The following is a 46293-nucleotide window of genomic DNA, read 5'->3' as shown; positions in this document are numbered from 1 at the left end:
GCCAAGAAGTGCGGCGCCTGCCACACCTTCGAGAAGGGCGGCCCGAATCGCGTTGGTCCGAACCTCTACGGCGTCGTTGGCCGCGCCCGTGCCACCGAAGCTGGCTTCAACTACTCCGCCGCGATGAAGGGTAAGGGCGGCGAGTGGACCATCGACGATCTCAACAAGTTCATCACCAACCCGAAGGGCTTCATTCCCGGGACGGCGATGGGCTTCGCCGGTATTCCGAAGGATTCGGAGCGCGCCGACGTCATCGCGTATCTGAATAGCCTGGCCGATAGCCCGAAGCCGCTGCCGACTGCGGCGAAGTAAGATCGCCAAAAGATTATGCTGACCCGCGGCCAGGCTCGAAAAGCCTGGCCGTTTCCTTTTTCCTTATCTGTCGCTTGACGCCTCGCAGCGTTGTTATCGGGGCGTTTCGTCGCAGCGAACCGTCCCCGCGGCCTTCCAAGATGAGGAAAAAGCAACACAATCGGTCGAAACCTTGCCGTATATTGGGGCCTTAAAGGGGTAACCTCCTTCAAGACAGGGACGTTCATTTGGCCATTACCCGACGCGATCTTCTGCTAGCCGGCGCTGCGACTGCTGCGCTCCCCGCCCTCGGTTCCGCCGTCGGCATTCCGATCATTGGCGCCGCGCAGGCGCAATCGGCCGGTGAACTTCCCTGGCGCCATGGTCTGTCCCTGTTTGGCGACATCAAGTACCCCGCCGATTTCAAGCGCTTCGACTACGTCAATCCGGACGCGCCGAAGGGCGGCATCGCGCGCATGATCTCGATCGGCACCTTCGACAATTTCAACATTGCGGTTGCCGGCATCAAAGGCGTGATCGCACCGGCTGCCGGGCTGATCCACGAAACCCTGATGACTCGCGCGCAGGACGAAGTGGCGACGCAGTACGGTGAGCTTGCCGAAGCCGCCCAGCATCCGGACGATTTCTCCTGGGTGATCTATCGCCTCCGCAAGGAAGCCCGCTGGCACGACGGCAAGCCGGTCACGCCTGAGGACGTGATCTTCTCGCTGGAGACGCTGAAGAAGCAAAGCCCGATGTACGGGTCGTACTACCGCCATGTGGTGAAAGCCGAGAAGGTCGGCGAGCGCGACATCAAGTTTACCTTTGACGGTCCTGGCAACAGGGAACTGCCCACCATCGTCGGCGAGCTCACGGTGCTGCCAAAGCACTGGTGGGAAGGCACCGATGCGCAAGGGCGCAAGCGCGACATCGGTGCGACTACACTCGAGATTCCGCTCGGCTCAGGTCCATACCGGATCAAGGAATTCGTGGCGGGACGCTCGATCAAGCTCGAACGGGTCAAGGACCATTGGGGCGCGAACTTGCCGAGCCAGGTCGGGCAGAACAATTTCGACGAGTTGCGCTTCGAGTTCTTCCGCGACAACATCGTGGCGCTCGAAGCCTTCAAGGCCGATCAGGCCGACTGGATCGCAGAGAATTCCGCCAAGCAATGGGCGACCGCCTACGATTTTCCGGCAGTCACCGAGAAGCGGGTGGTCAAGGAAGAATTCCCGATCAACGATTCCGGTCGGATGCAGGCCTTCGTGGTCAACAGCAGGCGCGACCAGTTTAGGGACCCGCGGGTGCGGCGGGCTTTCAATTACGCCTTCGACTTCGAGGAGATGAACAAGCAGCTGTTCTTCGGTCAGTACAAGCGGATCAACAGCTACTTCGAGGGCACGGAGCTTGCCGCAACCGGCCTGCCTCAGGGTGAGGAATTGCAGATCCTCGAGACCGTGAAGGACAAGGTGCCGCCGGAAGTCTTCACCACGCCGTACCAGAATCCGGTCGGCGGCAATCCGGAAGCGGTGCGCGCCAACTTGCGTGAAGCGGCAAAGCTCCTGAAGGAGGCGGGCTTCGAGGTACGCGATCACAAGCTGGTCGACGCCTCTGGCAAGGTTCTGACGGTTGAAATCCTGGTCCAGGATCCCTCGTCCGAGCGTATCGCACTGTTCTACAAGCCGTCGCTGGAGCGGATTGGCGTCAATACGTCGGTCCGCACGGTCGACGACGCCCAGTATCAGAACCGGCTGCGGAGCTTCGACTTCGACATGATCATCGATCAGTGGGGCCAGTCGCTCTCGCCGGGCAACGAGCAGCGCGAGTATTGGGGATCGCAGACGGCCGACGTGCCCGGCGCGCGCAACACCATCGGGATCAAGAATCCGGCCGTGGATGCATTGATCGAGAAAGTGATCTTCGCCAAGGACCGCCCTGGGCTCGTTGCCGCAACGCGCGCGCTCGATCGCGTGCTGCTGTGGAATTTCTACGTTGTGCCCCAGTTTACCTATTCGTTCTCGCGCTACGCCCGGTGGGACCGCTTCAGCCATGCCGAGCCGCTGCCGAAATATGGCAGGTCAGGCCTGCCGACGCTGTGGTGGTATGACGCCGAGAAGGCCGCCCGAATCGGAAAACGCTCTTGAGGAAGCTTTCGCGCATGGCGCAGCTTTCACGACGGCACGTGCTGGCCATGGGCGCCGGCGGCGCCTTGAGCGCATCGCTGAGCCCGGCTTGGCTGCGCGGCGCGCAGGGGTCGGAGATGCCGGCCGAGATGCACGGAATCTCGGCGTTCGGCGATCTCAAATATCCGGCCGACTTCCACCATTTCGACTACGTCAATGTCGATGCGCCGAAGGGCGGCACGTTCTCGCTGATCCCGTCGGTGCGCGCCTACAATCAATCCTTCTTCACATTCAGCTCGCTCAACGCCTTCATCCTCAAAGGCGAGGGCGCGCAGGGCATGGATCTGACTTTCATCTCGCTGATGGCGCATGCGGGTGATGAGCCCGATGCGATGTACGGCTATGCCGCCAAATCGGTGCAGATCTCCCCGGACAAGCTCGCCTACCGTTTCACGATTCGGCCCGAGGCGAGGTTTCACGACGGTGGGAGGCTGACCGCGCATGATGTCGCCTTCTCCATCAACACGCTGAAGGAGAAGGGCCATCCGTTGGTCCAGTTGCAGATGCGCGACGTCAAGGGCGCCGAGGCGCTCGATGACTCCATCGTAGTGGTGAATTTCGCCGAGAAGCGCGCGCGCGACGTGCCGCTCTATGCGGCAGGCCTGCCGATCTTCTCGAAGGCTTATTACGCGACGAGGCCGTTCGAGGAATCGACGACGGATGTCCCGCTCGGCTCGGGCCCCTACAAGGTCGGGAAGTTCGAAATCAATCGCTACATCGAGTTCGAGCGGGTGAAGGACTGGTGGGCTGCCGACCTGCCGGTCTGTCGCGGCAGCAACAATTTCGACGTCGTGCGCTACGAGTACTACCGCGATCGCGACGTCGCGTTCGAGGGCTTCACCGGCAAGAACTACTTCTATCGCGAGGAATTCACCTCGCGCATCTGGGCGACGCGCTACGATTTTCCGGCCATCAAGGACGGCCGCGTCAAGCGAGAATCGGTGCCGGACCGAACGCCGTCAGGCGGCCAGGGCTGGTTCATCAACACCCGCCGCGACAAGTTCAAGGACGCCAGGATTCGCGACGCCATGAACTGCGCGTTCGACTTCGAGTGGACCAACAAGACCATCATGTATGGCGCCTATGCCCGCACAATCTCGCCGTTCCAGAACTCTGACCTCGTTGCGCAAGGCATGCCCTCGCCGGAGGAGTTGAGGCTGCTCGAGCCCTATCGCGGCCAGGTCCCCGATGAGGTGTTTGGCGAGCCCTACGTGCCGCCGGTGACGGACGGCTCGGGCCAGGACCGCACGCTGTTGCGCAAGGCGCAGCAGTTGCTCCAGGAGGCAAAGCTTCCGGTCAAGGATGGCAAGCGTCTGCTGCCGAATGGCGACGTCTTCACCGTCGAGTTCCTGATCGACGAGCCGTCGTTCCAGCCGCATCACGCCTCCTTCATCAAGAACCTGAACACGCTTGGGATTGAGGCCAGTCTGCGCGTCGTCGATGCCGTCCAGCATCGCGCGCGGGTCGAAGGGTTCGATTTCGACGTCGCGATCGAGCGCATCAGCATGACGCCGACCCCCGGTGACAGCCTGCGGACCTATTTCACCTCGCAGGCCGCAGCCACGAAGGGATCCCATAACCTGGCCGGCGTCGCCAATCCTGCGATCGATGCGCTGGTGGAGAAAGCGATGGCGGCCAATACGCGCGATGAACTGACGGTCGCCTGCCGTGCTATCGATCGCGTCTTTCGTGCCGGGCGCTATTGGGTGCCGCAATGGAACAACACCAGCCACCGACTGGCCTATTGGGACATGTTCGATCACCCGAAGGAGTTGCCGCGGTACCAGCTGAGTGACTATTCCAGCGACGTCGGCGAGCGGACTCTGTGGTGGTATGATGCCGCCAAAGCCGCCAGGCTCGATCAGGCGAAGTAGCTCATGAGCGCCTATATCGCCCGCCGTATCCTCCTGATGATCCCGACGCTGCTCGGGATCCTCTTCATTTCCTTCGTGGTGGTGCAATTCGCACCGGGCGGCCCGGTGGAGCGCGTGATCGCGCAGCTCTCCGGCGCCGACACCGGCGGCACCTCGCGCATCTCGGGCGGCGGCGATTTCGCGCAGCGTGCGCCGGGACAGGTCGGCGCCGGCGCCGACGCGGTCAACTCGAAATACCGCGGCGCGCAGGGGCTCGATCCCGAGTTCATCAAGAAGCTGGAGCAGCAATTCGGCTTCGACAAGCCAGCGCCCGAGCGCTTCCTGATGATGGTCTGGAATTTCGCGCGGTTCGATTTCGGCACCAGCTACTTTCGCACCGTCAGCGTCATTCAGCTCATCAAGGAGAAGCTGCCGGTCTCGATCTCGCTCGGCATCTGGCTGACGCTGATGACGTACCTGATCTCCATACCGCTCGGCATCCGCAAGGCGGTCAAGGACGGCGCGCGTTTCGACACCTGGACGTCGGCGGTGATCGTGCTCGGCTACGCGATCCCCGGCTTCCTGTTTGCGATCCTCCTGATCATCCTGTTCGCCGGCGGCTCGTTCTTCAACTGGTTCCCGCTGCGCGGGCTGACATCGGACGGCTGGTCGCAATTCCCCTGGTACTGGAAGATCCTCGACTATTTCTGGCACCTGACCTTGCCCCTGATCTCGATGGCGCTCGGTGCATTTGCGACCATGACGTTTCTCACCAAGAATTCGTTCCTGGACGAAATCCGCAAGCAATATGTCATGACCGCGCGGGCCAAGGGCTGTAGCGAGCGACAGGTGCTCTACGGCCACATCTTCCGCAACGCCATGCTGATCGTGATCGCGGGTTTCCCTGGCGCCTTCATCAGCGCCTTCTTCTCGGGCTCGCTTTTGATCGAGACCATCTTCTCGCTGGACGGGCTCGGGCTGCTGGGTTTCGAGAGCGTTCTCAACCGCGATTATCCCGTCGTGTTCGGCACGCTCTACATCTTTTCGCTGATGGGGCTCGTGGTCAATCTGATCTCCGACCTGACCTATATGTGGATCGATCCCCGGATCGATTTCGAGGCGCGGGAGGTCTGATGTCGGTCATCGCGCCCACACCGATCGAGACCAAGACCCAGGCGCCGCTGGGCGAGGCAGTACCCCCTACGGGCAAGGCGTTCGCCCCGTCGCCGCTCAACCGCCGGCGCTGGCAGAACTTCAAGGCGAACAGGCGCGGCTACTGGTCGTTCTGGATCTTCATGGTCCTGTTCGTGGTGTCGCTGTTCGCCGAACTGATCGCCAACGATCGTCCGTTCATGATCAAGTTCGACGGCCGTCTCTACTGGCCCGCTTTCGTTACCTATTCGGAGACCACCTTCGGCGGCGATTTCGAGACCGCGGCCGACTATCGCGATCCCTATTTGCAGAAGCTGATCAAGGACAAGGGCGGCCTGATCGTCTGGCCGCTCATCCGCTATTCCTACGACACCCACAATCTCGACCTGCCGACACCCGCGCCGTCGCCGCCAACCTGGATGCTGACGGAGGCGCAATGCAAGCCGGTGGTGGAGAAGAAGGGACTGAAGAGCTGCCGCGATCTCGAATACAACTGGCTCGGGACCGACGATCAGGGCCGCGACGTGGTTGCGCGTCTGATCTATGGCTTCCGCATCTCGGTGCTGTTCGGCCTCATCCTGACCATCGTCTCGTCGGTCATCGGCATCATCGCCGGCGGCGTGCAGGGCTATTTCGGTGGCTGGATCGATCTGTTGTTCCAGCGCTTCATCGAGATATGGAATGCGATTCCCTATCTCTATCTGCTGCTCATCATATCGGCGGTGCTCCCGCCGGGCTTCTTCATCCTGCTCGGCATCATGGTGCTGTTCCACTGGGTGGCGCTGGTCGGCCTCGTGCGCGCGGAGTTCTTGCGCGGGCGCAATTTCGAATACATCCAGGCTGCACGGGCGCTCGGTGTCTCCAACGCCGTGATCATGTTCCGCCACCTCCTGCCGAACGCCATGGTGGCGACGATGACGTTCTTGCCGTTCATCGTCTCCTCATCGGTGATGACGCTCACGGCGCTGGACTTCCTGGGCTTTGGCCTGCCGCCCGGCTCGCCGTCGCTCGGCGAGATGTTGGCGCAGGCCAAGGCCAACGTGCAGGCGCCGTGGCTTGGTTTCTCCGGCTTCTTCGCCGTCGCGATCATGCTGTCGCTCCTGATCTTCACCGGCGAAGCGGTCCGCGACGCCTTCGATCCGCGCAAGACGTTCAGGTAAGCGATGGACGCGATCAACCAGCCCCTTCTGAGCGTGCGCGACCTCTCGGTGGCCTTCCACCAGGGCGCAGGCACGACGCTCGCCGTCGACAAGGTGTCGTTCCAGATCAAGCGCGGCGAATGCGTGGCGCTGGTCGGCGAATCCGGCTCCGGCAAGTCGGTCAGCGCGCTCTCGGTCATGAAGCTTCTGCCCTATCCCAACGCCTCGCATCCCTCGGGAAGCATCCGCTTCAAGGGGCGTGAGATCCTGAACCTCTCGGAGCAGGAGATGCGCGGAATCCGCGGCAGCGACATCTCCATCATCTTCCAGGAGCCGATGACCTCGCTCAATCCGCTGCACACGATCGAGGCGCAGATCGGCGAGATCATCCAGCTCCACAATCCGACCAGCAATGCGCTGGCGCGCAAGCGGACGCTGGAACTCCTCGCCCAGGTCGGCATCCCCGATCCCGAGACGCGGCTCGCGAGCTATCCGCATCAGCTCTCCGGCGGTCAGCGCCAGCGCGTGATGATCGCGATGGCGCTCGCCAATGAGCCCGACCTGTTGATTGCGGACGAGCCGACGACGGCGCTCGACGTCACGGTGCAGGCGCAGATTTTGGCGCTGCTAGCCGAGATCCGATCGCGCCTCGGCATGAGCCTGCTCTTCATCACCCATGATCTCGGTATCGTGCGCCGTATCGCCGACACCGTCTGCGTGATGAACGGCGGCAAGATCGTCGAGCAGGGGCCGGTCGAGCAGGTCTTCACCAGCCCCAAGCATCCCTATACGCGTGACCTGCTCGCGGCCGAGCCGAAGCCGGATCCGGCGCCGCCGCAGCCGAACGCGCCGGTCGTGATGTCGGCCGACGCGCTGAAGGTCTGGTTTCCGATCAAGCGCGGTTTCCTGCGCAAGACGGTCGGACACATCAAAGCGGTCGACGGCGTCAGCGTCGCCGTGCGCAAGGGCGAGACGCTCGGCGTCGTCGGCGAGTCCGGCTCCGGCAAGACCACGCTCGGGCTTGCGCTCTTACGGCTGATCTCGTCGAACGGCCGCATCGTCTTCCTGGGGAAAGATATCCAGGGTCTGCGCTTCAAGGAGATGCGCCCGTTCCGCCGCGACATGCAGGTCGTGTTCCAGGATCCGTTCGGCTCGCTCAGCCCGCGCATGTCGGTCGCCGATATCGTCGGTGAGGGGCTTTCGGTGCATCAGCCGAAGCTTTCGCGCGAGGACCGCGAGGCACGCGTCATCAAGGCGCTGGAGGATGTCGGTCTCAATCCGGAAACGCGCTTCCGCTATCCGCATGAATTCTCCGGCGGCCAGCGCCAGCGCATCAGCATCGCGCGCGCGATCGTGCTCGAGCCGGATTTCGTCGTGCTGGATGAGCCGACCAGCGCGCTCGACATGCTGTTCCAGGCGCAGATGGTCGACCTTCTGCGCGAATTGCAGCGCAAGCGCGATCTCACCTACATGTTCATTTCGCACGATCTGCGCGTCGTGGCCTCGCTCGCCAGCCACCTGATCGTGATGCGCGGCGGCAAGGTGGTCGAGGAAGGGCAGGCGGCGGAGCTGTTCAAGAACCCGAAGACAGACTACACGCGCGCCCTGTTCGCGGCCGCGTTCCGGCTGGAGACGGCCGGCAACGGGGCGGTGGCGACGTAGGCTCCTCACCTCTCCCCATGGGCGAGGTGGTCCGAGTCACTTTCGCGAGATCAACCCAGCCGCTTGATCGCAATGACCTCGCTGCCGGCCTGCTTGATCCGCGCAATTGCCGGTTGGATCGCCTCGATCACCGTCGCCATGTGATGCGCGTTGGCGTGGACCATGGTGCTGCCATCGCGCACGATCGCGACATGGCCCTTCCAGAAAATCAGGTCGCCGCGTTGCAGCTTGGTCCTCTCATGCGGCTCCAGGGTTCGTCCGAGACCCGCCAATTGCATGTCGCTGTCGCGCGGGCAGCCGATGCCGGCGGCAGTGAGTGAAACCTGGACCAGCCCCGAGCAATCGATGCCGAATGAGCTCTTCCCGCCCCAGAGGTAGGGCGTGCCGACGAAGCGCTCGGCGACGGCGACCAAATCCGGCTCGCGGTGGTCGAGAGCGACGAGGTGCGTCTTCGGGAGATAGTGTCCCTCGCGGGTGATTGCGAAGGAGCCGTCCTCGCGCGTTACCGCGACTTTTGACCCCATCACGAGCGTGTCGGATGGCGGCAGCTTGATCGACGGGCCCGGAAAGGCAAAGGTCCGGAGCGCACTGACCTTGTTTGTCGGCGCAGCCGCGGGCTTGGCGAGCGTCGCATCGGGAACCCAGCCGACATAACCGTCACTTACGAGCTGGCCCCAGGCCCAGCCTTCGCCGTTGCGATCGTAGATCGTGACGCGCTCGCCGCGCAGCGCCTCGGTCATCAGCATCGCGCTCGACGACGGCTGCTCGCGCAGCGGCGCGATTGCCTCGACCACCTCGAATTCTTCGCCGGTGACGAAGCGCTCGGCCTGCACCTTGGCTTCGAGATATTTCGCGGCGATGTCGCCGCGTGCCGGCGTCACCCGAGGGTCATGCATAGCGTTCGCTCAAAAGTGCGAAGAGAGCGCGCGCGGCCTGGCATTCGCCGCCCTCGGGTCGCGCGGGTTTTGCCGATGGCGTCCAGGCGTAGATGTCGACATGCAGCCAGCTCTTCGCCTGCTCGACGAAACGCTGCAGGAACAGCGCGCAGGTGATCGAGCCGGCGAAGGCTCCGGATGGCGCGTTGGTGATGTTGGCCGTCTTGGAGTCCAGCCAGGAATCGTAAGCCGGCCATAGCGGCATGCGCCACAACGGATCGTTCTCCTTGACGGCGCAGCGCGCGACGTCGGCGGCAAGCGTCTCATCATTGGTGTAAAAGGGCGGTAAATCCGGGCCCAGCGCAACGCGTGCCGCACCGGTCAGCGTGCCCAGATCGATCAGCAGATCGGGCTTCTCCTCGTCCGCCAGCGCCAGCGCGTCGGCCAGCACCAGCCGGCCTTCCGCGTCGGTGTTCCCGATCTCGACCGTGATCCCCTTGCGCGAGGGGAAGATGTCGAGCGGCCGGAAGGCATTGCCGGCGACCGCGTTCTCCACGGCGGGGATCAGCACGCGCAGCCGCACCTTGAGCTTGGCACCCATCACCATGCGCGCGAGCGCCAGCACGTTGGCCGCACCGCCCATGTCCTTCTTCATGATGAGCATTCCGCTCGACGGCTTGATATCGAGCCCGCCGGTGTCGAAGCAGACGCCCTTGCCGACCAGAGTGACCTTTGGATGCGCAGGGTCGCCCCAGGTGATGTCGATCAGACGCGGCGCGCGGGTCGAAGCCATGCCGACTGCATGGATGAGCGGAAAATTCTGCGCCCTCAATTCGTCGCCGACGATGCAGCCAAAGCTCGCGCCGAATTCGGCGGCGAGCGCCTGCGCCGCCGCAGCGAGCTCGACAGGCCCCATGTCGTTGGCAGGCGTGTTGACGAGATCGCGTGCCAGACACGCCGCATCGGCGATCCCAGTAATTTCGGCGGCGTCGACCCCATCGGGCGGCACCAGCCTGACCTCGGGCGCATCCGCTTTGCGGTAGCGGGCAAAGCGATAGCTGCCGAGTGCAAAGGCGAGGGTGGCGAGGCGCGTATCGTGCGGCGCATTGGCGAAGCGATAGGTGCCGGCAGGCAGCAGCCCCGGCAGGCTGCCTGGCCGGAACAGGTCGCGTGATCTTGCGGCCTCGTCCTCGAGGCCGAACAAGACCCCTGCGACTGCGCCATCCGGCGCCGGCAACGCGAGATAGGCGCCCGGCTTTCCGGCAAAGCCGTTGGCCGCGGCGAACTGCCGTTGCGGCGGCACCAGCGTCTCGGCGACCCGGTCCCAGCTCGATTTGGTAACGAAGGTGATGGGAATGGCGGCAGACGACGTCTCGAATACGGAAGGCATTGGCGGGTCCGGCCCAAGCTGGTTCAGATGATGACAAGAGACTTCGCAGAGTTTCGCGGCACCCGCAATCGGCTTTGCCGCCCTCGGCGCGCCCGCGAGCTGCTACTCGCCTCGCCGTCACCATGCTAGGTTCCACCAAAACTCGTCTGTGGCGTCGGTGCCGCGGATCAAGGGCAAGTCCAAGACAAGCCGTGCCGGGAGGGAATGCAATGGAATTTCTGTGGAGCGTGGTCGCGTTTTTCGGCCAGGCCGTCGAGGCGGTCTTCGCCTATGTCGAACACCATCACTGGATCTTCGCATTCCTCGCCGGCGGCTACATTTTCTATCTCCATGACCGCGCAGTCCATGCGCGTTTCGACGCGCTCGACAAGCGCATCGATGAAGTGAGGAAGCGCCTCGCCATGGAGTACTGAGCCGCTCCGCGCAAGACCGTTGAGGGTCGACCTCGCTCTCGGTGGCATGCCCGCCGGCCGTGCGGCGCTCCGCCCTGGGGGCGGCAGGCCCGTGTTAACCGGCCGTTAGGGTTAACAGTCTATTGCTGGCGTGTTCGGCTCGATCAATCGGCTCGAGAGTCAAAGCGTCATGCGTCAGCGGTTCAGTGTTGCCCGGCTTCTTGCATCCAGCTCGCTGGTGGCGGTCATCGCTGCGGGCCTCGGCGGCTGTACGGCGATGTCTAAGATTTCCGACATCACGGGCTCGGTGTCGCCGCGCACGGAAACCGCAGTGCCCGCAGATCCTGTCCGCGCCGCCGACGTCTATGGCGAGCGCTACCGCGCCAATCCGAAGGATCCCGACGCCGCGCTTGCCTTTGGCCAGGCGCTGCGCGCCAACGGCCAGCGGGCGCAGGCCGCCGCCGTGCTGGAGCAGGCAACCATCGCCCATCCCGGCAATAAGCCGCTTCTGGCGCTCTATGGCCACGCGCTCGCCGACAACGGCAATTTTCAGCAGGCCTTCGACGTGCTGTCGAAGGCGCACTCGCCCGACAACCCGGACTGGCGCCTGCTCTCCGTGCAGGGCACCTGCCTCGACCAGATGGGCAAGCACGAGGAAGCGCGCCGCTACTATGTCAGCGCACTGAAGATCACGCCCGGCGATCCAGGCGTCCTGTCCAATCTCGGCCTTTCCTACATGCTCACGAAGGAGTTGCCGCGGGCGGAAGAGACGCTCCGGCAGGCCTATGCCTCGCCACGCGCCAGCGCGCGGGTACGGCAGAATCTTGCGCTGGTGGTCGGCCTGCAGGGACGCTTCGCGGAGGCCGAGAGCATCGTCAAGGCCGACCTGCCGCCGGACGAAGCCGCGGCCAACGTCGCCTACCTCAAGGAAATGCTGAACCGCAACGACGCGCCGCACAACGCGGCAAAGCGCATGCCGGTCGCTTCCCTCAGCCAATCGGAATAGCCGGCTAGAACAGGACGAGTTTCCGGCGCGAGTCGGAGGTGCAGTTCACCCCTCCTCGCTGGGGAGAGGTGAACCTCGGCAACTGCTTGCGTTTGATCTCACTCAACGCGTGTTGGACGGCGCGAGCGATCAATGCAGCTCGGAGACCTTGATGCCGGTCGGTCCGAGAATGACGACGAACAGCACCGGCAGGAAGAACAGGATCATCGGCACGGTCAGCTTTGGCGGCAGCGCGGCGGCCTTCTTCTCGGCCTCGTTCATGCGCATGTCGCGGTTTTCCTGTGCCATCACGCGCAAGGAATGTCCGAGCGGGGTACCGTAGCGCTCCGCCTGCTGAAGCGCGAGACAGACCGATTTGACGCCTTCGAGGCCGGTGCGCCGCGCCAGGTTCTCATAGGCTACTTTGCGGTCCTGCAAGTAGGACAGCTCGGCCGTGGTCAGCGTGAATTCCTCCGACAGCGCGATCGACTGGCCGACGATCTCGGTCGCGACTTTGCGGAATGCCATCTCGACCGACATGCCGGACTCGATGCAGATCAGCAGCAGGTCGAGCGCGTCGGGAAAGGCGCGCTTGATCGAGAGCTGGCGTTTGGAGATCGCGTTGCGCAGGAACAGCATCGGCGCCTGGAGACCAAGATAGGCGGCGCCGACGCAGATACCGACCTTGATCGGCAGCGACTGCTGCATATGCGCGATCAGGAACACGTAGAGCATGGAGCCGACGAACAGCACGAGCGGTGTCACCATGCGGGCGAACAGGAAAGTGATGTAGGGCGCCTGGCCACGATAGCCTGCCATCACGAGCTTATCGCGCGCGGCTTCCTGCGCCAGCCATTTGGTGAGGTTGAAGTCGTCGACCACCCTGGAGACGAGTTGCTTCGGCGTCTGACGCAGCGAAACCTTCTCGGTCTTGGCGAGCCGGTCGCGCTCGCGCTGCCGGATGCGCTCGCGCTCGCTTGCCACCGCCTTCATGCGCTTGGCAAGGCCTTCGCCGGCGAACAGCGGCATCACCAGCGTGTAGACGGTGGCGCTGGCGGCGATTGCCGCCAGCAGCATCGTCATGAAATGAACGTCGTGCAGTTTCGTGACGAGGAGATCGACCATACGCGCACCGTCAGAAGTCGAAGTTGATCATTTTCTTCATCACCAGGATGCCCATCGACATCCAGACGACGCAGCCGACCAGCATGAGCTGGCCGGTGGGGTGGGTCCACAGCAGCGAGATGTATTGCGGGGTCGTGAGATAGACCAGGAACATCACGATCGGCGGCAGCGAGCCGATGATGCCGGCGGAGGCCTTGGCCTCCATCGACATCGCCTGGATCTTTTCCTTCATCTTCTTGCGGTCACGCAGCACCTTCGAGAGGTTGCCGAGGGCCTCGGAGAGGTTGCCGCCGGACTTCTGCTGGATCGAGACGACGATGCCGAAGAAGTTCGCTTCCGGCAGCGGCATGCGCTCATAGAGACGCGCGCAGGCCTCACCCAGCGGCATGCCGATGGCCTGGGTCTCGATGATCGCCAAGAACTCGCTGCGCAGCGGCTCCGGCGAATCGGCAGCGACGACCTTGATCGATTCGAACAGCGGCAGGCCGGCCTTGATGCCGCGGACGATGACATCGACCGCATCCGGGAGCGCCGCCAGGAACTTGTTCTCGCGGCGCTTCTTCAGGAAGCTCAGCATCCAGCGCGGTAGGCCCAAGCCGCCGGCGAAGGCAAGGCCCGCGGCCCCCAGCAGTCCGCCGCCGACGAACATGACGACGAAGAAGAACGCGCCGCCGAGCGCGGCGGAGACGATCCAGAATTTCTGCGACGTCCAGTCCAGTCCGGCCTGCGACAGCCGCACGCTGAGTGGAACGCTCTTTTCCTTCAGACGACGCTGTTCGAGATCCTTGAGCGTGGTCTCGACCTGCTCGCGGCGCGAGCGCTGGCTTTTCTCGGCCTGCCGTGTCGCGACCGGCTCGGCGCGCGCGACGGAGGCGCGGCGGCTCTCCGCCTTTCGCTCGCCTGATAACAGCGGATAGAGGAAAACCCAGGCGATGCCGCCGACGGCGGCGGTGGCGAGAAAGGCGAGGGCGAGGACCTGTATCTTCATGGTGCGTTACCGCTCACGTCTTCGCCGCCACTTCCGCCGCATCGAGCGCAGCGGCAAGGCGCTTCTCCTCGCCGTAGTAGCGGGCGCGCTCCCAGAAGCGGGGCCGACCGATGCCGGTCGAGCGATGCCGTCCGATGATCTTGCCGTTGGCGTCCTCACCCACGAGGTCATAGAGGAAGATGTCCTGCGTGATGATGGTGTCGCCCTCCATGCCCATCACCTCGGTGATGTGGGTGATGCGGCGCGAACCGTCGCGCAGGCGGGCGGCCTGGATGATGACGTCGATGGAGGCGCAGATCATCTCGCGGATGGTGCGCGAGGGCAGGGAGAAGCCGCCCATCGTGATCATGGATTCGCAGCGCGACAGCGCCTCGCGCGGATTGTTGGCATGCAGCGTGCCCATCGAGCCGTCATGGCCGGTGTTCATGGCCTGCAACAGGTCGAAGGCCTCGGGTCCGCGGACCTCGCCGACGATGATGCGTTCGGGGCGCATACGCAGGCAGTTGCGCACCAATTCGCGCATCGTGACCTGGCCTTCACCCTCGATGTTGGGCGGTCGGGTTTCGAGCCGCACCACGTGAGGCTGCTGGAGCTGCAGTTCGGCCGCGTCCTCGCAGGTGATGACGCGCTCGTCGTGCTCGATGTAGTTGGTCATGCAGTTGAGCAGCGTCGTCTTGCCCGAACCGGTACCGCCGGAGATCAGCACGTTGCAACGGCAACGGCCGATGATCTGGAGGATCTCCGCGCCTTCGGGGGTGATCGCGCCGAACTTGACGAGCTGATCCAGCGTCAGCTTGTCCTTCCTGAACTTGCGGATGGTCAGCGCGGGGCCATCGATCGACAACGGCGGCACGATGGCGTTGACGCGGGAGCCGTCGGCGAGACGGGCGTCGCAGATCGGCGAGGATTCGTCGACGCGCCGGCCGACCTGGCTGACGATGCGCTGGCAGATGTTGAGGAGCTGCTGGTTGTCGCGGAAGCGGATGCCGGTGCGCTGGATCTTGCCACCGACTTCGATGAACACCGTGTTGGCACCGTTGACCATGATGTCGGCGATGTCGTCGCGCGACAGTAGCGGCTCGAGCGGGCCATAGCCGAGCACGTCGTTGCAGATGTCGTCGAGCAGCTCCTCCTGCTCGGCGATCGACATCACGATGTTCTTGATCGCGATGATCTCGTTGACGATGTCGCGGATTTCCTCGCGCGCGGATTCGGAGTCGAGCTTGGCGAGCTGGGCGAGGTCGATCGCCTCGATCAGGGCGCCGAAGATCGTCGCCTTGACCTCGTAGTAATTGTCCGAGCGGCGGCTCTCCATCGGCGGGGGCGGGGGAGCCTTGATCGGCGCCAGCGGCGGCGAGGCGATGGCCGGGGGCGGCGGCGCGCGCGAAACACTCGGCGCCGGGGCCTGGGCAGGCTCTGGCGACACGGCGCCGGGCTTGGGGGCCCGAAGGTCGGTGTCTGTTCCGCTACGCTTACCGAACACTTAACAACTCCATGCGGCGGCTATTTTCCGCGCAACTTCTCAATCAGGGGTGAAAGGAACGACGACTTTTGCTTCTTGGTCTCGCTGCGGCCGGTCAGGCGCTGGGCGATCTGGAGGAACATGTCGATCGACTTATGGTTGGCCGAGATTTCCGCGATCATCTGGCCGTTATTGGCCGCGGAGCCGAAAGTCTGTGGCTCGAACGGGATCGAGGCGATTGGCTGGCTCTCGATCGCCTTGGCGAACTCGGTGGCGGCGATTTCGGGCCGTTTGGGGACGCCGACCTGGTTCAGGCAGTAGAGCGGAGGCCGGTCGTTCGGCCGAGCCGCCTTCAAGAGGTCGAACAGGTTCTTGGTGTTGCGCAGGTTCGCAAGGTCGGGCGCGGCCACGATCAGGATGTCGTCCGCCCCGATCAGGGCGCGCTTGGTCCAGCCCGTCCATTGGTGCGGGATGTCGAGCACGATGCAGGGCATGGTCGAGCGCAGCGTGTCGAACACGGCGTCAAAGGCGTCGGTGCCGAAATCATAGACCCGGTCGAGCGTCGCCGGCGCGGCCAACAGGCTCAGATGGTCGGTGCATTTCGACAACAGACGGTCGACGAAGGCCGTATCGACGCGGTCCGGCGAGAACACGGCGTCCGCGATGCCCTGCGGCGGATCCTGGTTGTAGTCGAGCCCGGCGGTGCCGAAGGCGAGGTCGAGATCGGCGACCACCGCGTCCATGGCGAGGTCGCGCGCGATCGCCCAGGCGACGTTGTGGCTGATGGTGGAGGCGCCGACGCCGCCCTTGGCGCCGACGACTGCAATGATGCGGCCGACCGCCTTGGCTTCCGGCGCAGAGAACAGATTGCAGATCGATCGCACGACGTCGATCGGGCCAACCGGTGCCAGCACATAGTCGCTGACGCCGCGGCGCACGAGCTCGCGATAGAGCATGACGTCGTTGATGCGGCCGATCACGACGACGCGGGTGCCGGCATCGCAGACGGTCGCGAGCTGGTCGAGGCCGCCGAGCAGGTCAGCCCGCCCGTCGCTCTCCAGGACGATCACGTTCGGTGTGGGGGCGGAGCGATAGGCTTCGGCTGCAGCCGCGATGCCGCCCATCTGGATCTTCAGGTGAGCCTTGCCGAGGCGGCGGTCCTCGCCGGCCGATTGCACGGCGGCGGCGGTTTCCACGGTCTCGCAGAACGCCTGGACCGAGACGCGTGGGGCAGGTGCAATATGCTCTTCTGCCGGCGGCGGCGCGCCCTGCGGCTGTTCGTCTTGAGTCTGGCGAGCGTAGCTGATCATTTGCCGGTGTCGCTGAGTTTGGCCTTGTCGGCCTCGGGATAGGTGGTCGACGTCGTCTGACCCTTGCGATATTTCTCGAAGGCGACATTGCGGCGCATCGTGTAGGCCGGCGTTTCAGGCCGCGGCTGCTCGAGATCCGACGGATTGTCGATCATTGCAGCCATATTGCGCTGATAGCTGCAGCCGAAATTGTAATAAGACTTGTTCTCGAACCATCGCGGGTTCTTGATGGAGGGGCCGACATCTTCAGGCCATAGCCCGCAGGGACCCGCGACCGCGGCAATCCTGGAATAGGTCAGGCGGATCGGCGGCAGGAAGCGCTGGTCTTCGGGGCGATAGCGGCGCACGATGACGCCGCGCGGCGGCACGCCGGCGGCAGCCAGCATTGCCTGAATTTCCCGCAGCGAATCCGCAGCCGGGCGCGCATTGGGCGTGTCGGTCGGCACGTCGATATGAATCGCGCCGGTGCCTTCATGCGTCCAGGTCGATGCCAGGCCCATGACGTCGGCGCGCTGGGCTGCGGTCAGGCCGCCGCGCGCGTGACCGACGAAGACGACGATGGAGCGGTTCTGCTCCTCGATCGCGATCGGGTGGCGCTGCTTGTAATCCTCGGGAATGGAGGCGGTGACGGCTTCGTCGGTATGGGTGCAGGCGCCGAGCGCAATCGCGATGCCGACGAGCGCGCCGCTGACGCGCAGGGCACTGTTGCGATTCTGGGGTGGTCTGGTGGTCATTCTCGAAGTCCCCGTTCCGCCTCAGTCGGTGATGAAGCCGTAGGTGCCGCGATAATTCCGTGCGGGATCGACCCGGCCCGGAACGCCGTAGATGCGGTTGATGTTGCCGAGCAGCTCGGCCTGTGGATCGGAAGGCGCGGCAAAGCCGTCATCCGGACGCGACAGGTCCTTCTGCGCGACGGCGCGTACGATATAGGGCGTCACCAGAACCATCAGCTCGGTCTGGTTGTTGACGTAGTCGCGGCTGCGGAACAGCGTGCCGAGCACCGGGAGCTGCATCAGCCCGGGCAATCCACTGACCGCCTGCTTGGTCTGCTCCTGGATCAGGCCTGCCATCGCCATCGCGCCGCCGGACGGAATTTCCAGCGTGGTCTCCGCTCGCCGGGTCCTGATCGAGGGCACCGTCAGCGAGTTCGTCGTGCTCGATGAGACCGCCTGCGACAGCGTGATCGAGTTGTCGTTGGAGAGCTCCGAGACCTCGGTCATGACGCGCAGGCTGATCTTGCCCTCGGTCAGCACCACCGGGGTGAAGTTGAGCGAGATGCCGAACTTCTTGAAGCTGATCTGGTTGGTACAGACGTGCGTTGTCGGATCGCAGGCATAGCCCGCCGGCACGGGGAATTCACCACCGGCGATGAAGGTCGCCGACTCGCCCGAGATCGCGGTCAGGTTCGGCTCGGCCAGCGTGCGGATCACGCCCGCGGTTTCCATCGCGCGCAGCGTCGCCTGCACGGAGGGGGTCGAGCCGAACGACGTGTTCAGGCTATTACCGGACACCAGGTTGCGGCCCAGGGCCGTGAACGGATTGGAGTTGGTGAAGTTCACGACCGCGGTGCCGTAAGCGAGATTGGCGGAGAGGTCGATGCCGAGCTGCTTGACGATGTTGCGCGCAACTTCGGCGACCGTCACCTTCAGCATGACCTGGTCGCGGCCGCGGACCACGATGGAGTTCACCACCTTGTCGGCGCCGCCGGCAAGGCGGACGGCAAGGTCGTTGGCCTGCTGCGCCTCGATCGGATTTGCCGCAGTGCCGGTCAGAATGACGCCCTCGGCGAGACCGTCGATCTGGATGTCGGAGTTGGGGGCGACCTGCTTCAGCGCCGCGCGGATGCCGTTGAGGTCGCGCTTGACCGCGATGTCATAGGCCGCGATCTGCTGGCCGGCGGAATCGAAGAACACGATGTTGGTCTGGCCGACGGCGGCGCCGATGATATAGGCGCGCTGCGCCGAGCGGACCACCGCGTTGGCGATCTTGGGATCGGCGACCAGCACGTCCTTGATATCGCGCGGCAGGTCGATCACGATCGACTTGCCAACGCCGAGCGACAGGAAGCGCGCGTTCATCTGGCCGTCGGCCGCGATCGGTGCCGCGTTGCGATAGTCGGCGGCGATGACCGGGGTGAGCGCCGGATTGAGCGTCAGTGCCAGTGCGGCTGAAAACGACAGGGCGCGAACCATGCTGGTCCGCAACGCCGCCCGATTGCCCCTGCATTTCATATCGAAGGCCCCCATCGTCACTTCTGTGCGGTCATCTGGCTCGGAATGCCGAAGCGAATGACCGAGACGGTCTCGCCGCGCCTGCGCGCCGGCTCGTCCTCGTTCTCGTTCTTGGCGTTGATGTCGGCGATGCTGCGCAGCGCCAGCGACAGCGTGCCGGTCTGGCGCGCGCGTGCCAGCGTTTCGGTCTGCTCCGGCTTTAGTTCGAGCGTCACGGTCTTGCCGACGACGCTGTTCTGGCCGTCCTTCTCCTTCGGCGCCTGGTCGATCGCCAGAACACGGATGTTGGACAGGAGGATCTCGGAATTGACGACGTCACCGCCCGCGCTGGCGCCGGCATTCTTGTCGCGCCGGGTGAGCAGCACGTCGACGCGGTCATTGGGCAGAATGAAGCCGCCGGCGCCGGTCTCTGCCGAGATTTCGGTGGAGACGGCGCGCATGCCGCTCCGCAGGATCGCAGCCATGAAGCCGGACCCCTCGGCCTTCACCAGCTTCTGCTCGCGGATCGGCTCGCCCTGGATGAAGGGCGCGCGGGCGATCGAGCCCGTGATCTGGGTGGTGGCGTCGGGACGTTCGTTGCGGCGGATGAAGACAGCGCTGGCGGTCGCCGTCGGCCAGGTCTGCCACTGCATGTCTTCGGGCTTGACGGTTTGACCGAGGCCGATGTCGGACTTGGCCACCAGGACGTCGACGGTCGGAAGCTGAGCAACCGGCGCGGCCGGGGGCGGCGACGGGCTGTCGGACCCGCTCGCCAGGTACGCGGCGATGCCGCCGGCACCGATAGCGACCGTCAGGACGACAATGCGTGCGGTATTCATTACGCTTCACTTTCCACAAGACGCCGCGACGCTGCCGCCGCCGTGATGGCAGTTGACCAGCTAAACGTCAAAGCATGGTTAATGAGGCGTATCTAAATCGGCTTAACGCCGGGTTTATCCGGTGCGTTCAGCGCAGCGCGAGGTGAGCGAGATCAATCGCTTTCACCCATTCCGTCTCCGGATAGACCATCAGCGCGCCGATCGCGAGCGCGATGCCGTAGGGGATGTCGCCTTCCTTGGCGTGCAGCCGCGCGAGCCAGGCCTGTCCGGCAAGTCCGTAAGGCAACGGCCATTGCCGGAACTGGAGCAGCAGCAAGGTCAGCGCGCCGCCGAACAGCGAGGCGTAGAGCAGGAAGTTCATCAGATGGGTAAAGCCGAACCAAAGCGCGACGGAGGCTGCGACTTTCGCGTCGCCGCCGCCGATCCAGCCCATGGCAAAGCAGGAGAATGTGATGACCAGCATCAGGGCACCGGCGCCGACATGGGTCAGCATGTCGTAAGGCGCCATGCCGCCTATGAGCGCAAGGACGAAGAAGCCGGCGACCAGCGCCAGCGACACTCGGTTCGAGATGGTCATCGTGAGCAGGTCGCTCGCGGCGGCGAAGGCCACCAGGGCCGGGAAGAGCAGAAGGCGCGCGAGGTCGAGGATCATGATCTGCTTCTTCAGGGAGCGCTGGCCGGCGCGGGATCGGAGCTCGCGGTATTCTAGTCGTCAGTGTTAAACAAACCTGAAACGGGGTACTGCGGAGATCACCAGATGCTGGCGATCCGGGCCGCGAGCGCGACCAGCGCGAGCAACAGCGCAAGGCAGACCCAATAGGTCGGCGCCTCGCTTTGCGCGGAAGCTGCCGTCTCGAACACGGCATCGGTTCTGGTCTTATGCAACGCCACTGGAACTCGAGGCTTTCCGGAAAGACAAAGCCCCGGACGTATCCGGGGCTTCCTGCAACACGTCGGACGCTTACTTCAGCGAGCTGCTGATCGAGCCGAACTTGGAGTTCAGCGAGGTGCCGAGGTTGTTGACGACGGTGATGATCGCGAGCGCAATGCCGGCGGCGATCAGGCCGTACTCGATGGCAGTGGCGCCGGATTCATCCTTCACGAAACGCGCAATCAGGTTCTTCATGAGCAAAAACTCCATGTGGGTGTGGGGTGGCCTCGTTCGGCGCAAATTCCAAGTGTTGCGAGGATGAGAGCCGAGCCGTTGCGGTACGGTTAACCTGATCACGGAAACTCGATTCTGGCGTGATGCTTTTCACCAGAGTCAATTTCGTCTTAAGGCGCGCATTCGAAATTCGAAGCATTTGCGGTCCGCGGGAACAAAGACCGCCAATATGCAGAGCGGCTTCACGCTCCCTTAAATTTCGAAGCGTAGGCGTAAAGCCGATACAGATGAGAGATGAGACGCCGATGTCGAGCCTGCCCATGGACGTCGCCTTGATGCTCGGCGAAACCATCGCAAAGGTCATTCCCGTTACTGCGGCGCTCGCGGTGGTCTTCACCGTGCTCGAGCATTTCTGGGCCTGTAATCCCGGCGTGCCCTGGTGGCGCAAGCGCGAGATCGTCACCGATATCTGCTACTGGTTCTTCGTGCCGGTGTTCGCCCGCACGATGCGGATCGGGCTCTTGATCGTCGCCGCCGGAGTCGTCTTCAACATCCACGATCCCGACGAGCTGATCGCCTTCTACGACAACGGTCACGGCCCGCTGTCGGAGCTGCCGCTATGGGCTCAGGCGGCGGTGTTCCTCGTCCTGTCGGATTTCATGCTGTACTGGCTGCACCGGCTGTTTCACGGTGGCGGATTCTGGAAGTACCACGCGATCCATCATTCCTCGGAGGAGCTGGGCTGGATCTCGGCGGCGCGTTTCCATCCGGTGAATCTGGTGCTCGGCACGATCGGCGTCGACGTCGTGTTGCTCACCGTCGGCATCTCGCCGAACGTGATGATCTGGCTCGGGCCGTTCACCACCTTCCATTCCGCCTTCGTGCACGCCAATCTCAACTGGACGCTCGGACCGTTCAAATATGTGCTGGCGACCCCGGTGTTTCACCGCTGGCACCACACCTCGCTCGAGCAGGGCGGCAATACCAATTTTGCCGGCACCTTCCCGCTCTGGGACATCCTGTTCGGGACCTTCCGGATGCCGGCGAACGAGCTGCCGCAGGACTATGGCAAGGACGAAGCGGGAATGCCGAGCGAGATCGGCGGCCAGCTCGCCTATCCGTTTCGGCGCTAACGCGCGATAAGATAGGGCCGGGTTAGCGCAGAGAGTGCAGCGCATTTCCATCACGACGGTTTTTGCCCGATCGCATCAGGCTTTAACCCTCGCGTTTGCGGAACGTTCATGAATTGAGGTCAGTTTAGCCGGGTCGGGCGCCGGCTCCGCCTCGTATCGCTTTAGCCGGCCAGGTCAGGTCCCGGGGTAGAGTATGCGTAAAGAGTTTCTGCGCCGTCACGCGCGTGTTTGTGTCCTGGTTGCGGCCGCCGTGCTGGCATTGCCGGCAGCCGGTCTTGCCGAATCCACCAGCGACGCCATCGCCGTCAATGTCGACCAGGCTAAGCTCGTGAAGCTGCCTGGAAAGGTCGCGACCATCGTGGTTGGCAATCCCCTGATCGCAGACGTCACGCTCCAGCCGGGCGGCATGATCGTGGTGACCGGCAAGGGCTACGGCGCCACCAATTTCATCGCGCTGGACCGCGGTGGGGAGATCCTCGTCGATCGGCAAATCCAGGTCGAAGGACCGAGCGACCGGCTCGTCACCGTCTATCGCGGCATCGAGCGCGAGTCCTATAGCTGCATGCCGATCTGCCAGCGCCGCGTGACGCTCGGCGACAGCGATGCCTATTTCAACAACACGATCGGCCAGGCCGGTACGCTGAGCAACTCGGCCAGCGGCAATGCCAGTTCGGCGGCCAAGACCAACTAAGCCGCCGGCCGCGGCCTGGTTGCCGCGCTCGGACCCGAAACGCGCAAGGTATCCTTCACGGACATCTTGACCGCCTGAAACGGGCGAGTCGTTCGTTTCATGTGAGAGGCAGAGTCTCACTGCCGCCACAGGGTCTTTCTCAATGCCGTCGCCCGCCGCCTGGACGTTTTCGTTGCGCAGCCAGCTCCAGCGCTTGCGCCGCAACCGCCGCGGCTCCGCGGCGGTCGAGTTCGCGCTGGTCGCGCCGATCTTCTTCGCGCTGCTGTTCGCGATCATCGAGACCGCGATCATGTTCTTCGCAAGTCAGGTGCTCGAGACGGTCACGCAGGATGCCGCGCGCTCGGTTCTGACGGGCCAGGCGCAGAGCGGCTCGGTGTCGGCCTGTGCGGTCTCCGGTGTGGCGGCGGCCTGCACGCAGACGACGTTCAAGAGCTACGTCTGCACCCAGATCCCGGCGCTGTTCTTCGATTGCAGCAGCCTCTACGTCGACGTCTCGAGCTATTCGTCGTTCTCGGCAGTCACGCTGCCGAGCCACATCGATTCGGCCGGCAATTTCGATACGAACATGGGCTACAGCGCCGGGAGCGCCGGCGACATCGTGGTCGTCCGGCTGTTCTACCAGTGGCCGCTCTTCGTCACCGGGCTGGGCTACAACATCTCGAATCTCGCGGGCAACAAGCGCCTGCTGGTCGCGACGGCCGCCTTCAAGAACGAACCCTACTCCAATTGACGCCAACGGATCCGAGCGGAACCATGCGGGCGATTGCGAAAATCCGGCGAAACGCCGCCTCCTGCGCGCGCGATTTCGGCGCCGACAGCCGCGCGTTGGCGGCGACGGAGTTCGCGGTGGTGGTGCCGCTGATGCTGGTGCTGTTCTTCGGTGCCGTCGAGTTCTCGTCAGCAGTCGCGATCGACCGCAAGGTCACGATGATGGCGCGCACGCTGTCCGACCTGACCTCGCAATCGACGTCGGTCGGCGACACCGACATGACCAACTTCTTCGCGGCGTCCTACGGCATCATGACACCGTACTACAACAGCTCGGTCACCTCGGCGACGATCAGCGAGCTCTACGTCGATCCCACGACCAAGGTGGCGCGCGTGCAATGGAGCAAGGGTTCCTTGGTGCGATCGCAGGCCTCGGTGGTGAGCATCCCTTCGACGCTCGCGATCGGCGGCACCTATCTGATCTTCAGTGAGGTCAGCTACGTCTACACGCCGACGATCGGCTACGCGCTCAAGAACGCGATCACGCTGAGCGACGTCGCCTATGCGCGCCCGCGTCAATCGACTTGTGTCTATTACAGCCCGTCGACGAGCTGCACGACCTACTGAGCGTCTCCGATCTTCGGACATGAAAAAAGGCCGCGCACAACGCACGGCCTTTTCGTTTGCTCAAATCCGCCTGGAGCGGGCCGGTCTTAGCCAGCGGAGCGAAGATTGTCGGCTGCCGACTTGCCCGACCGACGATCGGCAACGATCTCGTAGGAGATCTTCTGGCCTTCGCGCAGCGTACCGAGGCCAGCACGTTCCACGGCGCTGATGTGCACGAACACGTCCTTGCCGCCGTCGTCGGGCTGGATGAAGCCAAAACCCTTGGTCGCGTTAAACCACTTCACGGTTCCCATGCTCATGGGGGTAGTCCCTTCTCAGATACATAGTGTCGATGCCCGCTTTCGCGGACGGGTTAGATCGAATTTCTGGAAGGGTCGTCAGCGTGTCTGAACCGGCTGTACCGGTGGATGCTAATGTCGTCCGGCCGAAAATCGATTAATTCATTTTATTGGAAAGGGGTTTTCAAAACAATCCTGACGTGCACGATTTTTTGATCCGCCGCCCGGGCGGGCGGCAGATCGCATCAGACCAGAATCTTAATTCCGTATCGCGGCACTGCCGCGAGCCTTAGCGGCGACGGAACTGTCCGCCGCGTTGCGCTCCGCCCCGCGGCGGGCCGCCGGTCGGACCCGGACGCTCGTCCTTGTGGCGGAAAATCAGCCGTCCCTTCTCCAGATCGTAGGGCGACATCTCCACCGTCACGCGGTCGCCCGCCAGCGTCTTGATGCGGTTCTTCTTCATCTTGCCGGCGGTGTAGGCGACGATCTCGTGCCCGGCGTCGAGCTGCACGCGGTAGCGCGCGTCGGGGAGGATTTCGGTGACCAGTCCTTCGAACTGGATCAGCTCTTCCTTAGCCATGAATTTCTCCAGGTCGTGGGACGGCTAGTGCGAAAAGGGTTTGCGGTTGGGTCGACCGTTCGGGCGACTCTCGCGGCGTAAAAACGCAACGCCTTGTATCCCATCAGACTGGCCGGCGCTATGCGCGGGACGCTGTTCCGACCGATCGTTTGATGACGAATTCATCTTACCACCGGAACGGCGGCGGCGAGACCCCTTTGAAGCCTTGTGACCGTCGCCGGGCCTGCCATCCACATGGCGTGCGTCGCCATGTCGTCCATCGCCATGCCGCGCGCCCTGCGGGCGTGGACCGGGGCGGCCCGGACGATGCTGCTTTGCGGGAGCAGACGGCGCATGCGCCGTCTCGCGGCCGGCGTCGGTGCGATGATCCTCGCGCGGGAGCGCCACGCGGATCAGGCGCTCGATGTCGCGGAGATAGCTGAGTTCCTCGCCGCCTGCGACCAGTGAGATTGCGGTGCCGTCTGCGCCGGCCCGCGCGGTGCGGCCGATCCGGTGGACGTAGGTCTCCGGCACGTTCGGCAGGTCAAAATTGATGACGTGGCTGATCCCGTCGACATCGATGCCGCGAGCGGCAATGTCGGTCGCCACCAGCGTGCGGATCTCACCCGAGCGGAACTGGGCCAGCGTTCGCTCGCGATGGTTCTGCGACTTGTTGCCGTGGATGGCATTGGAGGCGATACCGGCTTTGGCCAGCGTCTTCACGACTTTGTCGGCGCCGTGCTTGGTGCGGGTGAAAACCAGCGCGCGGTCGATCGGCTCGTCCTTCAGGAGCTTGGTCAGGAATGCGGGCTTGGCGGAGAAATCCACCTGGATGATCCGCTGGCGGATGCGTTCCGCCGTCGAGGACACCGGGGTGACGGCGACGCGCGCGGGGTCGCGTAGCATGGAGTCGGCGAGCTCGGCGATGTCCTTCGGCATGGTGGCCGAGAAGAACAGCGTCTGGCGCTTGATCGGCAGCTTGGCGACGATTTTGCGGATGTCGTTGATGAAGCCCATGTCGAGCATGCGGTCGGCTTCGTCGAGCACGAGGAATTCGACGCTCGAAAGCTTCAGTCCGTTGCTCTGCACGAGGTCGAGCAGGCGGCCAGGGGTAGCCACCAGTACCTCGAGACCAGGCATCAGCGCGCGCACCTGGCGGCCCATCGGCACGCCGCCGATGGCGAGTGTCGAGGTCAGGCGGATGTGGCGGCCATAGGCGTTGAAGCTGTCGAGGATCTGGCCGGACAGCTCGCGGGTGGGCGAGAGCACGAGCACTCGGCAGGTCTTGGGCTGCGGCTTGACACGGTTGTCCAGCAGGCGATGCAGGATCGGTAGCGCGAAGGATGCGGTCTTGCCGGTGCCGGTCTGGGCAATGCCGACGACGTCCCGGCCGGTCAATGCCAGGGGGATGGTCTGGGCCTGAATGGGGGTCGGCGTGACGTAGTTTTCTTCTTTGAGGGCGCGCGAAATGGGATCGGCCAGGCCGAAGTCCTGAAAGGAAGTCAAAAGAGGTTCTTTCCAATGTCAAAAGCGAACGCCCACGCTGTTTCCGCGTGGCGCGCGCAAGGGTGTCGAGAAGACACCTGCGTGTTTGGGGTGTCGGATTGCTTGATGAGAGGGGCAAGCCAGAGGCCCAAACGGGCTTAAGAACACGCGGCTTGCTACGACCCGTTGATCATTCGAATGATTCGGGTCTCAGGCCCTCATATGAAGCATCCCGGTGGCGCTTTCAAGACGGCGCGGCCGCAGCCTGGCGTTGCGGTGCACGAATAGTTATGCCGGAAATTTAGACAGCGGTCGATTATTGATCAAAAAACAGACTGTCTGCCGCTTAAGCATACATTTTTCATGCCCAATATTTGGGCGGGTCAAGTGTGGCAAATCCTTGGTTCCGGCAAATTTATTGTGCTAAATCAATAGCTTAGCCGTCTCATGGCCCATGGCACGGTTCTTGCGATTCCGTTAATCGCAGACGGCCGTGGGGCCGTCTCGCAGCGTTTTCACGTCTGCGTCAGGGAGATGATACCTCATGCTTACTAAATCCACTCACGATATAGCGGCGTCATTTAGCCGCCGCGGCTTGCTCGCCGCGACCGCCGGACTGATGCTGGGTCTGGCTTCCTTTACCGGCGCAAAGGCCGCAGACGACACCATTAAGGTCGGCGTGCTGCATTCTCTCTCAGGCACCATGGCCATCAGCGAGACCACGCTGAAAGATACCATCCTCTTCCTGATCGACGAGCAGAACAAGAAGGGCGGCGTGCTCGGCAAGAAGCTCGAGGCCGTCGTCGTCGATCCCGCTTCGAACTGGCCGCTGTTCGCCGAGAAGGCGCGCGAGCTGATCACCAAGGACAAGGTTGCCGTCGTGTTCGGCTGCTGGACCTCGGTGTCGCGCAAGTCGGTGCTCCCGGTCTTCAAGGAGCTTAACAACATCCTGTTCTACCCCGTGCAGTACGAGGGTGAGGAGAGCGAGCGCAACGTGTTCTACACGGGTGCCGCGCCGAACCAGCAGGCGATCCCCGCCGTCGACTACCTGATGAAGGAAGAGAAGGTGAAGCGCTGGGTGCTCGCGGGCACCGACTACGTCTATCCGCGTACCACCAACAAGATCCTGGAAGCCTACCTGAAGTCGAAGGGTGTCGCCCAGGAAGACATCATGATCAACTACACGCCGTTCGGTCACTCCGACTGGCAGACGATCGTGGCCGACATCAAGAAGTTCGGCTCGGCCGGCAAGAAGACCGCAGTGGTCTCGACCATCAACGGCGACGCCAACGTTCCCTTCTACAAGGAGCTCGGCAACCAGGGCATCAAGGCCAAGGACATCCCGGTGGTCGCGTTCTCGGTGGGTGAGGAAGAGCTCGCCGGCATCGACACCAAGCCGCTGGTCGGCCATCTCGCCGCCTGGAACTACTTCGAGTCGATCAAGACTCCGGCGAACGAGAAGTTCATCAAGGAGTGGCAGGCCTACACCAAGAACCCGAAGCGCACCACCAACGACCCGATGGAAGCGCACGTGATCGGTTTCAACATGTGGGTGAAGGCGGTCGAGAAGGTGAAGTCGACCGATCCGGACAAGGTGATCGATGCGCTTCCCGGCATCGAGGCGCCGAACCTCACCGGTGGCACCTCCAAGATGCTGCCGAACCACCACATCACCAAGCCGGTGTTCATCGGCGAGATCAAGGGCAACGGCCAGTTCGACGTGGTCTGGAAGACGCCGAGCCTCGTTCCGGGCGACGCCTGGTCGAAGGAGCTCGACGGCTCCAAGGACCTGATCGGCGACTGGGTCGAGAAGAAGTGCGGCAACTACAACGTCAAGACCAACAAGTGCCTCGGTTCGGGCTCCTGATCCAGGTCTGACATGATATGACGACACGGAGAGGGCGGCGATCCCGCCGCCCTCTCCATCCATTTCTGCCGGGGTAATTCACAGTGCTCGCAAAATTGCCAGCCCGTCTCTGCACGCTTGCGCTTTCGTTTTTCCTGATCGCGTTCGCGCTGCCGGCGTTAGCCGGTCCGTTCGAGGATGCGGTCGCCAAATTCGCCAACGACGATTTTTCCGACACCGAAGAAGCGATCGGCGTGGTCGCAAGCAGCGGCAATCCGCTCGCTTTTCCGATCATCAGCGCGTTGCAGGACGGCCGTCTGATGGCCGATCCGGACAGCAAGAAGGTTTATGTCACCGGCACCGACGGCAAGTCGATCGATGCCGCGACCGGCCAGCCGGTTGCGAGCGTACCCGACAGCGCAAGCGCCGTCCGGCTTAACAACCGTCTGCGCCGCAGCGTCGATGCCGCGCTCGGAAGTCTGACGCTCCAGTCGCCGGATCTTTCGACGCGCATCCAGGCCGCGCAATCCGTCTTCAAGTCGCATGAGGAGACGGCGCTCGATGCCGTCGATGCCGCGCTTGCCAAGGAAACCAACAAATCCGCCAAGGCCGCGCTCGGCGAAGCGCGTGCGGCGATCCTATTGTTCAAATCCGACGCGACCGAAGTCGAGAAGCTCGAAGCCGTCGCCATCCTCAAGGGGCGCGGCGACCAGGAAGCGTTGGCACTGCTGACCGGCATGGGCGACCAGCCGGCTTCGGTGACCAAGGCCGCGGCGGGCGCGATCGGCTCGATCCAGAGCTCGCTCGCGGTTTGGTCCACGGTGCAGAACGCCTGGTACGGCCTCTCGCTCGGCTCGGTGCTGCTGCTCGCCGCGATCGGCCTTGCCATCACCTTCGGCGTGATGGGCGTCATCAACATGGCCCATGGCGAGATGGTGATGCTGGGCGCCTACACCACCTTCGTGGTGCAGGAGGTGATCCGCACCCGCTATCCCGCTCTGTTCGACTATTCGCTGCTGATCGCCGTGCCGCTCGCCTTCCTGGTGTCGGGCGCGATCGGCGTCTTGATCGAGCGCAGCATCATCCGCTTCCTCTACGGTCGCCCGCTCGAAACGCTGCTCGCGACCTGGGGCCTGTCCCTGGTGCTGCAGCAAGCGGTGCGCACTGCGTTCGGTCCGACCAACCGCGAGGTCGGCAATCCTTCCTGGATGAGCGGCGCCTTCGAGCTCGGCCAGATCACCATCACCTATAACAGGCTCTGGATACTCTGCTTCACGCTCGCGGTGTTTGCGATCCTGCTTGCGATGCTGCGCTACACCGCGCTCGGTCTCGAAATGCGCGCGGTGACGCAGAACCGCCGCATGGCGGCCTCGATGGGCATCGCCACCTCGCGCGTCGACGCGCTGACCTTCGGCCTCGGCTCAGGCATTGCCGGCATCGCCGGCGTTGCGCTGTCGCAGATCGACAACGTCAGCCCCAATCTCGGCCAGAGCTACATCATCGACAGCTTCATGGTCGTGGTGTTCGGCGGGGTCGGAAATCTCTGGGGCACACTGGTCGGCGCATTCACGCTCGGCATCGCCAACAAGTTCCTGGAGCCGGTCGCCGGCGCCGTGCTCGGCAAGATCGCGATCCTGGTGCTGATCATCCTGTTCATTCAAAAGCGCCCGCGCGGCCTGTTCGCGCTCAAGGGCCGTGCGGTGGAAGCATGACCCCTCACATGCTCACGCGATCGCTCGACCGCGGCGCGACGCTGTTTCTCGCCATCGTCGCCGCCTGCGGCATCCTGATTCCGCTCTCCAACCTGCTGTTGCCCGCGGGCTCGTTCTTCCAGGTGCCGACCTATCTGGTGGCGCTCTGGGGCAAGTATGTCTGCTACGCCATTCTGGCGCTGTCGATCGACCTGATCTGGGGCTATTGCGGCATCCTCTCGCTCGGCCATGGCGCGTTCTTCGCGCTCGGCGGCTATGCCATGGGCATGTACCTGATGCGCCAGATCGGTACCCGCGGCGTCTATGGAAACCCGATCCTGCCCGACTTCATGGTGTTCCTGAACTGGCAGAAGCTGCCCTGGTACTGGTACGGCTTCGACATGTTCTGGTTCGCCGCCCTGATGGTGCTGTTCGTGCCCGGCCTGCTCGCCTTCTGCTTCGGCTGGCTCGCCTTTCGCTCGCGCGTCACCGGCGTGTACCTGTCGATCATCACGCAGGCGATGACCTATGCGCTCCTGCTCGGTTTCTTCCGCAACGATTTCGGCTTCGGCGGCAACAACGGCCTGACCGACTTCAAGGACATCCTTGGCTTCAACGTGCAGGCGGAGGGCACGCGCGCCACGCTGTTCGCGCTGAGCTGTCTCGCTCTGATCGCTGGCTTCCTGATCTGCCGGGCGATCGTCACGTCCAAGCTCGGCAAGGTGCTGATCGCGATCCGCGACGCGGAATCGCGCACGCGCTTCCTCGGCTACCGCGTCGAATCCTACAAGCTGTTCGTGTTCACGGTGTCGGCCTGCATGGCCGGCGTCGCCGGTGCGCTCTACGTTCCGCAGGTCGGCATCATCAACCCATCCGAATTCGCGCCGGGCAACTCGATCGAGGCGGTGATCTGGGTCGCGGTCGGCGGCCGCGGCACCCTTGTCGGCGCGGCGCTCGGCGCCGTCGTCGTCAACTATGCCAAGACGTTCTTCACCTCGGGCATGCTCGCGCCGTACTGGCTGTTCATGCTGGGTGCGCTGTTCATCCTGGTGACGCTGCTGCTGCCCAAGGGCATCGTCGGCACCTTCAATTCCTGGTGGGAGCCGTTCAAGGCGAAGCGCCCGGCGGCAACCACCGAGAGCGCAGCGCGAGAGGACGGCGTCAGCGAACCGAAGTTGGCGGAGCAGCGGAAATGAACGTCATGGATACCCGCGCGACCTCCGCGATGCTCTATCTCGACGGCGTGCACGTCTCGTTCGACGGCTTCCACGCCATCAACAATTTGTCGCTGACGCTCGCGCCCGGCGAGATGCGTGCGATCATCGGCCCGAACGGCGCCGGCAAGACCACGATGATGGACATCATCACCGGCAAGACCAAGCCGGACGAGGGCACCGTGCTGTTCGACGGCGTCACCGATCTGACGCGTCTCGACGAGACCCGCATTGCCGAGCTCGGCATCGGTCGCAAATTCCAGAAGCCGACCGTGTTCGAGAGTCAGACGGTCGAGGACAATCTTTTGCTCGCGCTCAACGTCGACCACTCGGTCCGCGGCACGCTGTTCTGGAGCGGCAGCAAGGCGGAATCCGAGCGCATCGACAAGGTGCTGGAGACCATCCGTCTCACCGATGCGCGGGGGCGCCTTGCCGGCAGCCTCAGCCATGGCCAGAAGCAGTGGCTGGAGATCGGCATGCTGCTGGCGCAGGATCCAAAGCTGCTGCTGGTCGACGAGCCCGTCGCGGGCATGACCGACGTCGAGACGCATCTCACCGCCGAGCTGCTCAAGGAGATCAACAAGACCCACACCGTGATGGTGGTCGAGCATGACATGACTTTTGTCCGCGAATTGGGCGTGAAGGTCACCTGCCTGCACGAAGGCTCGGTGCTTGCCGAAGGTACCATCGACCAGGTCTCGTCCAACGAGCGGGTCATCGAAGTCTATCTGGGACGCTGAGCGATGCTTGAGGTCAAGGACATCAATCTCTTTTACGGCGCGGCCCAGGCGCTGCGCGGAGTCTCGATCGCAGCCGAGCCGGGCAAGGTCACTTGCGTGCTCGGGCGCAACGGCGTCGGCAAGACCTCGCTGCTACGCGCCATGGTCGGCCAGTATCCGATCTCCTCGGGCGCGATCGTGTTCGACGGCGGCGATATCACCGCGCTCAAGCCTTACGAGCGCGCGCGCAAGGGCATCGGCTTCGTGCCGCAGGGCCGCGAGATCTTTCCGCTGCTGACGGTTGAGGAAAATCTCAAGACCGGCTTCGGCCCGCTCAAGCGCGACGAGCGCTTCATCCCCGACGACGTGTTCTCGCTGTTTCCGGTGCTGCAATCCATGCTCGGCCGGCGCGGCGGCGACCTCTCGGGCGGCCAGCAGCAACAGCTCGCGATCGGCCGTGCGCTGGTGATGCGGCCGAAATTGCTGCTGCTCGACGAGCCGACCGAGGGCATCCAGCCCTCGATCATCAAGGATATCGGCCGCGCGATCTCCTACCTGCGCAACCTCGGCAACATCGCCATCGTGCTGGTCGAACAATATCTCGACTTTGCCTGCGAACTCGGCGACAGTTTTGCGGTGATGGACCGCGGCGCGGTGAAATACACCTGCGACCGCTCCAACCTCGATCCGGGCGAGATCAGCCGCCAGATGGCGCTGTAAGCCTTTCATTCTGCCGCGACCGGCTGGGGAGGCGGATGCGCAGCGAACTATCAGCCACGTCCATGGTGTTCGAAGCGAACCGCGCCCGCGGCGCGGTGCGCTTCGACGTCCACGCGCGCGACGGCGTAACGCGCCGCGGGGCGCTGCATGAGTCCGGCTCCTTGCGCGTGCGTTTTCCTTCGCCGGAAGGCGAGGGGCTCTCGGGCGTGTTCGTGAACACGGCCGGTGGCGTTGCGGGCGGAGACCGCTTTGATATCGAAATCGCAGCGGGCCATGGCTCGCGCCTGACGCTGACCACGGCGGCAGCCGAGAAGGTCTATCGCGCGCCCGGCGCGCCGGCGAAGCTCAATATTGCCCTTAAGGCCGCCGCGGGCGCACATCTCGGCTGGCTGCCCCAGGAGACGATCCTGTTCGATCGCGCTCGTGTCCATCGCCGCTTCGACATCGAGCTCGATGAGTCGGCCTCGCTCCTGCTTTGCGAGATCGTGGTGTTCGGCCGCACCGCGATGGGCGAGCGCGTGGAGCAGGGCGAGTTCGTCGACCGCTGGCGGATGCGCCGCGGCGGCCGGCTGGTGTTCGCCGAGACAGTCAGGCTCGACGGCGATATCGGTCTCAAGCTGGCGCGCCCTGCCGTCGCCAAGGGCGGTGCTGCGATCGGCACCGCGCTGATCGTCCCCGGCGATGAGGCCCTGGTCGAGCGCATCAGGGAAGCCTCGGAATCTTTCGCCGGCGAGGTCGGGATATCCGCCTGGAATGGCTTTGCAATGGCGCGGTTCTGTGCCCAAGATGCGGCGCGCCTGCGCGCCGACATGATGGCGGTGCTGGCACGCACCGGCGCCGCTCTGCCGCGGCTGTGGCTGAATTGACGAACTCACGAACAGAGATTTTGCATGAACCTGTCTCCCCGCGAAAAGGACAAGCTTCTGGTCTCGATGGCTGCCATCGTGGCGCGGCGCAGGCTCGAGCGCGGCGTCAAGCTCAACCACCCCGAGGCGATCGCGATCATCTCCGATTTCATTCTGGAAGGAGCGCGTGACGGCCGCACCGTCGCCGAGTTGATGCAGGCCGGCGCGCAGGTCCTGACCCGCGACCAGGTGATGCCGGGCATCCCCGAGATGATCCAAGACATCCAGGTCGAAGCGACGTTCCCGGACGGGACGAAGCTCGTCACCGTGCATGAGCCGATCAGGTAGGAGCAGAGCATGATCCCCGGCGAACTCTTCATCAAGGACGGCGAGATCGAGCTCAACGCGGGCCGCAAGACCGTCACGCTGACCGTCGCCAACGCCGGCGACCGCCCGATCCAGGTCGGCTCGCACTATCATTTCTTCGAAACCAATCCAGCCTTGAAGTTCGATCGCAAGAAGGCCCGCGGCATGCGCCTCGACATCGCCGCAGGCACCGCCGTCCGCTTCGAGCCCGGCCAGACCCGCGACGTCCAGCTCGTCGCGCTCGCCGGCAAGAAAACCATCTACGGCTTTCGCGGCGACGTGATGGGGAAGCTGTGAGCCTCCAGGAACGAAGCGTGCGACGGCACGGTTGAGAGCGAAACGGAGGATCCCGCCATGCTCTCGCCAATCCGTCTTGTCTCTGAAGCTGGCGAATTCGCCGCGCACCGCCACAACGGGATGGCGCGCAAGGGGCGAGGGAATGAACCTTACGTCAATCATCTTGCCGAGGTCGCGAACCTGCTCGCCAACGCGACCGATGGTGCGGATGCCGAGCTCGTCGCCGCCGGCTGGCTGCACGACACGATCGAGGACACCGACACCACGCGCGAGGAGCTGGCGGAGAAATTCTCCGATCGCGTTGCCTTGCTCGTCGTCGAGTGCACCGACGACATGAACTTGCCGAAAGCCAAGCGGCGGCAAAAGCAGGTCGAGGACGCTCCTCACAAATCCGCCGGCGCAAAACTGATCAAGATCGCCGACAAGATCAGCAATATCGGCGCGCGCATTCATGCCGACCCGAGCCGCGAGGAGCGCGACGATCTCGTCGACTATACCGGCTGGGCCGAGCAGGTGGTCGCCGGTTGCCGCGGCGGCAATCAATGGCTCGATGCGAAATTCGACGATGCCGTGAAAGCAGCGAGGGCCTCGCTGTGACCGGCCAAACATTCAAATGCAAACGGGGCTCGTGATGTCCGTCAAGATGAAGCGTTCCGTCTATGCCGACATGTTCGGCCCGACCACCGGCGACAAGGTGCGGCTGGCCGACACTGATCTCGTCATCGAGGTCGAGAAGGATTTCACCATCTATGGCGAGGAGGTGAAGTTCGGCGGCGGCAAGGTGATCCGCGACGGCATGGGGCAGTCCCAGGTCACCAACAAGCAGGGCGCGGCCGACACGGTTATCACCAACGCGCTGATCATCGACCACTGGGGCATCGTCAAGGCCGACGTGGCGATCAAGGATGGCATGATCTCTGCGATCGGCAAGGCGGGTAACCCGGATATCCAGCCCGGCGTGACCATCGTCATCGGCCCCGGCACCGACGTGATTGCCGGCGAAGGCAAGATCCTTACGGCCGGCGGCTTCGACAGCCACATCCATTTCATCTGCCCGCAGCAGATCGAGCACGCGCTGATGAGCGGCGTCACCTCGATGCTGGGCGGCGGCACCGGTCCCTCGCACGGCACGTTCGCCACCACGTGTACGCCGGGTCCGTGGCACATCGGGCGGATGATCCAGTCATTCGACGCCTTCCCGGTCAACCTCGGCATTTCCGGCAAGGGCAACGCCTCGCGGCCCGCAGCGTTGGTCGAGATGATCAAAGCCGGCGCCTGCGCTCTCAAGCTGCATGAGGACTGGGGCACGACGCCGGCGGCGATCGACAACTGCCTTTCGGTTGCCGACGACTACGACGTCCAGGTCATGCTGCATTCCGATACGCTGAACGAGTCCGGCTTCGTCGAGGATACGATCAAGGCCTTCAAGGGCCGCACCATCCACGCCTTCCACACCGAGGGCGCCGGCGGCGGTCATGCCCCCGACATCATCAAGGTCGCGGGCCTGAAGAACGTGCTGCCGTCCTCGACCAATCCGACGCGCCCCTTCACCCGCAACACCATCGACGAGCATCTGGACATGCTGATGGTGTGCCACCACCTCGATCCCTCGATCGCCGAAGACCTCGCATTTGCCGAGAGCCGCATCCGCAAGGAGACCATCGCGGCCGAAGATATCCTGCATGACCTCGGCGCGCTCTCGATGATGTCCTCGGACTCGCAGGCCATGGGCCGGCTCGGCGAGGTCATCATCCGCACCTGGCAGACGGCCGACAAGATGAAAAAGCAGCGCGGGTCCCTGCCGCAGGACAAGGGCAAGGACAACGACAACTTTCGCGTCAAGCGCTACATCGCGAAATACACGATCAATCCCGCGATCGCTCATGGCGTCTCAAAACTGATCGGTTCGGTTGAGAAGGGCAAGCTCGCCGATCTCGTGCTGTGGTCGCCGGCCTTCTTCGGCGTCAAGCCGGACTGCATCGTCAAGGGCGGAACGATCGTCGCTGCTCCCATGGGTGATCCCAACGCCTCGATCCCGACGCCGCAGCCGGTGCATTACCAGCCGATGTTCGGAGCCTTTGGCAAGGCGCGCACGGCATCATCCGTCGTCTTCACCTCGAAGGCCGCGGTCACCGGCGGCCTCGCGCGAAAGCTCGGCATCGACAAGAAGCTCTATGCCGTCCAGAACACCCGCGGCAAGATCTCCAAGAAGAGCATGGTTCACAACGACGCCACGCCCAGTATCGAGGTCGATCCGGAGACCTATGAGGTGCGCGCCGACGGCGAGCTTCTCACCTGCGCGCCCGCCGAGGTGCTGCCGATGGCGCAGCGGTATTTCATGTACTGAAATTACCGTCGAACGCTGCGCCCTCGGAGCCTGTCCGAGGGCGCATTTTCCGGTTTTGCGTCTCGTCGCGCTTGGTCTAATGTCACGCCCGGTATCTTGAACCAGAAGAAAAGCCGGGAGGATTTCTCGTGATCTACGTCGTTGCCACCTTGACCATCAAGCCCGAAACGCGCGCCGAATTCATTGCAGCGGCCACCGCCTGCATCAAGGAGACGCGGAAGGAGCCCGACAATATCGCCTATGATCTGCACGAGAGCATCACCGATCACACCAAGATGGTGTTCGTCGAGCAGTGGGAGAATGCCGAGGCGCTGGTGCCGCATCGTGCCATGGAGCACGTGAAGACCTTCGGCCGCGTCGCGGTGAAGTGCTTTGCGGCGCCGCCGAAGGTGGAAGTGATCACGCCGGAAAAGGTCGAGACTCGGTAACAGGGAAAAGCACATGATCCGGGCGACGCAGGTCAGGGGGCAGCACCGCTTCACGGAAGCAGCGGCGGATACCGTCGTGCTCGATTTCGACGACCGGCACCGTCGCCGCATGGCGATGACGGGCACCCGCGGTCTTCAATTCCTGCTCGACCTGGAAAACGCCGTCGCGCTGCGCGGCGGCGATGCGCTGGTGCTGGAGGACGGCCGGCTGGTCGAGGTGGTCGCCGCTCCCGAGCCGCTGCTCGAGATCCGCGGCCACGATCCGCACCATCTCATCCGCGTCGCCTGGCATCTCGGCAACCGGCACCTGCCGACGCAGATCATGGCGAAGAGCCTACGTATCCGAAAGGATCACGTCATCGAGGCGATGGTGAAAGGTTTGGGTGCGCGGGTGATCGAGATCGAGGCTCCCTTCGATCCTGAAGGCGGCGCCTATGCCGATGCTGGCCACGCGCATGCTGATGATCATCGGCATGATGACCATGCGCATCATGGCCACGGGCATCACCACCACGATGATGACCATCACCACCATGATCATGCCGCGCATGATCACGGTCACCATCATCACCACGACGCGCATTGCGAGCATCCCGACCATCATCACGGCCACGGCCATGCTCATGACCACAAATGAGCCGGTTGACACCGGCCTGACCGAGCGTGAGGCGGCGGCGCTCTACCGGCTGATGACGTGGCTGTCGCCGGCGTTTCCCGTCGGCGGGTTCTCCTACTCCAGCGGCATCGAATGGGCGGTGGAGGCGGGCGACATCACCGATACGGCAACGCTCGCGAACTGGCTCGACGCGATGCTCGGCGATGGCGCAGGCTTTTGCGATGCCACCTTCCTGGTGCAGGCGTTTCGCGCGGTGGAGGCGGGCGATGAGGCTCGCTTGCGCGAAACTGCGGAGCTTGCGGCCGCCTTCGTGCCCTCGCGCGAGCGGCAGCTCGAGACCACCGCGCAGGGCCGCGCCTTCATCGACATCGCGCGCGCAGCCTGGAATGCGGATGGGCTGGACGCGATGGTCACGGCCTGCGCAGGGCCACTGGTCTATCCCGTCGCGGTCGGCGTGGTCGCTAGCGCCCATGGCATTCGGCTCGAGCCCACGCTGCACGCCTTTTTGCACGCGCTGGTCTCGAACTGGATTTCGGCGGCGAGTCGGCTGATCCCGCTCGGGCAGACCGACAGCCAGCGTGTGCTCGCTTCACTGGAGGTCGCCGTTGCCGCGACCGCCGCGCGCGCGTTGAGCGCGACCCTGGACGATCTCGGCAGCGCGACGTTCCGCGCCGATCTCGCAAGCCTGCGGCACGAGACCCAATATACGCGGCTGTTCAGGTCGTGATGGCTGCGGCAGAGTCCGTCGTCGTCCTGGCGAAAGCCAGGATCCATAACCACAAAGGCTCGTGGTTATGCACGGCTGTGGCCGCAGCCCGCCGCAACAGCAGAGTTCAGTGGTAATGGGTCCCGGCTTTCGCCAGGACGACGATACAAGGAAAGTGCAATCGATATGGCGACTTCTCACGGCCCCCTGCGTGTCGGTGTCGGCGGTCCCGTCGGATCGGGCAAGACCGCGCTGATGGATCTGCTCTGCAAGTCCATGCGCGAGCGCTACGACATCGCGGCGATCACCAACGACATCTACACCAAGTGGGATGCGGAATATCTCGTGCGCTCGGGCTCGCTGACGCCGGACCGCATCGCCGGCGTCGAAACCGGCGGCTGCCCGCATACCGCGATCCGCGAAGACGCTTCGATGAATCTGGCGGCGGTTGCCGATATGCGCGCAAAATTTCCCGGACTTGATCTGGTGCTGATCGAGTCCGGCGGCGACAATCTCGCTGCCACTTTTTCCCCGGAGCTCGCCGACATCACCATCTATGTCATCGACGTGGCCGCGGGCGACAAGATCCCGTCCAAGGGGGGGCCGGGCATCACGCGCTCCGACCTCCTGGTCATCAACAAGATCGACCTCGCACCGCATGTCGGCGCCTCGCTGGAGAAGATGCAGCTTGATGCCAAGCGGATGCGGGGCGAGCGGCCGTTCGTCATGACCAACCTGAAGAAGAGCGAGGGGCTCGACCGCATCATCGGCTTCATCGAGGCCAAAGGCGGGTTGAAAAGGGTGGGCTGACGAGGACGGATTGAAGGGCAGGTCGGACGCCTGGCTACATCAGCCAAGTCTGACACGAGTGTTAGTATCTGCCCGTTAATATCTGCGGCAAAATGTGTCTCCGCGGAACCAATGTTCGCCACGGTGATTAACTTACTTCGGTGCCCGGAGCGCTGACGCCCAGGCTGGCGGATTAAGCATTCCGGTCAACCCAAGTTGCGTCACGATGGCTCCTCCTTCATTATCGTCTTCCGTGGGGTCTCATTCTCTTTCGGCAATTGGCCGTTCGAGCGGCGTTCAGATGCTCCGTGTTATTCGCCAGCCTCTCACCTTCTGAGTAAACGAGTGGTTCGGCTGGGATTCATCATCGGTTTTATCGCGCTGCTCGGGATACTGCTCTCCGGGCTCGCGGCCTATCGCGTCCACGATCAGGAGCTGGCGATCGATCGCATCGCGCTGGCCCGCGCGATCGACGTTCATGCAAGCCTGGTGCAGGACCGACTGACCGAGCGCGAGCTTCTGGCGCGCGTCGCCTCCGGCCTGTTCCGCACGCCCGCCGTGATCAAGCCGAACATGCTGGAGCCGCTGCGCTCCGCCATCTACGCCTTCAAAACCGATTTCGTGGTCGCATCCTGGATCGCACGGCTCAAGCCGGCGGAGCTAAGCGCGGCGCAGGTGGCGCTCAGCTCCGCCGGCTTTCCCAATGCGAGCATCCGCAACTACGACGACACGCCGCTCGACACCACGAAGATCACCCAGCCGATCAACGTGCTGATGGATCTCGAGCCGCGCAGTGAGGAGACCAAGGCGCTGCCCGGCCGCAGCTTCGATCAGGACGGCGTGCGCGGCGCGATGCTGGCGCGCGCCATGGCCGAGAAGAAGTCGGTCGCCTCCGATCCGGTGCCGCTGCTCCGTCCCAACGGACCCATGGGCATCATCGTGGCCGCGCCCGTCATTCCGGAAGGGGCGACGGAGCCTGCGGGCTTCATCACGTTTTCCTACGAGCTCGCCTCGCTGATGCTGACCAATGACGACATGTCGCTGTTCTCCGTCGCATTGCGCGATCCGCGCGCGACGGGCGGCGAGCTGATCGCCAACGATCAGGGCGTCGTCAGCGCGCGGACTATCTCGCAGGATGGTCCACAGCCCTCCTCGACGCGCACGGTCAGCTTCGGCGGCCGCGACTGGCAGCTCAGCTACTTCGCCAAGACCAATTCGGCGCGGCGTGCCGAGCAGACCGCAGTCATCGTCGCGGCGATCGGCTTCGCCATCACGGCGATGGTGTGCGGTCTGTTCGGCTATGTCGCCTACAACAACTTGAGGCTCAGCCGCGAAATCCAGGTGCGGATCGGTTTCGAGCGCCGATTGACGGCCGTCATCGACGAGCTCAATCATCGCGTGAAGAACATTCTGGCGGTGATCCAGTCGATCGTGACGCGCACGCTGCGCCACGGTTCCGACATCGACGTGGCGCGTGAATTGTTGATCGGGCGCATTCACGCGATGTCCAACGTGGTTTCGCTGCTCAGCGAGAGCCAGTGGCAGGGCGTCAAGCTGAAAGGCCTGTTCGAGGCGCGCGCCATTCCGCATGCCGATCGCATCGCCATCAGCGGGCCCGACATCGCGGTCAGTGCGCGTGCCGCGCAGAGCCTGTCGCTGCTGTTCTTCGAGCTCGCCTCGCATTCCGACGAGGGCCTGTCGCTGGTCGGCAAGCATCCTCACATCACTGCGAACTGGACGGTGACGGGCGAGGCGCCCGATACGGTCTTCCATTTCCGCTGGGAGGAGTTCAACACCAGCGAGGCGACGCGGCGCGCGGATTCCGATTTCGGCCTGATCCTGCTCGACCGCGTCGCGCCCGAAGCGCTCGGCGGCACCGCCAAGCGCTACTTCACCGATGCCTCCTACGTCTACGAGTTGACCGCGCCGATGGAGACCGTCGTGGACATGACCGAGCGCGACCGCACGGAAAAATTCTCGGCGCCGGTCAGGCCGGTGCGCTGAAGTCGCCGCGATTTCCGCTTCCTCTCGCGCAAGGTAAGCAATGGGAGAAGGAAAGGCGTCCGAAGTCATCACTGTCCGAAGTCATCACTCACGCACGCCAAGGCGGCCACGGAAGTGGCCGCCTTTTCCTTGTCCACCACCGACCGAAGTTGTCCGTCAGCCGCCGCTGCCGCCGATCACGGCGCGCACGGTCTCGTCGGGGCCGAAATCTTCGGCGCCGTCGACATACAGCAGTGCCGCGAGCTTCGAGCGCGCGCGATTGACGCGGCTCTTGATCGTGCCGACCGCGCAGCCGCAGATCGAGGCCGCGTCCTCATAGGAGAAGCCGGACGCACCGACGAGGATCAGCGCCTCGCGCTGGTCCTGGGGCAGCTTGTCGAGGGCTGCACGAAACTCCTCGAACTCAAGATGCGCATTCTGCGACGGCTGGGTCTTCAGCGTCTTGGCATAGTTGCCTTCAGCATCCTCCACCTCCCGCCGCCGCTTGCGATAGTCGGAGCGGAACAGGTTGCGCAGGATGGTGAACAGCCAGGCCGGCAGGTTCGAGCCAGGCTGGAACGAGTCGATGTTGGCGAGTGCGCGCAACAACGTCTCCTGGACCAGATCGTCGGCTCTGTCGGCATTGCCGCTCAGTGAGATGGCGAACGCGCGCAGGCTCGGGACTGCTGCCAGGATGTCGTCGCGCAGGGATTCCGTGAGAGGCATTAGTCCCTCCCATTGTTGTCGTTGGATCCCCCATTGGTTTGATCTTGGGGTGTTCCTCCCGGCGCATCAAGCTTCTTGATCAGCTCGGCGAACCGCTCGGGAACCCCCTGCCGCACGACGTCGTCGTACATGGCGCGCAATTGATGGCCGATCCGGGATTGGATTTCCGGTGTCAGCCCTCCCTTGCCGGGGGTCGTGTTTCTACTGGCTTGAGATTTGAGATCTTTCATGACCTGTTCCACGTTTCCCCGAGTTAAGTCACTGTCAAATCGAGAAATTTTCTCAACCGGGAGCCGTTCCCTAGTAAGGCCTAATGCGAAGTTGCACAAAAAGTTCCAGCCGTTCCGGAACTTTTCTGTGGTTGAAGCGTAGTCACGCCAGCAGGGGAACCCGGGCCGCCCCTGGCCGATGTCTGGCCCGAAGACGAATGGAGTGGGGATGTCCCGATCACAGCTTGTTGCTGAACACTTGCCGTTGTTGCGCCGGTACGCGCGTGCCCTGACGGGCAGCCAGCCGTCCGGCGACGCCTATGTCGCAGCCATGTTGGAAGCCATGCTCGGGGATCCGTCGGTGCTCGATGAGAGCCACGGACCGCGTGCCGGCCTGTTCCGGCTGTTCACCCAGATCTGGAATTCGGTCTCGCTCAACGACGATGCTGAGGTGACGACGTTGCCGATGCCGCCGGAGCGACGGCTGTCGAACATTACGCCCTTGCCGCGCCAGGCCTTCCTGCTGCTGTCGCTCGAGGGATTTTCGGAGGAAGAGGTTGCCTTCATCCTCGGCACCGACGTCGGCGAAACGCGCAAGCTCGCGGATGCTGCAGGCCGCGAGATGGCGGCGGAGATCGCGACCGATGTGCTGATCATCGAGGACGAGACCTTCATCGCGATGGACCTCGAGAGCCTCGTGAAGAATCTCGGGCACAACGTTGTCGGCGTGGCCCGCACGCATGCGGATGCAGTGGCGCTCGCCAAGAACAAGCGGCCCGGCCTGATCCTCGCAGACATCCAGCTTGCCGACGGCTCCTCGGGCCTTGACGCAGTCAACGAGCTCCTGCGCAGCTTCGAGGTGCCGGTGGTGTTCATCACCGCTTATCCGGAGCGCTTCCTTACCGGCGAGCGGCCGGAGCCGGCGTTCCTGATCTCAAAGCCGTTCCAGCCCGCGATGGTCTCGGCGGTGGCGAGCCAGGCACTGTTCTTCCAGCGCAACTCCCGCAACCGCACGCCCAAGGCGCCCGCGGCGTAAGCAAGGCGCCCGCGGCGTAACGAAGGCGCCCGCGGCATAACGAAGCTGCGGCGCAAGACATAGAACGTCGTGACGAACTAATCCGGCGCGCCGACGAGGGTGTGCCGGATTTTTGTTGTTCGTCCGGCGCGCTTGACGGCCGCGGAATTCGTCCTCCATAGGTGATGGAAACGGTCGCGAGGCGGCCGGATCTGTCCGGAGAATTTGCCCATGCTCGATCAGTCACAGCTCGATCGCCTCGCTATCCGCGATCTCCTCGAGAACTGGGTGGTCTGGCGCGACGCTGGTGACTGGGAGCGCTTTGCCACAGTCTGGCATGCGGAGGGCTGGATGTCGGCGACCTGGTTTCAGGGCCCGGCGGCGGACTTCATCCGGGTGAGCCGCGAAGGTTTTGCCAAGGGTGTGCGCATCCTGCACTTCCTCGGCGGCACCAGCATCGATCTCGCCGGCGAGCGCGCCATCGCGCAGACCAAGATGACGATCTCGCAGCGGGCGCCGGTCCACGACGTCGTCTGCGACGTGGTCTGCACCGGACGCTTCTACGATTTCCTGGAGAAGCGGCAGGGCCAATGGGGCATCGTCCGCCGCCAGCCGATCTATGAGAAGGACCGGCTCGATCCGATCGATCCCGCCGCGGTCCTCCGGCTCGAGGCTGAGCGCTTGGCGGCGCTTCCCGAAGGTTACCGCCACCTCGGCTACATGCAGGAGTTGATCGGCTACAAGGTCAAGCGCGACATGCCCGGCCTGACCGGCGCCGAGGTCGAGAAGCTTTATGCGGAAGGGCGCGAGTGGCTGGGCGGCGCGGCGCGGTCAGGCGCAGCGTGATCGCGGATTCCGTGTATGTGGCAACTTGCCGCGCATCCTTGGTTGTGTCGCGCGCGATTCGAATGATCTGCTTTAGCCAGTCTTAACGTTTCGACGTGTACCCATGTCGTGGCGCAACTACCGGAAGTGTCGCGATCGTCGCAGCCGTCAAGAATACCGGCACTGCGAAGGCGGGCGTTTCCACTAGCGCCAATCCGAAGACTCAGCGGGGCGGCCTTCTTGGCTTCCCAGCGCTAGCCGGATGATCGCACACGAGGTTGCGAAGTCCGGCTCGGCCGCCCTGCTCCACGGCCATGTCGTTCGGAAATAATCAGCAGGGCCAGTTGCACTAACTGATCGTCCATATGGTGGAGGACGCTGTCGACGCGATGCCCGGTACGGGTTGCGCAGTTCGTGGTCTCGACCGTGCGCAAGGCAACGAAGTTCTGTTCAAAGTGTCCGATAACTTCCTCGGCATCGACAAGGATGACATCAGCGACATCCTCGAGCCGTCTTCACCATCAGGCGGGTCGGCGAGAGCACGGAGCTTGGCCTCTGGATCAGCTACGGCAGGCCATGCTGGCGTGGTAATTGTACGTGCGCAGCAATCGACGGGAGCGAGATACGATGCGGTCGATCTCAGCCCTGATCCTTTTGATCGCTTTGTGTGCATCGGCTAGCGCCGCTGCGGCCTCTCACTCACACCGCCGACATGGGGTTGTGCGCGGCAAGCAAGGCGTGGTCGTAGATACTGTTCCTGGCTTTGCCTACGCAACGCCTGGGCGGCCGATCCCCTACCACCCAGCACCATTCGATCGTCAGCCTGATCCGTATGACAATCGCTATCCGGACTGGGGAATGTAATCCGATGGGAGACAGTGGCCCCGCAGAAAAAAGTAAGGCGCGACTGGCATCACCCCGTCTGCGGGGCAATTCCGCCAGCGTTCACTGCGGCTCGCTGATAGCTTCTAACCGCTTGTTAGTTCTGCTATAATTCCCGCATTACATTCCGCCATCGTTCACGGAAGTTCGCCGGAATTCACCGCGATCCGTGTTCAATGGTGGGGCGGATGGTGGGGCGGGAATGGCCAAGAGGCAGTTGCACAAGCTCTCCGCGCGTGAAGCGGAGACAATCGCTAAGCCCGGACGCTACAGCGATGGCGGTGGGCTCTACCTCGCAATCGAGGCCGGCGCACACGGGCGGCGCCAATGGATTTTCCTGTACCGTGTGCGCGGCACCAGCAAGCGCCGAGAGATCGGTCTTGGCCCAGCCAAGGGGAAGGGCAAGGACGGCTTGTCGCCCGCCGATGCTCGCCTCAAGGCAGCAGATGCCCGCAAGATGCTGCTCCAGGGTAAGGACCCGGCGACGGAGCGACGGGCCGAAGCGGTGGCAGGCACCACGTTCGGACTATTCGCCGATGCCTTCTTGGCATCGATCAAGGCAGGCTTCAAAGGCAAGAATACGCTCGCGGACTGGAAGCGGGACCTTGAGGTGCGATGCAAACCCATCCGGGCGAAGAAGCTTGCTGACATCACCACCAACGACGTGTTGGCGATCCTGTCGCCGATATGGATGAGGATCAACCGCACGGCGCGTGAGACGCGAAGCCGGATTGAGCGCGTGCTCGACGTTGCGGATGCCAAGGGGCTCCGATCCAGCAAGAACCCCGCCATGTGGAAGACCCTGAAGCCGCTCTTGCCGAAGCCGAAGCGGTCAAAGCGCCACCACAAGGCCGCGCCCTACAAGGACGTGCCCGGCATCGTGCGGGCACTGCACGGCAAGCACGAAGCGGCCGACACGGCCGTGAACCTTGCCGCTGAATACATCATCCTAACAGCCGTGCGGACCAGTGAAGCCCGTTTCATGCGCGTGCGCGAGGTGGACTTCGCGGAACGGCTTTGGACCATCCCGGCGGACCGGATGAAGACGGAGGACGATCCTGAAGGCAAGGATTTCGAAGTGCCGCTCTGCGACCGCGCTATCGCGATCTTGAAAGCGGTCATTCCGAAGGACGCCGCGCCCGATGCCTACGTGTTTGCCGGGCAGTGGTCGAAGGACTACACCAAGCCGCTCGGCATGAATGCCGTGCTCCACGCACTTAAAGCAGTTTATCCGGCGATGACGACGCACGGTTGCCGGTCCAGTTTCCGCGATTGGGCGGGTGACGAAACGCGATTCGAACGCGAAATTGCGGAAATGGCATTGGCCCACAAGGTGGGCGACCAAACGGAGCAAGCCTACCGGCGTGGCAATGCATTGAAGAAGCGGCGACAGTTGATGGACGCTTGGGGCCGATACGTCGCGAACGGTTCCAATGTGATCCGACTTCCTCGTCGGGAGCCGGGATAGCTCGTTATGATGGTCGGGATTCGGTATGGGTTCCGAGATTGCATGCCGCCGGCTTCATCCTCGGGCTCCGACATTACGGCCTTACCGCTTGCATGAAGCACATGCCAAACCTCGCGCCTCGTGCAGAGGCTGATTGATCGAGAAGTGGGATATTCGACC

General features: G+C 63.7%; 48 protein-coding genes. 31 read left to right on the top strand and 17 right to left on the bottom strand.

The window, feature by feature from the left end:
- The 6 genes from SO180_RS31505 to SO180_RS31480 form a co-directional block, all read left to right on the top strand.
- Positions 1–312, top strand: a 312-nt coding sequence (locus tag SO180_RS31505; protein ID WP_449382718.1) for a c-type cytochrome, incomplete at its 5' end; no start/stop codon positions are given.
- Between the two features lie 227 nt (positions 313–539).
- Positions 540–2435, top strand: a complete 1896-nt coding sequence (locus tag SO180_RS31500) for an extracellular solute-binding protein (RefSeq protein ID WP_449382717.1) — start codon at positions 540–542, stop codon at positions 2433–2435.
- 14 nt (positions 2436–2449) lie between these two features.
- Entirely contained in the window at positions 2450–4348 is a 1899-nt protein-coding gene (locus tag SO180_RS31495) for an extracellular solute-binding protein (RefSeq protein WP_449382716.1), read from the top strand.
- Between the two features lie 3 nt (positions 4349–4351).
- A complete protein-coding gene (locus SO180_RS31490) occupies positions 4352–5461 on the top strand; it encodes a microcin C ABC transporter permease YejB (protein ID WP_283038202.1) in 1110 nt (369 codons plus the stop codon).
- A complete protein-coding gene (locus SO180_RS31485) occupies positions 5461–6639 on the top strand; it encodes an ABC transporter permease (protein WP_449382715.1) in 1179 nt (392 codons plus the stop codon). Before SO180_RS31490 ends, SO180_RS31485 begins: the two co-directional genes overlap by 1 nt.
- A gap of 3 nt (positions 6640–6642) precedes the next feature.
- A complete protein-coding gene (locus tag SO180_RS31480; protein WP_449382714.1) occupies positions 6643–8280 on the top strand; it encodes an ABC transporter ATP-binding protein in 1638 nt (545 codons plus the stop codon).
- A 50-nt stretch (positions 8281–8330) separates the two neighbouring features.
- Here SO180_RS31480 and SO180_RS31475 read toward each other — a convergent pair whose 3' ends face one another.
- Together SO180_RS31475 and SO180_RS31470 are read right to left on the bottom strand one after the other, a co-directional pair.
- Positions 8331–9176, bottom strand: coding sequence for a C40 family peptidase (locus SO180_RS31475; RefSeq protein ID WP_449382713.1), 846 nt, complete (start codon positions 9174–9176; stop codon positions 8331–8333).
- The gene (locus tag SO180_RS31470) at positions 9169–10545 is read right to left on the bottom strand and encodes a leucyl aminopeptidase family protein (protein ID WP_449382712.1); all 1377 of its coding nucleotides are present in this window, start codon (positions 10543–10545) and stop codon (positions 9169–9171) included. The genes SO180_RS31475 and SO180_RS31470 overlap by 8 nt, the downstream gene beginning before the upstream one ends.
- A gap of 209 nt (positions 10546–10754) precedes the next feature.
- Here SO180_RS31470 and SO180_RS31465 point away from each other — a divergent pair, with 209 nt between their 5' ends.
- The gene (locus tag SO180_RS31465) at positions 10755–10958 is read left to right on the top strand and encodes a hypothetical protein (RefSeq protein ID WP_449382711.1); all 204 of its coding nucleotides are present in this window, start codon (positions 10755–10757) and stop codon (positions 10956–10958) included.
- Between the two features lie 169 nt (positions 10959–11127).
- Positions 11128–11943, top strand: a complete 816-nt coding sequence (locus SO180_RS31460) for a tetratricopeptide repeat protein (RefSeq protein ID WP_449382710.1) — start codon at positions 11128–11130, stop codon at positions 11941–11943.
- A gap of 129 nt (positions 11944–12072) precedes the next feature.
- On the opposite strand, the gene SO180_RS31455 is transcribed toward SO180_RS31460, so the two are convergent.
- The 10 genes from SO180_RS31455 to SO180_RS31410 all read right to left on the bottom strand — a co-directional run bounded on the left by SO180_RS31455 (position 12073) and on the right by SO180_RS31410 (position 20982).
- Positions 12073–13047 (bottom strand): type II secretion system F family protein, encoded by a 975-nt coding sequence (locus SO180_RS31455; protein ID WP_449382709.1) that lies wholly within the window; start codon positions 13045–13047, stop codon positions 12073–12075.
- A 10-nt stretch (positions 13048–13057) separates the two neighbouring features.
- The gene (locus SO180_RS31450) at positions 13058–14035 is read right to left on the bottom strand and encodes a type II secretion system F family protein (protein WP_449382708.1); all 978 of its coding nucleotides are present in this window, start codon (positions 14033–14035) and stop codon (positions 13058–13060) included.
- 13 nt (positions 14036–14048) lie between these two features.
- Positions 14049–15518 carry a TadA family conjugal transfer-associated ATPase gene (locus tag SO180_RS31445; RefSeq protein WP_449382707.1) on the bottom strand — a complete coding sequence of 490 codons (1470 nt, stop codon included), beginning with the start codon at positions 15516–15518 and terminating at the stop codon, positions 14049–14051.
- A gap of 20 nt (positions 15519–15538) precedes the next feature.
- A complete protein-coding gene (locus SO180_RS31440; RefSeq protein WP_449382706.1) occupies positions 15539–16807 on the bottom strand; it encodes a CpaE/TadZ family protein in 1269 nt (422 codons plus the stop codon).
- Entirely contained in the window at positions 16804–17541 is a 738-nt protein-coding gene (locus SO180_RS31435) for a CpaD family pilus assembly protein (RefSeq protein WP_449382705.1), read from the bottom strand. Before SO180_RS31435 ends, SO180_RS31440 begins: the two co-directional genes overlap by 4 nt.
- Positions 17542–17562: 21 nt before the next feature.
- Positions 17563–19038: a type II and III secretion system protein family protein gene (locus SO180_RS31430; RefSeq protein ID WP_449382720.1), complete on the bottom strand. Its 1476-nt coding sequence runs from the start codon at positions 19036–19038 to the stop codon at positions 17563–17565.
- Positions 19039–19055: 17 nt separating this feature from the next.
- Positions 19056–19856, bottom strand: coding sequence for a Flp pilus assembly protein CpaB (cpaB, locus tag SO180_RS31425; protein ID WP_449382704.1), 801 nt, complete (start codon positions 19854–19856; stop codon positions 19056–19058).
- A 127-nt stretch (positions 19857–19983) separates the two neighbouring features.
- Positions 19984–20508 carry an A24 family peptidase gene (locus SO180_RS31420; RefSeq protein WP_449382703.1) on the bottom strand — a complete coding sequence of 175 codons (525 nt, stop codon included), beginning with the start codon at positions 20506–20508 and terminating at the stop codon, positions 19984–19986.
- A gap of 98 nt (positions 20509–20606) precedes the next feature.
- A complete protein-coding gene (locus SO180_RS31415) occupies positions 20607–20741 on the bottom strand; it encodes a hypothetical protein (RefSeq protein ID WP_449382721.1) in 135 nt (44 codons plus the stop codon).
- A gap of 76 nt (positions 20742–20817) precedes the next feature.
- A complete protein-coding gene (locus tag SO180_RS31410; protein WP_027521689.1) occupies positions 20818–20982 on the bottom strand; it encodes a Flp family type IVb pilin in 165 nt (54 codons plus the stop codon).
- A 284-nt stretch (positions 20983–21266) separates the two neighbouring features.
- On the opposite strand from SO180_RS31410, the gene SO180_RS31405 reads away from it, so the two are divergent.
- The 4 genes from SO180_RS31405 to SO180_RS31390 all read left to right on the top strand — a co-directional run bounded on the left by SO180_RS31405 (position 21267) and on the right by SO180_RS31390 (position 24120).
- Positions 21267–22094 (top strand): sterol desaturase family protein, encoded by an 828-nt coding sequence (locus SO180_RS31405; RefSeq protein WP_449382702.1) that lies wholly within the window; start codon positions 21267–21269, stop codon positions 22092–22094.
- A gap of 193 nt (positions 22095–22287) precedes the next feature.
- Complete coding sequence (locus tag SO180_RS31400; RefSeq protein ID WP_449382701.1) at positions 22288–22785, top strand: pilus assembly protein N-terminal domain-containing protein; 498 nt, start codon at positions 22288–22290, stop codon at positions 22783–22785.
- A 142-nt stretch (positions 22786–22927) separates the two neighbouring features.
- Positions 22928–23515: a TadE family protein gene (locus SO180_RS31395; RefSeq protein ID WP_449382700.1), complete on the top strand. Its 588-nt coding sequence runs from the start codon at positions 22928–22930 to the stop codon at positions 23513–23515.
- Between the two features lie 23 nt (positions 23516–23538).
- Positions 23539–24120 (top strand): TadE/TadG family type IV pilus assembly protein, encoded by a 582-nt coding sequence (locus tag SO180_RS31390; protein WP_449382699.1) that lies wholly within the window; start codon positions 23539–23541, stop codon positions 24118–24120.
- 86 nt (positions 24121–24206) lie between these two features.
- On the opposite strand, the gene SO180_RS31385 is transcribed toward SO180_RS31390, so the two are convergent.
- The 3 genes from SO180_RS31385 to SO180_RS31375 all read right to left on the bottom strand — a co-directional run bounded on the left by SO180_RS31385 (position 24207) and on the right by SO180_RS31375 (position 26463).
- Positions 24207–24419 (bottom strand): cold-shock protein, encoded by a 213-nt coding sequence (locus SO180_RS31385; protein ID WP_011084262.1) that lies wholly within the window; start codon positions 24417–24419, stop codon positions 24207–24209.
- Between the two features lie 268 nt (positions 24420–24687).
- The gene (gene infA, locus SO180_RS31380) at positions 24688–24978 is read right to left on the bottom strand and encodes a translation initiation factor IF-1 (RefSeq protein ID WP_027521693.1); all 291 of its coding nucleotides are present in this window, start codon (positions 24976–24978) and stop codon (positions 24688–24690) included.
- A 24-nt stretch (positions 24979–25002) separates the two neighbouring features.
- Positions 25003–26463: a DEAD/DEAH box helicase gene (locus SO180_RS31375; protein ID WP_449382698.1), complete on the bottom strand. Its 1461-nt coding sequence runs from the start codon at positions 26461–26463 to the stop codon at positions 25003–25005.
- 523 nt (positions 26464–26986) lie between these two features.
- Between SO180_RS31375 and urtA the strand changes: the two genes are divergently transcribed.
- From urtA to SO180_RS31300, 15 genes are all read left to right on the top strand, one after another.
- Positions 26987–28309 (top strand): urea ABC transporter substrate-binding protein, encoded by a 1323-nt coding sequence (gene urtA, locus SO180_RS31370; protein ID WP_449382697.1) that lies wholly within the window; start codon positions 26987–26989, stop codon positions 28307–28309.
- 83 nt (positions 28310–28392) lie between these two features.
- Positions 28393–30000 (top strand): urea ABC transporter permease subunit UrtB, encoded by a 1608-nt coding sequence (gene urtB / locus SO180_RS31365; RefSeq protein ID WP_449382696.1) that lies wholly within the window; start codon positions 28393–28395, stop codon positions 29998–30000.
- Positions 29997–31175, top strand: a complete 1179-nt coding sequence (gene urtC / locus SO180_RS31360; protein ID WP_449382695.1) for an urea ABC transporter permease subunit UrtC — start codon at positions 29997–29999, stop codon at positions 31173–31175. The genes urtB and urtC overlap by 4 nt, the downstream gene beginning before the upstream one ends.
- On the top strand, positions 31172–31933 hold the full coding sequence (gene urtD / locus SO180_RS31355; RefSeq protein WP_449382694.1) for an urea ABC transporter ATP-binding protein UrtD: 762 nt from the start codon (positions 31172–31174) through the stop codon (positions 31931–31933). The genes urtC and urtD overlap by 4 nt, the downstream gene beginning before the upstream one ends.
- 3 nt (positions 31934–31936) lie before the next feature.
- The gene (gene urtE / locus SO180_RS31350; RefSeq protein WP_449382693.1) at positions 31937–32632 is read left to right on the top strand and encodes an urea ABC transporter ATP-binding subunit UrtE; all 696 of its coding nucleotides are present in this window, start codon (positions 31937–31939) and stop codon (positions 32630–32632) included.
- Positions 32633–32667: 35 nt separating this feature from the next.
- Complete coding sequence (locus SO180_RS31345; protein ID WP_449382692.1) at positions 32668–33498, top strand: urease accessory protein UreD; 831 nt, start codon at positions 32668–32670, stop codon at positions 33496–33498.
- 24 nt (positions 33499–33522) lie between these two features.
- Positions 33523–33825 (top strand): urease subunit gamma, encoded by a 303-nt coding sequence (locus SO180_RS31340; RefSeq protein ID WP_449382691.1) that lies wholly within the window; start codon positions 33523–33525, stop codon positions 33823–33825.
- Positions 33826–33834: 9 nt separating this feature from the next.
- A complete protein-coding gene (locus tag SO180_RS31335) occupies positions 33835–34140 on the top strand; it encodes an urease subunit beta (protein WP_449382690.1) in 306 nt (101 codons plus the stop codon).
- A gap of 57 nt (positions 34141–34197) precedes the next feature.
- Entirely contained in the window at positions 34198–34737 is a 540-nt protein-coding gene (locus tag SO180_RS31330) for an HD domain-containing protein (protein WP_449382689.1), read from the top strand.
- 34 nt (positions 34738–34771) lie between these two features.
- Positions 34772–36487, top strand: coding sequence for an urease subunit alpha (ureC, locus tag SO180_RS31325; protein ID WP_449382688.1), 1716 nt, complete (start codon positions 34772–34774; stop codon positions 36485–36487).
- 128 nt (positions 36488–36615) lie between these two features.
- Entirely contained in the window at positions 36616–36915 is a 300-nt protein-coding gene (locus SO180_RS31320) for a putative quinol monooxygenase (protein ID WP_449382687.1), read from the top strand.
- Positions 36916–36928: 13 nt separating this feature from the next.
- Complete coding sequence (locus SO180_RS31315) at positions 36929–37552, top strand: urease accessory protein UreE (protein ID WP_449382686.1); 624 nt, start codon at positions 36929–36931, stop codon at positions 37550–37552.
- Entirely contained in the window at positions 37533–38258 is a 726-nt protein-coding gene (locus tag SO180_RS31310) for an urease accessory protein UreF (protein WP_449382719.1), read from the top strand. The genes SO180_RS31315 and SO180_RS31310 overlap by 20 nt, the downstream gene beginning before the upstream one ends.
- 165 nt (positions 38259–38423) lie before the next feature.
- Positions 38424–39047: an urease accessory protein UreG gene (ureG, locus tag SO180_RS31305; RefSeq protein ID WP_449382685.1), complete on the top strand. Its 624-nt coding sequence runs from the start codon at positions 38424–38426 to the stop codon at positions 39045–39047.
- Positions 39048–39371: 324 nt separating this feature from the next.
- Positions 39372–41030: a CHASE domain-containing protein gene (locus SO180_RS31300; protein ID WP_449382684.1), complete on the top strand. Its 1659-nt coding sequence runs from the start codon at positions 39372–39374 to the stop codon at positions 41028–41030.
- A 156-nt stretch (positions 41031–41186) separates the two neighbouring features.
- Here the strand turns inward: SO180_RS31300 and SO180_RS31295 are convergent, their stop codons facing one another.
- On the bottom strand, positions 41187–41735 hold the full coding sequence (locus SO180_RS31295; RefSeq protein WP_027521710.1) for a sigma-70 family RNA polymerase sigma factor: 549 nt from the start codon (positions 41733–41735) through the stop codon (positions 41187–41189).
- Positions 41735–41965: a NepR family anti-sigma factor gene (locus SO180_RS31290; RefSeq protein WP_254102994.1), complete on the bottom strand. Its 231-nt coding sequence runs from the start codon at positions 41963–41965 to the stop codon at positions 41735–41737. The genes SO180_RS31295 and SO180_RS31290 overlap by 1 nt, the downstream gene beginning before the upstream one ends.
- 208 nt (positions 41966–42173) lie before the next feature.
- On the opposite strand from SO180_RS31290, the gene SO180_RS31285 reads away from it, so the two are divergent.
- The 4 genes from SO180_RS31285 (at position 42174) to SO180_RS31270 (ending at position 46134) form a co-directional block, all read left to right on the top strand.
- Positions 42174–42980, top strand: a complete 807-nt coding sequence (locus SO180_RS31285; protein ID WP_449382683.1) for a response regulator — start codon at positions 42174–42176, stop codon at positions 42978–42980.
- 210 nt (positions 42981–43190) lie between these two features.
- Positions 43191–43805: a nuclear transport factor 2 family protein gene (locus tag SO180_RS31280; RefSeq protein WP_449382682.1), complete on the top strand. Its 615-nt coding sequence runs from the start codon at positions 43191–43193 to the stop codon at positions 43803–43805.
- Positions 43806–44149: 344 nt separating this feature from the next.
- Complete coding sequence (locus tag SO180_RS31275) at positions 44150–44464, top strand: hypothetical protein (protein WP_449382681.1); 315 nt, start codon at positions 44150–44152, stop codon at positions 44462–44464.
- Positions 44465–44868: 404 nt separating this feature from the next.
- Positions 44869–46134, top strand: a complete 1266-nt coding sequence (locus tag SO180_RS31270) for a tyrosine-type recombinase/integrase (protein ID WP_449382680.1) — start codon at positions 44869–44871, stop codon at positions 46132–46134.
- Positions 46135–46293: the final 159 nt, after the last annotated feature.

It is taken from the genome of Bradyrhizobium sp. UFLA05-112, from assembly GCF_053572325.1.
This window is presented reverse-complemented; position numbering and strand designations above follow the sequence as displayed.

Coding starts and splice junctions, on each gene's coding strand:
- SO180_RS31475 (WP_449382713.1), bottom strand. CDS start 9,176: ATGCATGACCCTCGGGTGACGCCGGCACGCGGCGACATCGCCGCGAAA.
- urtA (WP_449382697.1), top strand. CDS start 26,987: ATGCTTACTAAATCCACTCACGATATAGCGGCGTCATTTAGCCGCCGC.
- SO180_RS31275 (WP_449382681.1), top strand. CDS start 44,150: ATGGTGGAGGACGCTGTCGACGCGATGCCCGGTACGGGTTGCGCAGTT.
- urtD (WP_449382694.1), top strand. CDS start 31,172: ATGAACGTCATGGATACCCGCGCGACCTCCGCGATGCTCTATCTCGAC.
- ureC (WP_449382688.1), top strand. CDS start 34,772: ATGTCCGTCAAGATGAAGCGTTCCGTCTATGCCGACATGTTCGGCCCG.
- SO180_RS31455 (WP_449382709.1), bottom strand. CDS start 13,047: ATGGTCGATCTCCTCGTCACGAAACTGCACGACGTTCATTTCATGACG.
- cpaB (WP_449382704.1), bottom strand. CDS start 19,856: ATGAATACCGCACGCATTGTCGTCCTGACGGTCGCTATCGGTGCCGGC.
- SO180_RS31420 (WP_449382703.1), bottom strand. CDS start 20,508: ATGATCCTCGACCTCGCGCGCCTTCTGCTCTTCCCGGCCCTGGTGGCC.
- SO180_RS31345 (WP_449382692.1), top strand. CDS start 32,668: ATGCGCAGCGAACTATCAGCCACGTCCATGGTGTTCGAAGCGAACCGC.
- SO180_RS31460 (WP_449382710.1), top strand. CDS start 11,128: ATGCGTCAGCGGTTCAGTGTTGCCCGGCTTCTTGCATCCAGCTCGCTG.
- SO180_RS31405 (WP_449382702.1), top strand. CDS start 21,267: ATGTCGAGCCTGCCCATGGACGTCGCCTTGATGCTCGGCGAAACCATC.
- SO180_RS31315 (WP_449382686.1), top strand. CDS start 36,929: ATGATCCGGGCGACGCAGGTCAGGGGGCAGCACCGCTTCACGGAAGCA.
- SO180_RS31390 (WP_449382699.1), top strand. CDS start 23,539: ATGCGGGCGATTGCGAAAATCCGGCGAAACGCCGCCTCCTGCGCGCGC.
- SO180_RS31340 (WP_449382691.1), top strand. CDS start 33,523: ATGAACCTGTCTCCCCGCGAAAAGGACAAGCTTCTGGTCTCGATGGCT.
- SO180_RS31270 (WP_449382680.1), top strand. CDS start 44,869: ATGGCCAAGAGGCAGTTGCACAAGCTCTCCGCGCGTGAAGCGGAGACA.
- SO180_RS31440 (WP_449382706.1), bottom strand. CDS start 16,807: ATGATCAGCTACGCTCGCCAGACTCAAGACGAACAGCCGCAGGGCGCG.
- SO180_RS31410 (WP_027521689.1), bottom strand. CDS start 20,982: ATGAAGAACCTGATTGCGCGTTTCGTGAAGGATGAATCCGGCGCCACT.
- SO180_RS31495 (WP_449382716.1), top strand. CDS start 2,450: ATGGCGCAGCTTTCACGACGGCACGTGCTGGCCATGGGCGCCGGCGGC.
- SO180_RS31395 (WP_449382700.1), top strand. CDS start 22,928: ATGCCGTCGCCCGCCGCCTGGACGTTTTCGTTGCGCAGCCAGCTCCAG.
- SO180_RS31430 (WP_449382720.1), bottom strand. CDS start 19,038: ATGAAATGCAGGGGCAATCGGGCGGCGTTGCGGACCAGCATGGTTCGC.
- SO180_RS31310 (WP_449382719.1), top strand. CDS start 37,533: ATGCTCATGACCACAAATGAGCCGGTTGACACCGGCCTGACCGAGCGT.
- SO180_RS31480 (WP_449382714.1), top strand. CDS start 6,643: ATGGACGCGATCAACCAGCCCCTTCTGAGCGTGCGCGACCTCTCGGTG.
- SO180_RS31435 (WP_449382705.1), bottom strand. CDS start 17,541: ATGACCACCAGACCACCCCAGAATCGCAACAGTGCCCTGCGCGTCAGC.
- SO180_RS31330 (WP_449382689.1), top strand. CDS start 34,198: ATGCTCTCGCCAATCCGTCTTGTCTCTGAAGCTGGCGAATTCGCCGCG.
- SO180_RS31400 (WP_449382701.1), top strand. CDS start 22,288: ATGCGTAAAGAGTTTCTGCGCCGTCACGCGCGTGTTTGTGTCCTGGTT.
- SO180_RS31385 (WP_011084262.1), bottom strand. CDS start 24,419: ATGAGCATGGGAACCGTGAAGTGGTTTAACGCGACCAAGGGTTTTGGC.
- SO180_RS31335 (WP_449382690.1), top strand. CDS start 33,835: ATGATCCCCGGCGAACTCTTCATCAAGGACGGCGAGATCGAGCTCAAC.
- SO180_RS31280 (WP_449382682.1), top strand. CDS start 43,191: ATGCTCGATCAGTCACAGCTCGATCGCCTCGCTATCCGCGATCTCCTC.
- urtE (WP_449382693.1), top strand. CDS start 31,937: ATGCTTGAGGTCAAGGACATCAATCTCTTTTACGGCGCGGCCCAGGCG.
- urtC (WP_449382695.1), top strand. CDS start 29,997: ATGACCCCTCACATGCTCACGCGATCGCTCGACCGCGGCGCGACGCTG.
- SO180_RS31450 (WP_449382708.1), bottom strand. CDS start 14,035: ATGAAGATACAGGTCCTCGCCCTCGCCTTTCTCGCCACCGCCGCCGTC.
- SO180_RS31285 (WP_449382683.1), top strand. CDS start 42,174: ATGTCCCGATCACAGCTTGTTGCTGAACACTTGCCGTTGTTGCGCCGG.
- SO180_RS31490 (WP_283038202.1), top strand. CDS start 4,352: ATGAGCGCCTATATCGCCCGCCGTATCCTCCTGATGATCCCGACGCTG.
- ureG (WP_449382685.1), top strand. CDS start 38,424: ATGGCGACTTCTCACGGCCCCCTGCGTGTCGGTGTCGGCGGTCCCGTC.
- SO180_RS31465 (WP_449382711.1), top strand. CDS start 10,755: ATGGAATTTCTGTGGAGCGTGGTCGCGTTTTTCGGCCAGGCCGTCGAG.
- SO180_RS31485 (WP_449382715.1), top strand. CDS start 5,461: ATGTCGGTCATCGCGCCCACACCGATCGAGACCAAGACCCAGGCGCCG.
- SO180_RS31295 (WP_027521710.1), bottom strand. CDS start 41,735: ATGCCTCTCACGGAATCCCTGCGCGACGACATCCTGGCAGCAGTCCCG.
- SO180_RS31470 (WP_449382712.1), bottom strand. CDS start 10,545: ATGCCTTCCGTATTCGAGACGTCGTCTGCCGCCATTCCCATCACCTTC.
- SO180_RS31290 (WP_254102994.1), bottom strand. CDS start 41,965: ATGAAAGATCTCAAATCTCAAGCCAGTAGAAACACGACCCCCGGCAAG.
- infA (WP_027521693.1), bottom strand. CDS start 24,978: ATGGCTAAGGAAGAGCTGATCCAGTTCGAAGGACTGGTCACCGAAATC.